The organism is uncultured Acinetobacter sp. (assembly GCF_947624825.1).
Taxonomy (GTDB): Bacteria; Pseudomonadota; Gammaproteobacteria; order Pseudomonadales; family Moraxellaceae; genus Acinetobacter.
In genome coordinates, this window is sequence record NZ_CANQLZ010000008.1 from 1 (window position 1) to 57,671 (window position 57,671).

Annotated in this window: 58 protein-coding genes and 1 pseudogene (1 of these 59 running past the window's edge); 27 read left to right on the plus strand and 32 right to left on the minus strand. The window is 41.8% G+C overall.

Features of this window, described 5'->3' with window-relative positions:
• Positions 1-142 precede the first annotated feature (142 nt).
• Genes Q0017_RS03165 through Q0017_RS03175 form a run of 3 tightly spaced genes read right to left on the minus strand, consistent with a single transcriptional unit; the run spans position 143 to position 2,976 of the window.
• Entirely contained in the window at positions 143-1,225 is a 1,083-nt protein-coding gene (locus Q0017_RS03165) for a DUF6670 family protein (protein ID WP_298142579.1), read from the minus strand.
• 18 nt (positions 1,226-1,243) lie between these two features.
• Positions 1,244-2,068 (minus strand): CDP-diacylglycerol--serine O-phosphatidyltransferase, encoded by an 825-nt coding sequence (pssA, locus tag Q0017_RS03170; protein WP_297426890.1) that lies wholly within the window; start codon positions 2,066-2,068, stop codon positions 1,244-1,246.
• Between the two features lie 50 nt (positions 2,069-2,118).
• The gene (locus tag Q0017_RS03175) at positions 2,119-2,976 is read right to left on the minus strand and encodes a 23S rRNA (adenine(2030)-N(6))-methyltransferase RlmJ (protein WP_298142583.1); all 858 of its coding nucleotides are present in this window, start codon (positions 2,974-2,976) and stop codon (positions 2,119-2,121) included.
• 114 nt (positions 2,977-3,090) lie between these two features.
• Here Q0017_RS03175 and Q0017_RS03180 point away from each other — a divergent pair, with 114 nt between their 5' ends.
• The gene (locus Q0017_RS03180; RefSeq protein ID WP_298142585.1) at positions 3,091-3,693 is read left to right on the plus strand and encodes a 2OG-Fe(II) oxygenase; all 603 of its coding nucleotides are present in this window, start codon (positions 3,091-3,093) and stop codon (positions 3,691-3,693) included.
• A 67-nt stretch (positions 3,694-3,760) separates the two neighbouring features.
• Positions 3,761-4,288 (plus strand): hypothetical protein, encoded by a 528-nt coding sequence (locus Q0017_RS03185; protein ID WP_298142588.1) that lies wholly within the window; start codon positions 3,761-3,763, stop codon positions 4,286-4,288.
• Positions 4,289-4,315: 27 nt separating this feature from the next.
• Here Q0017_RS03185 and Q0017_RS03190 read toward each other — a convergent pair whose 3' ends face one another.
• The 5 genes from Q0017_RS03190 to Q0017_RS03210 all read right to left on the minus strand — a co-directional run bounded on the left by Q0017_RS03190 (position 4,316) and on the right by Q0017_RS03210 (position 8,750).
• Positions 4,316-4,567: a DUF2789 family protein gene (locus Q0017_RS03190; protein WP_298142592.1), complete on the minus strand. Its 252-nt coding sequence runs from the start codon at positions 4,565-4,567 to the stop codon at positions 4,316-4,318.
• A 114-nt stretch (positions 4,568-4,681) separates the two neighbouring features.
• The gene (locus tag Q0017_RS03195; protein WP_298142595.1) at positions 4,682-4,915 is read right to left on the minus strand and encodes a DUF2789 family protein; all 234 of its coding nucleotides are present in this window, start codon (positions 4,913-4,915) and stop codon (positions 4,682-4,684) included.
• 145 nt (positions 4,916-5,060) lie between these two features.
• Positions 5,061-6,047 carry a malate dehydrogenase gene (locus Q0017_RS03200; protein ID WP_298142598.1) on the minus strand — a complete coding sequence of 329 codons (987 nt, stop codon included), beginning with the start codon at positions 6,045-6,047 and terminating at the stop codon, positions 5,061-5,063.
• Positions 6,048-6,219: 172 nt separating this feature from the next.
• Positions 6,220-6,852 carry a ribonuclease I gene (locus tag Q0017_RS03205; RefSeq protein WP_298142600.1) on the minus strand — a complete coding sequence of 211 codons (633 nt, stop codon included), beginning with the start codon at positions 6,850-6,852 and terminating at the stop codon, positions 6,220-6,222.
• A gap of 8 nt (positions 6,853-6,860) precedes the next feature.
• The gene (locus Q0017_RS03210; protein ID WP_298142731.1) at positions 6,861-8,750 is read right to left on the minus strand and encodes a lytic transglycosylase domain-containing protein; all 1,890 of its coding nucleotides are present in this window, start codon (positions 8,748-8,750) and stop codon (positions 6,861-6,863) included.
• Between the two features lie 368 nt (positions 8,751-9,118).
• On the opposite strand from Q0017_RS03210, the gene miaB reads away from it, so the two are divergent.
• The 3 genes from miaB to ybeY are packed head-to-tail and all read left to right on the plus strand — an operon-like array spanning position 9,119 to position 12,184.
• On the plus strand, positions 9,119-10,573 hold the full coding sequence (gene miaB / locus Q0017_RS03215; RefSeq protein WP_298142602.1) for a tRNA (N6-isopentenyl adenosine(37)-C2)-methylthiotransferase MiaB: 1,455 nt from the start codon (positions 9,119-9,121) through the stop codon (positions 10,571-10,573).
• A 42-nt stretch (positions 10,574-10,615) separates the two neighbouring features.
• Positions 10,616-11,686 (plus strand): PhoH family protein, encoded by a 1,071-nt coding sequence (locus tag Q0017_RS03220; protein WP_298142604.1) that lies wholly within the window; start codon positions 10,616-10,618, stop codon positions 11,684-11,686.
• 15 nt (positions 11,687-11,701) lie between these two features.
• The gene (ybeY, locus tag Q0017_RS03225; RefSeq protein ID WP_298142607.1) at positions 11,702-12,184 is read left to right on the plus strand and encodes an rRNA maturation RNase YbeY; all 483 of its coding nucleotides are present in this window, start codon (positions 11,702-11,704) and stop codon (positions 12,182-12,184) included.
• A gap of 26 nt (positions 12,185-12,210) precedes the next feature.
• On the opposite strand, the gene Q0017_RS03230 is transcribed toward ybeY, so the two are convergent.
• Entirely contained in the window at positions 12,211-13,086 is an 876-nt protein-coding gene (locus tag Q0017_RS03230; protein ID WP_298142610.1) for an energy transducer TonB, read from the minus strand.
• A gap of 175 nt (positions 13,087-13,261) precedes the next feature.
• Here Q0017_RS03230 and Q0017_RS03235 point away from each other — a divergent pair, with 175 nt between their 5' ends.
• From Q0017_RS03235 to Q0017_RS03250, 4 genes are all read left to right on the plus strand, one after another.
• The gene (locus Q0017_RS03235; RefSeq protein ID WP_298142613.1) at positions 13,262-13,942 is read left to right on the plus strand and encodes a hypothetical protein; all 681 of its coding nucleotides are present in this window, start codon (positions 13,262-13,264) and stop codon (positions 13,940-13,942) included.
• A gap of 131 nt (positions 13,943-14,073) precedes the next feature.
• Entirely contained in the window at positions 14,074-14,778 is a 705-nt protein-coding gene (locus tag Q0017_RS03240; protein ID WP_298142616.1) for a DUF3108 domain-containing protein, read from the plus strand.
• 76 nt (positions 14,779-14,854) lie between these two features.
• The gene (locus tag Q0017_RS03245; RefSeq protein ID WP_298142618.1) at positions 14,855-15,430 is read left to right on the plus strand and encodes a xanthine phosphoribosyltransferase; all 576 of its coding nucleotides are present in this window, start codon (positions 14,855-14,857) and stop codon (positions 15,428-15,430) included.
• A gap of 138 nt (positions 15,431-15,568) precedes the next feature.
• The gene (locus Q0017_RS03250; RefSeq protein WP_298142621.1) at positions 15,569-15,964 is read left to right on the plus strand and encodes a hypothetical protein; all 396 of its coding nucleotides are present in this window, start codon (positions 15,569-15,571) and stop codon (positions 15,962-15,964) included.
• A gap of 19 nt (positions 15,965-15,983) precedes the next feature.
• Here the strand turns inward: Q0017_RS03250 and wrbA are convergent, their stop codons facing one another.
• Positions 15,984-16,583: an NAD(P)H:quinone oxidoreductase gene (gene wrbA, locus Q0017_RS03255; RefSeq protein ID WP_298142624.1), complete on the minus strand. Its 600-nt coding sequence runs from the start codon at positions 16,581-16,583 to the stop codon at positions 15,984-15,986.
• Positions 16,584-16,688: 105 nt separating this feature from the next.
• Between wrbA and Q0017_RS03260 the strand changes: the two genes are divergently transcribed.
• Complete coding sequence (locus Q0017_RS03260; protein WP_298142734.1) at positions 16,689-17,936, plus strand: YhjD/YihY/BrkB family envelope integrity protein; 1,248 nt, start codon at positions 16,689-16,691, stop codon at positions 17,934-17,936.
• 45 nt (positions 17,937-17,981) lie between these two features.
• On the opposite strand, the gene Q0017_RS03265 is transcribed toward Q0017_RS03260, so the two are convergent.
• The 5 genes from Q0017_RS03265 to Q0017_RS03285 all read right to left on the minus strand — a co-directional run bounded on the left by Q0017_RS03265 (position 17,982) and on the right by Q0017_RS03285 (position 21,687).
• On the minus strand, positions 17,982-18,386 hold the full coding sequence (locus Q0017_RS03265) for a biopolymer transporter ExbD (RefSeq protein WP_298142627.1): 405 nt from the start codon (positions 18,384-18,386) through the stop codon (positions 17,982-17,984).
• Complete coding sequence (locus Q0017_RS03270) at positions 18,386-19,006, minus strand: MotA/TolQ/ExbB proton channel family protein (protein ID WP_297426944.1); 621 nt, start codon at positions 19,004-19,006, stop codon at positions 18,386-18,388. The genes Q0017_RS03265 and Q0017_RS03270 overlap by 1 nt, the downstream gene beginning before the upstream one ends.
• Before the next feature lie 20 nt (positions 19,007-19,026).
• On the minus strand, positions 19,027-19,836 hold the full coding sequence (locus tag Q0017_RS03275; protein WP_298142630.1) for a TonB family protein: 810 nt from the start codon (positions 19,834-19,836) through the stop codon (positions 19,027-19,029).
• Between the two features lie 205 nt (positions 19,837-20,041).
• Positions 20,042-20,908, minus strand: a complete 867-nt coding sequence (gene purU / locus Q0017_RS03280) for a formyltetrahydrofolate deformylase (RefSeq protein WP_298142633.1) — start codon at positions 20,906-20,908, stop codon at positions 20,042-20,044.
• An 80-nt stretch (positions 20,909-20,988) separates the two neighbouring features.
• Entirely contained in the window at positions 20,989-21,687 is a 699-nt protein-coding gene (locus tag Q0017_RS03285) for a TetR/AcrR family transcriptional regulator (RefSeq protein ID WP_298142636.1), read from the minus strand.
• Positions 21,688-21,798: 111 nt separating this feature from the next.
• On the opposite strand from Q0017_RS03285, the gene Q0017_RS03290 reads away from it, so the two are divergent.
• The 5 genes from Q0017_RS03290 (at position 21,799) to Q0017_RS03310 (ending at position 25,948) form a co-directional block, all read left to right on the plus strand.
• Positions 21,799-23,247 carry a coniferyl aldehyde dehydrogenase gene (locus Q0017_RS03290; protein ID WP_298142639.1) on the plus strand — a complete coding sequence of 483 codons (1,449 nt, stop codon included), beginning with the start codon at positions 21,799-21,801 and terminating at the stop codon, positions 23,245-23,247.
• 163 nt (positions 23,248-23,410) lie between these two features.
• Entirely contained in the window at positions 23,411-23,647 is a 237-nt protein-coding gene (rpmB, locus tag Q0017_RS03295; RefSeq protein WP_000048256.1) for a 50S ribosomal protein L28, read from the plus strand.
• Positions 23,648-23,659: 12 nt separating this feature from the next.
• Entirely contained in the window at positions 23,660-23,815 is a 156-nt protein-coding gene (rpmG, locus tag Q0017_RS03300; protein ID WP_003654787.1) for a 50S ribosomal protein L33, read from the plus strand.
• 144 nt (positions 23,816-23,959) lie between these two features.
• A complete protein-coding gene (locus tag Q0017_RS03305) occupies positions 23,960-25,675 on the plus strand; it encodes a cation:proton antiporter (protein WP_298142644.1) in 1,716 nt (571 codons plus the stop codon).
• Between the two features lie 57 nt (positions 25,676-25,732).
• Positions 25,733-25,948 (plus strand): hypothetical protein, encoded by a 216-nt coding sequence (locus Q0017_RS03310; protein WP_298142647.1) that lies wholly within the window; start codon positions 25,733-25,735, stop codon positions 25,946-25,948.
• Between the two features lie 26 nt (positions 25,949-25,974).
• On the opposite strand, the gene Q0017_RS03315 is transcribed toward Q0017_RS03310, so the two are convergent.
• The 9 genes from Q0017_RS03315 to Q0017_RS03355 form a co-directional block, all read right to left on the minus strand.
• On the minus strand, positions 25,975-26,253 hold the full coding sequence (locus Q0017_RS03315; RefSeq protein WP_298142649.1) for a hypothetical protein: 279 nt from the start codon (positions 26,251-26,253) through the stop codon (positions 25,975-25,977).
• Between the two features lie 97 nt (positions 26,254-26,350).
• Entirely contained in the window at positions 26,351-26,854 is a 504-nt protein-coding gene (locus Q0017_RS03320; RefSeq protein ID WP_298142652.1) for a DUF6586 family protein, read from the minus strand.
• Between the two features lie 161 nt (positions 26,855-27,015).
• Positions 27,016-27,264: an RNA-binding protein gene (locus Q0017_RS03325; RefSeq protein ID WP_297426971.1), complete on the minus strand. Its 249-nt coding sequence runs from the start codon at positions 27,262-27,264 to the stop codon at positions 27,016-27,018.
• Positions 27,265-27,342: 78 nt separating this feature from the next.
• On the minus strand, positions 27,343-29,331 hold the full coding sequence (locus Q0017_RS03330) for an ATP-dependent helicase (RefSeq protein WP_298142655.1): 1,989 nt from the start codon (positions 29,329-29,331) through the stop codon (positions 27,343-27,345).
• A gap of 27 nt (positions 29,332-29,358) precedes the next feature.
• A complete protein-coding gene (locus tag Q0017_RS03335; protein WP_298142658.1) occupies positions 29,359-30,492 on the minus strand; it encodes a glycerate kinase in 1,134 nt (377 codons plus the stop codon).
• 68 nt (positions 30,493-30,560) lie between these two features.
• Positions 30,561-33,200: a type I DNA topoisomerase gene (gene topA, locus Q0017_RS03340; RefSeq protein WP_298142662.1), complete on the minus strand. Its 2,640-nt coding sequence runs from the start codon at positions 33,198-33,200 to the stop codon at positions 30,561-30,563.
• Between the two features lie 29 nt (positions 33,201-33,229).
• On the minus strand, positions 33,230-33,679 hold the full coding sequence (locus Q0017_RS03345) for an ammonium transporter (RefSeq protein ID WP_298142664.1): 450 nt from the start codon (positions 33,677-33,679) through the stop codon (positions 33,230-33,232).
• A gap of 295 nt (positions 33,680-33,974) precedes the next feature.
• The gene (locus Q0017_RS03350; protein WP_298142667.1) at positions 33,975-34,985 is read right to left on the minus strand and encodes a hypothetical protein; all 1,011 of its coding nucleotides are present in this window, start codon (positions 34,983-34,985) and stop codon (positions 33,975-33,977) included.
• 92 nt (positions 34,986-35,077) lie between these two features.
• Entirely contained in the window at positions 35,078-35,323 is a 246-nt protein-coding gene (locus Q0017_RS03355) for a SlyX family protein (RefSeq protein WP_297426991.1), read from the minus strand.
• A gap of 33 nt (positions 35,324-35,356) precedes the next feature.
• Here Q0017_RS03355 and Q0017_RS03360 point away from each other — a divergent pair, with 33 nt between their 5' ends.
• The 3 genes from Q0017_RS03360 (at position 35,357) to Q0017_RS03370 (ending at position 39,523) form a co-directional block, all read left to right on the plus strand.
• Positions 35,357-37,252 carry an ATP-binding cassette domain-containing protein gene (locus Q0017_RS03360; RefSeq protein WP_298142670.1) on the plus strand — a complete coding sequence of 632 codons (1,896 nt, stop codon included), beginning with the start codon at positions 35,357-35,359 and terminating at the stop codon, positions 37,250-37,252.
• 213 nt (positions 37,253-37,465) lie between these two features.
• Positions 37,466-38,401 carry an LpxL/LpxP family Kdo(2)-lipid IV(A) lauroyl/palmitoleoyl acyltransferase gene (lpxL, locus tag Q0017_RS03365; protein ID WP_298142673.1) on the plus strand — a complete coding sequence of 312 codons (936 nt, stop codon included), beginning with the start codon at positions 37,466-37,468 and terminating at the stop codon, positions 38,399-38,401.
• A 15-nt stretch (positions 38,402-38,416) separates the two neighbouring features.
• Positions 38,417-39,523, plus strand: a complete 1,107-nt coding sequence (locus Q0017_RS03370) for a glycosyltransferase family 4 protein (RefSeq protein WP_298142676.1) — start codon at positions 38,417-38,419, stop codon at positions 39,521-39,523.
• A gap of 249 nt (positions 39,524-39,772) precedes the next feature.
• Here Q0017_RS03370 and Q0017_RS03375 read toward each other — a convergent pair whose 3' ends face one another.
• The gene (locus Q0017_RS03375) at positions 39,773-40,900 is read right to left on the minus strand and encodes an endonuclease/exonuclease/phosphatase family protein (RefSeq protein ID WP_298142679.1); all 1,128 of its coding nucleotides are present in this window, start codon (positions 40,898-40,900) and stop codon (positions 39,773-39,775) included.
• Positions 40,901-41,090: 190 nt separating this feature from the next.
• Here Q0017_RS03375 and asd point away from each other — a divergent pair, with 190 nt between their 5' ends.
• The 6 genes from asd (at position 41,091) to infA (ending at position 47,434) form a co-directional block, all read left to right on the plus strand.
• Positions 41,091-42,209, plus strand: a complete 1,119-nt coding sequence (asd, locus tag Q0017_RS03380; protein WP_297427005.1) for an aspartate-semialdehyde dehydrogenase — start codon at positions 41,091-41,093, stop codon at positions 42,207-42,209.
• A 117-nt stretch (positions 42,210-42,326) separates the two neighbouring features.
• Positions 42,327-43,688, plus strand: coding sequence for a hypothetical protein (locus Q0017_RS03385; protein WP_298142682.1), 1,362 nt, complete (start codon positions 42,327-42,329; stop codon positions 43,686-43,688).
• 78 nt (positions 43,689-43,766) lie between these two features.
• Positions 43,767-45,083 (plus strand): hypothetical protein, encoded by a 1,317-nt coding sequence (locus Q0017_RS03390; protein ID WP_298142685.1) that lies wholly within the window; start codon positions 43,767-43,769, stop codon positions 45,081-45,083.
• 51 nt (positions 45,084-45,134) lie between these two features.
• Positions 45,135-46,109 (plus strand): asparaginase, encoded by a 975-nt coding sequence (locus tag Q0017_RS03395; RefSeq protein WP_298142688.1) that lies wholly within the window; start codon positions 45,135-45,137, stop codon positions 46,107-46,109.
• A gap of 7 nt (positions 46,110-46,116) precedes the next feature.
• Positions 46,117-46,914 carry a tRNA pseudouridine(38-40) synthase TruA gene (truA, locus tag Q0017_RS03400; RefSeq protein WP_298142691.1) on the plus strand — a complete coding sequence of 266 codons (798 nt, stop codon included), beginning with the start codon at positions 46,117-46,119 and terminating at the stop codon, positions 46,912-46,914.
• A 298-nt stretch (positions 46,915-47,212) separates the two neighbouring features.
• Positions 47,213-47,434, plus strand: a complete 222-nt coding sequence (gene infA / locus Q0017_RS03405) for a translation initiation factor IF-1 (RefSeq protein ID WP_001284370.1) — start codon at positions 47,213-47,215, stop codon at positions 47,432-47,434.
• Positions 47,435-47,571: 137 nt separating this feature from the next.
• Here the strand turns inward: infA and leuB are convergent, their stop codons facing one another.
• From leuB to leuC, 4 genes are read right to left on the minus strand one after another with little or no spacing between them, the layout of a single operon-like run.
• Complete coding sequence (leuB, locus tag Q0017_RS03410; protein ID WP_298142695.1) at positions 47,572-48,651, minus strand: 3-isopropylmalate dehydrogenase; 1,080 nt, start codon at positions 48,649-48,651, stop codon at positions 47,572-47,574.
• Positions 48,652-48,690: 39 nt separating this feature from the next.
• The gene (locus Q0017_RS03415; protein ID WP_298142698.1) at positions 48,691-49,260 is read right to left on the minus strand and encodes a hypothetical protein; all 570 of its coding nucleotides are present in this window, start codon (positions 49,258-49,260) and stop codon (positions 48,691-48,693) included.
• Positions 49,261-49,314: 54 nt separating this feature from the next.
• Positions 49,315-49,965, minus strand: a complete 651-nt coding sequence (gene leuD, locus Q0017_RS03420; RefSeq protein WP_298142701.1) for a 3-isopropylmalate dehydratase small subunit — start codon at positions 49,963-49,965, stop codon at positions 49,315-49,317.
• Between the two features lie 13 nt (positions 49,966-49,978).
• Positions 49,979-51,412 carry a 3-isopropylmalate dehydratase large subunit gene (gene leuC, locus Q0017_RS03425; RefSeq protein ID WP_298142704.1) on the minus strand — a complete coding sequence of 478 codons (1,434 nt, stop codon included), beginning with the start codon at positions 51,410-51,412 and terminating at the stop codon, positions 49,979-49,981.
• A gap of 247 nt (positions 51,413-51,659) precedes the next feature.
• Between leuC and Q0017_RS03430 the strand changes: the two genes are divergently transcribed.
• The 3 genes and pseudogenes from Q0017_RS03430 to ovoA all read left to right on the plus strand — a co-directional run bounded on the left by Q0017_RS03430 (position 51,660) and on the right by ovoA (position 55,157).
• Positions 51,660-51,887 carry a DUF2061 domain-containing protein gene (locus Q0017_RS03430; protein ID WP_298142706.1) on the plus strand — a complete coding sequence of 76 codons (228 nt, stop codon included), beginning with the start codon at positions 51,660-51,662 and terminating at the stop codon, positions 51,885-51,887.
• A gap of 199 nt (positions 51,888-52,086) precedes the next feature.
• The gene (locus Q0017_RS03435; protein WP_298142708.1) at positions 52,087-52,950 is read left to right on the plus strand and encodes a LysR family transcriptional regulator; all 864 of its coding nucleotides are present in this window, start codon (positions 52,087-52,089) and stop codon (positions 52,948-52,950) included.
• A 90-nt stretch (positions 52,951-53,040) separates the two neighbouring features.
• Positions 53,041-55,157: pseudogene (gene ovoA / locus Q0017_RS03440) on the plus strand (5-histidylcysteine sulfoxide synthase).
• Between the two features lie 71 nt (positions 55,158-55,228).
• Here the strand turns inward: ovoA and Q0017_RS03445 are convergent.
• From Q0017_RS03445 to Q0017_RS03455, 3 genes are all read right to left on the minus strand, one after another.
• Positions 55,229-56,620, minus strand: coding sequence for a GntP family permease (locus Q0017_RS03445; protein ID WP_298142711.1), 1,392 nt, complete (start codon positions 56,618-56,620; stop codon positions 55,229-55,231).
• Between the two features lie 183 nt (positions 56,621-56,803).
• Complete coding sequence (locus tag Q0017_RS03450) at positions 56,804-57,049, minus strand: DUF2789 family protein (protein WP_298142714.1); 246 nt, start codon at positions 57,047-57,049, stop codon at positions 56,804-56,806.
• A 120-nt stretch (positions 57,050-57,169) separates the two neighbouring features.
• On the minus strand, positions 57,170-57,671 hold the 3' portion of the coding sequence (locus Q0017_RS03455; RefSeq protein WP_298142717.1) for an HAD family phosphatase. 149 nt of this gene lie beyond the right edge of the window; 502 of the gene's 651 nt are visible here — the last part of the coding sequence; its start codon lies beyond the right edge, outside the window — the gene reads right to left on this strand; it ends in the stop codon at positions 57,170-57,172.

Genomic DNA, 57,671 nt, shown 5'->3' on the forward strand with positions numbered 1-57,671 from the left:
TACTCTTAATCTTAAAAGAGTCAAACACTTTTTTTAATTAATTTAAACAAGCGCTGCTGATGGAGGGCGATTATAGATAGTTTTTTGAGTTAAACAAGCCCCTAAAACAAAAAAAGATAACTAAAAGTGATTAATTGGCTAATTATTCATCATTTTTGGTGTTTTTAAAGACTGTACTCATCCTTTCGTCAATTTGAGCGCTTATTTTCTGAGGATGATTAAGTTCTTGATACTTCAAACTGCGACAGTCAATATATTCACAATAAGCATGCTCACCTTCAAAAATTTGATCATCTAAAACAACCCGATAACTAAAACTCCCCACAAAGCCTGCACCCAACCCAAATTTAAAATCTCCACGACTTTCTCCTGCAATTTCTATTACTCGATTGGCATCGTTGAGTTGCCAATGAAAATTACGAGGCAAATACATACTTTGATGGTTAGGTGTTTTCACTAAGGGATAAACACGAGCAATATGCAGCTCAAGATGCCGGTCATATACTTGGACTTGATCAGATTCAAAGTCTTTTACATATAAACGTGAATACAAGATTGAATTAAATTGATCCCTTAACTGCAACAGCATAATTTGCTGTGTATCACTCAACTCAATAAGCTGATACACATAAAATGCGAAGGGAAAATACGCAAAGTTCATACTACGTGCATATTCTAGAACACCACGTTGGTTAATCGGATAGGTCTGTCCTGCATAATGTAGCTGACCAACACATTGGCAACTTAATGACCAAAATTGTCCCAATGACCAAGGCAGCTGATAAAAGCACTGTCCTGAATCTAAAGTTTCAATATTCAAATCAAGGCTAAGCTCATCGTCGGTACGCGTGAAATGTATATCAGGCAAATGAGCTGACAAGATTTCACGTCCATCAAAGTTAAATAGGCTGTCCTGATATTCAAATTGTTGTTTTATATCGTAAGCATGAAAATGCCCAATGCTATGCATACTGGTACTCACCAATACTGTTGCTACATCAAGAGGTTGGGTGATATTAAGATGAGATTGCTCAAAAATCGGGGCGCGTGGCTGCCCAATCAGGCTATAAAAATTAAGATAATGTAATGGTGCGGGAAGATTGGGGATTTTAAGTGCTTGATGAATAATTTTATAACGCCCTTGTTGGGCATGTAGCTGCTTGGGGCATGTAGGAGCCTGATTAAATTGTTTAGCACGATTAATTAAATCCTGAAACAATTGCATATCAAGCTCCTTTTCTTGCTATGCCACAGGGTTTTTTCTCGCCATAAAGGTGGTGACAAAACCCGATAATGCATAAATCACAGAAAGTACCAAAATACCCACAGGGATATTATAAGTAATTGCAGCCAAGATAAACACAGCAATCGGCAACACAGCAAATGGCACACGTTTACGATCTACAGTCTTAAACGAATAGTATTTAATATTGGAGATCATTAATAAACCTGCCACTACAATAGACACCGCATTTAAGGTCTGCACACCAATATCACTTAAATCAAAAATTTCAGGGGTATTTAAACCCACCCAAACCAAAGTCACCATGATGATGGCCGCAAGTGGACTTGCAACTCCAATAAAATAGCGTTTATCGACCACACCAATTTGCACATTAAAACGTGCCAAACGAAACGCTGCACAAGCGGTATAGACAAAACATGCTGCCAAGCCTAAACGACCAAGATCATTTAGGCTCCAACTGTACATTAAGATGGCAGGCGCAACACCAAAAGCCAACAAATCTGAGAGTGAGTCAAATTGTTCGCCAAACGCACTTTGCGCACCAATGGCACGCGCAACACGCCCATCTAAACCATCTAACAAGGCTGCCACAAAAATTGCATAAATGGCTTGTTGGAATTCGCCATTCATACTGGCAATAATTGAATAAAAGCCTGATAACAACGCTGCGGTTGTAATCAGGTTCGGCCACAGATAGATTCCACGACGTTTCACCTTTTGCCCTTCTTGAGTTTGTTCTTCTTCCACCACTTCAAAGGTAATCCCATCATGATCGTGATCTTGAGAACTATATTCTCCTTCAGGCTTCGATTGATTTGTCATTATTTTCTGTCCTAAGTGTAACCATGTATCTCTAACTTAAGGGTTGGTGCTTATTCGCCAACCAACCAACGTACTGCTGCGTGACCGCCATTTTCGCTCATACGTAAATGCGGGAATAACCACTGTAGAGCTTCATCGGCATCTTGAGAGAATTTCCAAGGTGGATTGATCACCAACAAACCACAGCCATTTAAGCCCACTGGTGTATCATCTGGCCACACACATACTTCACAAACCAACTGACGACGAATACCTGTTTTAAACATTTTTTTCTCAAAACGTTCAATCATGGCACGGTCTTTAATTGGATACCAAATGGCAAAACAACCTGTAGGCCACTTTTTATAAGCTGCTACAATTAATTCTACCAACTGTGGGAAATCCTTACGTTCAAGTTCGTAAGGCGGATCAATCATTACCATGCCACGTTTTTCTTTAGGTGGGATTACACCCAATAAACCTTCGTAGGCATCACGCTCGTGTAAACCTGCACGGCGGTCACGAATGTTCATATAAAGCTGTTGAAACACATCACGTTGCATTTCAAAAATCGTGGCTTTATCTGTTTCACGCATGCCTTCTAAAGCAAACCACGGCGAACCTGGATATGCACCTTTGCCTGAACCTTCACGCATTTTTTCAACAATATCTAAATACTGTTTTACACCCTCAGGCGCATTGCGTTTAATTGACTCATCTAGTTTCACCAAACGATGAATACCGGTAAGAAACTCACCTGATTTTTGTGCAGCTGAGGTTGATAAATCATATTTACCCGCACCGCCATGCGTATCGATATAACGATATGGCTTATCTTTTTGATTGAGGCGAGTCAAAATCTGAAGCAATAAAACGTGCTTCATGACATCGGCAAAGTTGCCTGCATGGAAATGGTGTCGGTAATTCATGTTTCTTTCATTCCTAAGATCAATGCATATTTTAGCATGAAAAAGTATTTCTTTCCGAGCCGATTCTTGCTCTAGAATAGCTCACCTCTTTTATCATGTTGCGTGAGTTGATCTATGCAAGTTACACAACTGCCGGTTCATTGGAATATTGAACGTATTTTAGATGATTTAGATGAACATGGTTTTACGTTAATTGACGCTGCTTATTCAGAACAATATCAACATGCTGTAGTGGGCGAATGTTTACAGCATCTACAGCAATTTCGCCAAGCGGCCATTCAAAATGGCGTGGTCAGTGATATTCGCAGTGATCATATTTTATGGCTCGGTCCTGAATTTACAATTGCCGATCAACACAGTCAAACCTTATTGGCATTAGCACAACAATTGAACCGCGCATTTTATTTAGGTATTAAAGATGTAGAGGCGCATTTTGCCTGTTATAACGCGGGGGAGTTTTATGCACTGCATCGTGACAACCCTCAAGGTAAAAATGGCCGTATGATTTCAAGCGTTTATTATCTACACCAAACTTGGCAAGATGATTTTGGCGGGCAACTACGCTTACAAGATAAACACGGCAATTGGCATATTATTCAGCCTCAGCCCAATCGTATTGCCTTGTTTCAAAGTGATTTATTACATGAAGTTTTACCCGCGCAACAGCAGCGTTTATCCATTACCGCTTGGTTACGTAGCGACCACAGTATGCTTTAGTGCTTTAAATTTTGAAAAGCAACCTCATAATAGCTAACACACTGCAAAACATTTGAGGAATCAGCCAATGCGTATGACCACCAAACAGATTATTCAACGTATTGGTGAGACAGATCAATTGTTCTTACAAGGCAATACTCCTGAGCTTGCCTTAGAACGTGGCGATCTACGCTTACAATTGGTCACTTTAAGCTGTGTGACCCAAGAGCAGCATCACTTTTTACAAGAAGCGATTGTGCTGCTTGAACAAGGTCGCGTTGAATTTGAAGAAATGCCACTGGATACCTATCTCAATTTATCCCTGCATTTGGCCAAAGCCTATATGTTGTATTTTGAGCTCACGCGTGAAAAGCGTTATGCCTTGATTACTCAACAAATCATGAAACCCTTAAGCCATGCAGATCACGGCGATGTGTTGTTCTTTTTAGCATATGCTTCGGCTGTTAAAGAAGAACCTGCCATGACACGTCATTGGTTGACCAAATACAGTAAGCGCAAAGACTTTGACTTTGAACTGGTACAGCAGCATCCTTGTTTTAGCGCATATCGCGAACAAGCGTGGTTTATGAACGTGTTAAAGCAAAAACTGCACTAAAAAAAATGCCTCACTTGAGGCATTTTTTTATGCAGTTTGTAATTTGTGTGCATCCATATGCAATTGCTGATTAAGTTCATCGACCCAAATTGCCCAATCATCATCTTGCACCAAATGACTAATGAGCAAAGAACGTTGTCCTTTATTCCAAAATGCTGCGTCATGTAAAGACACACTTGCAGGCAATTGATGCGTACGTACGTAAAGTTCAATGGCAGCAGGGCTGTTGGCCAAGCCAAGTTGGGCAAATAGCAGCTCTAAAGATGGTTTAGTTTGCATAATGAGCGCCTCTTATCAGTTTATCTTTAATTTATTATTCTTATAACTTATAAGAAAGCTTAAAAAAAACCTAGCACTTTGACTAGGTTTATTGTGTGTTTTTGTGAGCAATAATTACTGTGCGTGCATTTGTTCATTGAGTTGGTCAATCACCATTGCCCATTCATCATCTTTTTTCCAATGACTAATTAAAAAATCTTTTTGTGATGTTGTCCAAAAGTCAGCTTGATGCATAGGGGTATTTATATCTAATTGATGTGTAGCAATAAATTGCTCTATTGCCTCTGGGCTACTGTCTAAACCCAATTGTTGAAATAGTAATTCTTGAGTTACATCCATATCTAACATTCAAACAGCTCCTCAGCTTTATGGGTATTCAAATTAACATGTGGCGTTTTGAGCTTATGCTGAATATTATAGATTTGCATGTTATTTTTTGTACAAAAAAAGCACTCCAAGAGGAGTGCTTTTTCTAACTTAGCTTAACGCTAAATTAGTTAAGCATGTCAGCAACTGCTGCACGTTCTTCTTCAAGCTCATTTAGAGTGAAGTTGATACGCTCACGGCTGAATTCGTCGATTTCAAGACCTTGAACGATCGTGTATTCGCCATTTTCGCAAGTTACAGGGAAACCGAACATTACGCCTTCAGGAATACCGTAAGAACCGTCAGAAGGAATACCCATAGTAACCCATTCGCCGTTTGTACCAAGCGCCCAATCACGCATATGATCGATTGCAGCGTTTGCAGCAGATGCAGCAGAAGATAAACCACGTGCTTCGATGATCGCAGCACCACGTTTACCAACAGTTGGAAGGAACACATCTTTATTCCAAGCAGCATCGTTGATTTTGTCTTTTAAGCTTTCGCCGTTTACAGTTGCAAAACGGTAGTCAGCATACATGGTTGGAGAGTGGTTACCCCAAACAGTCATTGTTTTAATGTCAGATACTGCAACATTTGCTTTTTGAGCAAGTTGAGTTAACGCACGGTTGTGGTCAAGACGTAACATTGCTGTAAAGTTTTTAGCAGGAAGATCTGTCGCAGATTTCATTGCAATGTAAGCATTCGTGTTAGCAGGGTTACCTACAACAAGAACTTTAACGTCGCGGCTTGCAACTTCGTTGAGTGCTTTACCTTGACCGATGAAGATTTCACCGTTTACTTTAAGAAGATCAGCACGTTCCATACCAGGACCACGTGGACGTGAACCTACAAGAAGCGCGTAGTCAGCATCTTTAAACGCAACTTTAGGATCATCAGTACCGATCATGCCCGCTAAAAGTGGGAATGCACAGTCATCAAGTTCCATCATCACGCCTTGAAGCGCTTGTTGAGCTTTCTCAACAGGAATTTCTAATAATTGAAGAATAACTGGTTGGTCTTTACCCAACATTTCACCGCTAGCGATACGGAATAATAGGCTGTAACCGATTTGACCAGCAGCGCCAGTAACGGCAACGCGAACAGGTTGCTTCATGTAATTATCTCCAATTGAGGATCGTCATCATAATGATTAAATAGCAGTTGTATTTAATCTTAATAAGCATAAACGGCAAAGATTGTACTCCAATACTTTGACAGATGCATGTAAAAGGCAATGCATTTCACCAAAAGTATGATAGGAAATATAAATAAATTTGCCAAAAAACTCAGTACGCACCTTTTATGTAATAGTGACTTGGACAATTTGACTGCACATCAGCAGGACAAGCCTTGTATTGACCATTGGGCTTATAGCACACCCGAATTTCAGTTAAGTAGCTACTTTTACGCTGTTGCTGACACTGAAAGTGAATCGCCTTAGCCGGCAATCTTGGATTTAACTTACTAAAACGTTGCTGAATATACGCCGCCGAGACCTGATAGGTCTCAGCATGAGATAAATCATTAGGAACTTTCAAATGGTCGGCATAGTTAATAATTGTACGAAAATATTGACTGGCATTCATAGGAACGCACCCCCCAATACTGCGCCATAAATGCACGCGTGCCGCCTCATCTGGCATTACGCGTGCCACAACTTTAGCCTGTAACAGCGGTAAATTTGCTGAAGAGCTGCTCTGACAATGCGCAGATATTTTTTCAGGGTACAAACCTGCAATGTTGAGCGAGTAGCCCTCTAAACATTTACGTTTTTTACTTTCAGTGGCACTTAAATCACACATGGCAGGGGTCAGCTGAATATGCATGACATAGCCGGTGGCTGGAGTACCCGCATATGCATGACTCCAACCATATAAGCCCATTACTGCAATGCCTGACCAATATTTTACAGCATTCATTCTCAAACCTATGGACTCACCATACGCATTGGGATGGTTGGCATACGTTGACTCAGTGGTTTTAAACCTTGACCCAACAATGCACCATAGTGGGTAGCATTAGTCATCACATGTTTGACATAGTCACGCGTTTCTAACAAAGGAATTGATTCAGTGTATTGATCAGCAGCTAAAGCCTGTTGTTCTGGCTGCCAACGGCGCGCACGATTTGGTCCTGCGTTATAGCCTGCTGTCGCTAATACAGCATTTTGACTCAATTGCTTTTGAATCATAGACAAATAAAATGTGCCATAACGTAAATTGGTATTGGGGTCGGTTAAAGCCGCAGGGTTATAGGCTTCACCCATATTTTTAGCCACTAATTTTGCAGTATCTGGCATGATTTGCATTAAGCCACCTGCACCAACATGTGAGCGAGCTGCGGTATTAAAACGACTTTCTTGGCGCATTAAGCCATATGCCCACGCCGGATCAATCCCTGCACTATAACTATGTTGAGTGACTAAATTTTTGTGTGGCATCGCATAACGATAATTATAGTTATGTTTTTGATGTGTACGATCTGCAGCATAAATGGCGCGGTCATACCAACTCATATCGGTGGCGCGTTTAGCAGCTGCCAATAACAAACCATCATCTTGCTTTAAATAGGCTTGGCGCACCGCCCAATTCCACTCACGATTGACATAACTGTCATTGGCACCAATCTGACGCAAATTAAAAGCGCGATTAAAATGAATATCTTGACTTAAACGCATCACATCACTTTGACTTGGCTCTACGCTTATTGGCAACTTAGCCGCCTGCCCTACACGCTCTTGTGCAAGTAAGTTATGGTAATCATCACCTTGTGCTAAGCGTTTATAAATTTCTTGTGCAATACGTTTAGATTGTTTATCGCCACGTTGTTCAGAAGCACGCGCCAACCAATATTGCCAACGATCTTCTTGGCGTTGATTGACACTCATGCCATCAATAGCACGAATTACCCCTTCCCAATTGCTAAAGCGAATCGCTTGACGAGCATAAATCTCAGATTCTTCTGGGCTAAATGGCAAACCGTAGCTGGCATCTAAATACTGAATCACTTCAGGTTTAAAGTTATTTTTCATGACCGTTGTGCCACCAATGTAACCCACGGCGCGGTATAAAGCGCGCTGCACATCTTGAGGCACGCCCTCGGCTGCACGTTGCACTGAAGACAATGCTGTTTCTAAATTACTATCGGCCAAACGCCCCATGGCATAGACTAAATAAGCATGATCGGCAGTGCTCACTTTGGGAGCTGACCATAAATAATTAAGTGGATTGGCTTGAATTTGATTGAGCTGCGCAAGTGCTAAACTTACATTCATACTTTGCGCTGTGGCAATCGCTTGACCGGCTTGACCTGCGCGCAATTGCACCCATAAACGCTGCTCACGATCTTTGATTGTCATGAGTGGGCTGGACAGCATCATACGTCCTAAGCCATTACAAGATTCAGGTTGGGTGTTAGTGGTCAGCCACACATCTTTATATTCTGCAAATACTAAAGGATCGCCTGTTTGGGCACGCACTTGTGCAATCGCACAGCTCTCTGCCCGATCGGCATTACTGACATATTGCAACACAGGTGCAGCACTGACAAAATCACTGTGTTTGACTTTTTCTTCTACATAATCGGCACTGAGTTTCTCAGCCATCGCAGAATGAGGATAACGCTGTGCAAAACTCATAATCGCATTGGGGCTTTGCGTGGCTAAATTACGGTTAAGCAACCAATATTCAGGATAATAACCCAACACATCATTTTGCATAGACACCTGATACTGTCTTAACAATTCGGTGTTACCCGCGTTGGCAGCGCGTAGTGCGTCATGAAACTGTTCATCTGCAGCCGAAGCACAGCCTGCCATTGCCAATGCCACGCCCCCTAATGTCCATTTTAAATGTTTTTTGTGTGTGCTGAAGGTAGACATACGCTGCTGCTTGATCATGTGGGTATCGCCTGAGTTATTTTACTCATCATTTTGGTTAGTTTAATGAGTCTGAATCACATCTTGTGTTGAGTTGTGTAACCTGATGATTACGCAATATTAATTTTCAGACATTTTTTATCCATAAATCAATCTGATGCCAAAGCCAATTAGCGCTGTCCGTTTGCTAAAATTTCCTGTTAAAATATGCGCCTTTCATTTCACGTGCATGGCTTGGTAATTTTGCCACATTGTGGGTTTAAACCCCAAATGCGCCGTGCTTTATTTGCTTATTATTAGGAGCCTACATGACGGTTCAAACCTTCACTCCTTCTGCTGCCCCAGCTGCCTCAGAAAACACTGTTACCCAGCCACAGCACACCTTAGTCGATGGATCAGTGAAAAAACTGTATATCGAAACCCAAGGGTGTCAGATGAATGAGTATGACAGTCATCGTATGGCAGATCTGTTGGGCGATTCGCACGGTTACGTGCTTACTACAGACCCCAAAGACGCCGATATTTTGCTCATGAATACCTGTTCTATTCGTGAAAAAGCCCAAGAGAAAGTATTCTCAGAGCTTGGGCGTTGGCGTAAGCTCAAAGAAAAGAATCCAGATTTAATTATTGGTGTGGGTGGCTGTGTGGCATCGCAAGAAGGCGATAACATTCAAAAACGTGCCAATTATGTAGATATGGTATTTGGTCCACAAACTTTGCACCGTTTACCACAAATGCTCGATCAACATTTTGATCAAGTTGAAAAGCCAAAAAAAGAAAAAATTAAATTGGTAGATATCTCATTTCCTGATATCGAAAAATTTGATTTCTTACCTGAACCCCGTGTGGAAGGTTATAAAGCTTTTGTGTCAATCATGGAAGGCTGTTCAAAATACTGTTCATTCTGCGTGGTGCCTTATACCCGTGGTGAAGAAGTATCACGTCCTTTAGATGATGTCTTGGCTGAGATTGCCACTTTAGCTGAAAAAGGTGTGCGTGAAATTTCTTTATTGGGTCAAAACGTCAATGGTTATCGTGGCGAAACCTTTGATGGGCAGATTTGTACCTTTGCCGATTTGTTACGTCTTGTTGCAGAAATTCCGGGCATTGGACGTTTACGTTACACCACGTCGCACCCGCTTGAATTTAACGATGATTTAATTCAGTGCTACCGTGACTTGCCACAAATGGTGTCGCATTTACACTTACCAGTGCAAAGTGGTTCAAACGCTGTATTGCAAGGTATGAAGCGCAACCACACCATTGATGTATATATTGAAAAGATCAAAAAATTACGTGCCGTGCGTCCGGATATGCATTTATCCAGTGACTTTATTATTGGTTTCCCTGGCGAAACCGATGAACACTTTGAAGAAACTTTCCAATTTATCAAAGATTTAGACTTTGATCACTCGTATAGCTTTATCTATTCAAAGCGTCCGGGTACACCCGCATCAGAGCTTGAAGATACCACGCCTGAAGAGGTGAAAAAAGATCGTTTAGCCAAAGTTCAACAATGGATTAAACGCTCAAGTATTGATAAAACAGATGCGATGCTCGGTAGTATTCAACGTGTATTAATTGAAAAAGTCTCTGATAAAGATCCTAATCTTTTGGTTGGTACAGCCGACAATACCCGTTATGTGACCTTTATTGGTGATCCATCATGGGTGGGTCGTTTTGCTGAGATTGAAATCACTGAGATTAAAACTTTAAATTTAGTTTATGGTGAGCTCTTGAATCTTGAGCCTGACGTGGCGTAAGGTAAAGCTACTGCCATAATAACGATATCTAAAGGAATTCTCTTGACTGCAACGATTCGACGTACAGTAAATTTTCCCGGCATTTCAATGGACCGTTTACAAAATATGCTGGGTGCATATAACGGTCACTTAAAGCAAATTGAACAACGCTTAAATGTACAAATTTCCCATCGTGGTGACAGTTTTTTTGTCGATGGGGAAATTGCAGCAGTCGAAAGCACCGAAGTGCTGTTGCAAAGCTTGCATGATGAAGCCGAAAGCCAACCGATCAGTGCCAATACTTTGCATATTATGATCCAAGGCAGTCAGACCGATCGCGAGCTACAAGAGGATACTTCTGAGGAGCACAGCGCTTTAGAACATGTGTGGTTACAAACCCGTAAAGGGCGTATTAACCCACGTGGTGCCAACCAAAAACGCTATGTGCAACGTATTTTACAAAGCGACATTTCATTTGGTATTGGTCCGGCAGGTACAGGTAAAACTTATCTTGCCGTGGCTGCTGCCGTGGATATGTTGGAACGCAACGAAATTCAGCGTATTTTATTGGTGCGTCCTGCGGTTGAAGCGGGTGAAAAACTTGGCTTTTTACCCGGTGATCTCACTCAAAAAATCGACCCATATTTACGTCCATTGTATGACGCTTTATATGAAATGCTCGGTTTTGAAAAAGTCGCTAAACTAATTGAACGCCAAGTGATTGAAGTTGCACCACTGGCTTATATGCGTGGTCGTACCCTTAATCACTCGTTTGTGATTTTAGATGAAGCACAAAACACCACCCCTGAACAGATGAAAATGTTTTTAACGCGTTTAGGTTTTGGTTCGCGTGCTGTGATTACCGGTGACGTCACTCAAGTAGATTTACCGCGCGGTCAACAATCAGGTTTGGCACATGCTTTACGTGTCATTGATAAAATTCCAGAAATTCATATCACACGTTTCCATTCTCGCGATGTGGTGCGTCATCAATTGGTACAAAAAATTGTTGAAGCCTACGAAGGATGGGACAGTGAGCAGCAACGTTTAAGTACTGCCGAGCGTGAGCAACGCAAAGCCCTACAACACGCCTTAGTTGCAGAAAATGATGCCAAAGCTGATCAGCAGCATTAAGATAAAGGATCTGTTTTGAAAATCAGTCTCTCGCTACAACAAGAATTTAACGCGCCTGAGCTTGTACTCAAGCGCGCTTATATCAAAAAAGTTGTAGAAACCACACTACGCTACATCGAAACACAAAGTGATTGTGACATTGGCATTGCCTGTGTAGACAATCAAGCTAGTCATAAGCTTAATCTTGAGTATCGTCAAAAAGATAAACCTACCAATGTATTGTCTTTTCCAAGCGATTTACCTGATGAAATGGCGGCAGTGTTAGACAGCTTCCCGATTGGCGATTTAGTGATTTGTATTCCGGTGGTGCTTGAAGAAGCCTTTGAGCAACATAAAGCACCGCTTGAACATTTCACCCATATGTTGGTGCATGGTACGCTGCATTTAATGGGCTATGACCATGAAACCTCAGATGAAGAAGCTGAAGAAATGGAAGCTTTGGAAATTGAGATTTTAGCCAAATTGGGTCTTGCTAATCCCTATTTAGAACACGATTAAAAACCAGCGAGCTTCGGCTCGCTTTTTTATTTCACTTCAAACTCTGCATTGGCAGGGTCAAAGCGCCAGGTACGCACCACTCTTAATTCTTCAATGTCTTGTAAGCCTGCGTCAAAGCGCGGAAAAGGTGCAGCTTTACGTACCGAAGCTTTAGCGGCTTCATCAAGCACGGCGTAACCTGAACTTTCCAATAAGCGTAGCGCCATAATTTTGCCGTTGCTTGCCAAAATCACCATTAAGCGTACTTCGCCTGCCAAACCTAACTGTTGTGCTTCTAGCGGATAGTCACGGTTGCCATAAAATTCAACTTTCTTACGAAATTTTTCTAAATAGCCTGCCGCAGGATCAGCCTTGGCATGAATCCCATTCACAGTTTTGATTTTTTGTTGGCGGCTAAAATTTTGCTGTTGTTCTAAATATTCAGCTTCAATACCGGCAATCATCGCCGCTTGCTGTTGATACTGACTCTGCAACTGGTCAACTTTTTCTTGTACCCGATCTTGTTGATGCTGTTTTTGCCAACTTAAAGTGGTCATTAAAATTTGTTGATCATGACTGGTTTTAGACTGTGCTTGTTGTTCAATAGTGTGCTGTTCAGACAAATGCTGACCTTGACTGCTATGAGATTGACGCTCAAGGCTTTGGCTCGCAATACGATGCGCTTCACGAAAAGTACCCGCGCCTTGTTGATCGGCTTGGGCTAAAAAATCGCTATGCTCAATTTGATCACTGCTTGGACGAATACTAATCGCGATTTCTTTAACGGCTTGATCGGGTGTGGTTGGCATAGCAAATTGCACCGAAAGCAAGGCTAAATGCAAGATCACAGCGCATGCCACCATCATCATAAAGAGCCGATCTTGCCACCATGGCTGCTGTAAGGGTGTCATTTTTTTTAGCATACATTAAACCGACAAAAAGCCTAATTCCCTAAAGTGCAGAAATACAGTATAAGAACAGCATAGCCACAGATATTTTTATAGATTACAGCACATTATTGTAGCCTAAAACCCTAAGCAGAATTTTGCTACACTCAAAAAATTATCAATATCATGACCGACAGCCAGGATTCCTATTATGCAATCACTCATAAACAATATTTCTAACCGCCTTCGCCAAGTGTACCAAAAGGCTGAAGGATTTATTGAAGATGAACGTGAATTTGCACTGTCGCAAGTGTTTTTAAATGCTACGTTTCAACGCTTTGTAACCGATAATGTTGGGCTACTTAAAGATTTACATGCTGATTTACATGACGATTGGCTACGCCTATATGCGTCAATTGACGTTAAAGGCATGCAACTGACCTTGTCGGTGGATTTAAAATTGTTGCAAATGGAACTCAATAAAACCAAGCAATTGATTGTCTTTGAGCAAATCAGCAATACTCAAATTTTAGATGCCAAATATCCCAATAAAATGTACCAATGGGGCGTACAAAGTGCCTTATTCTTTTACCATAAAGTATTAAAAAAAGATCCTTTAGGTCCAATTTTACAAAAATTTGAAGTGCTCGACGTTAAAGATGATTTACTGTATTTAGACTTAAACCGTTGGTTAGGTAAAAACCGCTCTATTATTGACACTTTAAGCAAGGTCAATATCAATCATGCAGAACTACGAGAAGCGCAAATTGTGGTAATGGGCAATGTCAACTTAATGGCATTAATGAACAAAATATCTGAAGAACAACACACACATCAAGCAAGTGAAGAGGTAAGCCACGACAATAGCGTGACGCCTATTAAGCAAAAATAACTGTTATTTTTTGCACAACTAGGTAGCACAACCTACATAAAGCTACAGTTTTCACTCAAATTGAAATTTTTTATCCATAATCTAAGTGCATAATATTGCTGTATAAATATTATGCATAGGAAATATTACTTATGGCAACTTCACTAAAAAAATTGCTGCTTACAACGCTGAGTGCTTCTGCTTTGCTGTTGAGTGCCAACTCAGCGTTTGCCATGAGTCCATTCCACGCTACTTACCAATTTAGCTATAACGGCAAAAATATGGGCTCGGCAACACGTAATTTAGCTCGCTCAGGCAATACATGGACCTATGTGTTTAGCGCCAAAGCCGGTGGAATTGCTTCTGCCTCTGAAACTAGCCGCTTTAGCTTGAATAACGGCAAAATCACCTCTTCAAGCTTTAGCCGTACCAGTAAAATATTGGTGCATAACAACACAATGAGCATTCAATTTAACCCAAGCAAAAAACTGATTAACACTAAAAAAGATGACAAGCCTCGTTCATTTGCATGGCAAGCCAATGTCTTAGATGAACTCAATGCCGAATTGCAGTTACGTGAAGATTTAAAAGGCTCAGGTTTAAAATCAAGTTATTTAATTGCCGATGCCAAAGAAGTCGAAGCGCGCCGCTTTATCAAACAAGGTACTGAACGTGTCAGCACCAATTACGGCACTTTTGATACGGTTAAAGTGATCTTAAAACCCACTAAACCCAATCGCGGTACGATTTTTTGGTTAGCGCCCGAACTTGACTATTTACCAGTTAAAGTCACCCATCAAGATGGTAAAACTTCTTATGGTCTATCTTTAACTGGCTATCAAGGTCCTCGCAATTAATACTTGCATTTTTCGGGGTGCTTTTTACAATAGCCGTTTGCTTAAATGAGCACCCACTCCTTAGAGGATACTCCCCGTGCATGCACTAGAACAGAAAATCTTGGCTGAAGGTATTGTACTCTCTGATCAAGTTTTAAAGGTTGATTCATTCTTAAACCATCAGATTGACCCAAAATTAATGCAACAAGTTGGTCAAGAATTTGCGCGTTTATTTAAAGATGCCGGTATTACTAAAATTATTACCATTGAAGCATCAGGTATTGCGCCTGCGGTGATGGCAGGTCTTGAACTTGATGTACCGGTAATTTTTGCACGTAAGTATCAATCTTTAACGTTAAAAGATGACTTATACCGCTCAAAAGTATTCTCTTTTACCAAGCAAACCGAAAGCACCATTGCAATTTCAAACAAGCACATTAGCGCGAGCGACAAAGTGCTTGTGATTGATGACTTTTTAGCCAATGGTCAAGCTGCATTGGGTTTAGCTGATTTAATTCATCAAGCTCAAGCTGAAGTGGTTGGTATTGGTATTGTGATTGAAAAATCATTCCAACCGGGTCGTGATATTTTGCTAGAAAAAGGCTACCGCGTAGAATCATTAGCGCGTGTTAAGTCACTTAGCAATGGCAGTGTAGAATTTGTTCGCGATTAAGCCAAACTTAAAAAAAGAGTGCATAAGCGCTCTTTTTTTTCTTTAGCATTTAAGCCATATCTTGATAGGACAATTTAAGCATACACTTTTTGTGCATTGTTCTTTATTATTTCATGTCTGTTGTTGTGTTCAACGTTTATGGAAAAACCTATGCAGTGTCCAAAGTGTGGTAGTGATCAAATCGAGCAACGTGACCATGAGGGTGGCTTAAAAACCGCAGGCAGTTGGCTCGCGGCCTCAGCAGGTGCCACCGCAGGTACAGTGGGTGGCGCAGCAACTGGTGCCTCAACAGGTGCTGCAATTGGCGCTGTGGCAGCAGGACCCTTAGGTGTAATTGTAGGCGGCACAATTGGTACATTTGTAGGTGCGATTACCGTCGGTGTCACCGGTGGTATTTTGGGCAATTTATTGGGCAAAAAAGCCGGTGTTATGGTAGATCGTAACTTATTTGCAGATTTTCGCTGCTTAGCGTGCAAAAAGCGCTTTAAGGCTGAACTGATTACTCAAGATTCCTCAACAGATCAAAAAAAGTGAGTCTAAGACTCACCCTTTATTAAGCACACAGCTTTTTCGCTAGCTGTGCCAAACGCCGCCCTTGCTCAATGCACAGGGCTTTTTCATCTGCACTGATACTTTGATCATGTCGCGCACCACTGACATGACTGACCCCATAAGGTGTACCACCCGTTTTGGTATGAGATAATGCAGGATGGGCATTGTTTAAGCCTAAAATGAGCATACCATGATGAAAAAGTGGCGGTAACATACTCAATAAAGTACTTTCTTGACCACCATGCATCGAGCCTGATGACGTGAACACACACACTGGTTTATCGTGCAATGCACCACTTAACCATAAACTGGTGGTTTGATCCCAAAAATATTTCATTTCAGCTGCCATATTGCCAAAACGAGTAGGTGAACCTAAAGCTAAACCCGCACAATTGGCTAAATCATCTAAAGTACAATAAATATCGCCTTCATCTGGAATACTGGCTTGAGCTTCGGTGACAACAGTCGCAACACTGGGAACAGTACGAATTTTAACCTGCATACCAGTGGCTTCAATGCCATCGGCAATCAAATGGGCGAGCTGTTTAGTTGCGCCATATTTGCTGTAATACAGCACCAAAACATAAGGCTGATTTATCATAATAAAGCTCAAAAAAAGAAAACTATACGGTATTTTTAGCCATTTTTGGTTAAGCTTAAGGCGAAAAATGGACAAACGTATTAAAAAAATTGAGATGTCTTGGCTATGTTAGAAAAGTATTTAAAGAAACTGCCCTTCTATGATCACACTTGGTTCCAGTTTACGTTATTTGTGATTCGTCGTTTTGAAGCAGATCAATGTCGCGATCATGCAGGCTCACTGACTTATACCACTTTGTTTGCTGTTGTACCGATGCTGACGGTATTTTTGGTAATTATCTCATCCATTAAAGCCTTAGAACCTGCACGACAACAGATTCAACAACTGATCTATAGCAATTTGTTGCCTAAAACCACCATTGCCTTTGACAAAGCTTTAAGCGCCTTTGCTGATAAATCCAGTAATTTAACCGTGATTGGTGTGTTGTTCTTATTTATTACCACAGTAATGATGCTCACCAGCATTGAAACTGCGTTTAATCGAATTTGGCGAGTACAAGAAACCCGTGGTGGCATTATGGGCTTTATGCGCTATTGGACCATTATTTCGCTTGGCCCGATTTTACTGGGCAGTGCTTTTGTAATTTCATCTGCTGTTGCATCTATGAATATTTTAAGCAACAACTTTGCCGGTTATGAATTAAATGGTGCCTTTGTACTGTGGTGTATTTCCTTTGGCTTAACGCTACTTGGCTTTTTTATTTTATATTGGACCATTCCCAATCGTAATGTGCCACTTAAATCTGCTTTGGTGGCGGCAGCATTTAGTGCCATCGTTTTTGAGGCTTTAAAAAATCTGTTTGGTTTTGTCATGTCTAATTTCACCAGTTATGAGTTGGTGTATGGCGCTTTTGCTGCTGTACCTATTTTCTTACTGTGGATTTACCTATCATGGAACATTATTTTATTGGGTGTTGAGGTCAGTTTTGCAATGACCGCTTTTAGTTCGCAAAAAGAACAAAAGCGTCATCCACTCATTATGTTGCTTGATATTTTAGAATTGTTTTACCGCAAACAAAAATTAGGCAAGCCAGTGACCGAAGCACAAGCTTTAGACGTATTAGGACGTGAAGAAATTGGCTATTGGCCCATCTATGTAGATTTAATGGAAAAGCAAAATTTGATTCAGCGTACCGACAACAATGACTATGTACTGTCACGCAATTTAAACGAAGTGAATTTTTGGCAGTTTTACAGTCAATTACCCTATGCCCTGCCGCAGCGTAAGGATGTAGGCAACATTCACCCAGATGATGAATGGATGAAAAAATTAGGCCCAGCTTTAATTGATGCCGATGACTATTTGGCCGCCAAGCTCTCAATTCCTTTGGCAAAAATTTTAGATCGTGATTGAGCTTAAATTTTAAGCCTAAAAAAAGCGCCACATGGGCGCTTTTTTTTAGTTATCCGTTGCAAAGGCAATATCGGTGAGTCCGGCTCCACTCGCCCGAGACATCACTTGTGCAACCATATCATAACGTGCGTCTTTGTCGGCTTTTAAAATGACCGTCGGCTGACGCTCAGCTTGACCGGCATCTGTTAAGCGTTGCTCTAATTCAGCAAGAGTCACCACTTGATCATCCCAAGCCACATCGCCATTGGCATTGATGCTCACTTGAATTTGCTCAGGCGGTAAATCAACAATTTCAGCAGTGGTTTGTGGCAAAGTTAATGGAATTGATGGGTTAGCAACAGTGGCTGTCACCAAAAAGATGATCATCAATACCAACATAATATCGATAAGCGGAATGAGGTTCATCTCATTCATGCCTGCATCGTTGTCTTCACCCAATTGAAAAGCCATTAAGCTTGACCTCCAACTAAACCTTTTTGCGCAACACTTGCTTCAGTTTTAACGCTGCTATCTTGTTGCAACATGGTATCAATTAACAAGCTATGTGCATGATCTTGCAATTCGTTGTTTAAGGTTTTATTAAAACGCATGCAGATGTTGTAAGCAATCACCGCAGGAATCGCCACAGCCAAACCAAAACCAGTCATGATTAAAGCTTCACCCACAGGCGTTGCCACTTGTGCTAAGCCGGCTTGACCGCTCTTACCTACGGCAACCAAGGCATGGAAAATACCCCATACTGTACCAAATAAGCCGACAAATGGCGCCAATGAAGCAATGGTACCTAATACCGATACACCTTTGTCTGCAGAAGCACGTTCTGCTGCAATTTGACGTAATAAAGCTTGTTCAGCCACCGCTTTACGTTGTTCAAAATTTAACGGTGCACACTTGGCTTTTAAACCCGATAAGGCCGTTGACAATTGAGCATATGCAATTTGTTTAAGCTGACGTGTACCGATTAAACGCAGCACAAATACTGTCCATGTTGCAATAGACATCGCCAATAACACGAAATACAGCGTTTTACTGACCGCATCTGCATGTTCCCAATACACTGAAAAGTTCATATTCGAACTCCTAATAAATGTTAGCCGTTAGGATTCAACGTTAATTCAAATGGTTGCGAAGCCGAAATCGGATAAGCGATGCCATTTTCCTTATATGGTTTGAATTTTGCACTCATTACAGCGCGACGAATTTTTTCATCTAAAGCCGGAATGCCACTCGATTGAGTCACACGCGCAACTTTAATATTCCCTTTTTCATCCGCTTCAATCAAGACCACAATACGACGTGTTTCGCCTTGTAGGTCTCGGTTATTGTATTGCGGTTTTGGCGAACGACTCCACTGTACTCCAGAACCACCAATCGACACTGATTTTGGTGACGGTGGCGCAGGAGGTGCAGGTGGAGCCGGCGGCGCAGGTGGTGCTGGCGGAGCCGGTGGTGCAACTGGTTTAGGCTCAGCCACAACAACAGGTGCAGGTTTTGCCACCACTTTGGTTTCTACCACAGGCGCAGGCTGTGCAACCGGTTGCGGTTTTACTTCAACAGGTTTGGCCACAGGTTTTGGTGTTTCTGCTTTTTTAACTTGTTCCACTTTTTCCACTTTTTTTGGTGGTGGCGGTGGTGTATCTACAATTTTGACTTCTTTTGGTGGTGGTGGCGGTGTTGGCTCTACTTTTGGTTTTGGTAGTTCAGGTTTAGGCTGTTCTTGAATCTTTACAAAACGAACTTTTAGCGGCTCTTTTTCTACCGGTTTGAGCTCAGGCGTCTTCATATGGGCTAAACCCCATAGCACAACAGTATGACCCAAGGCCACAGCCACGAGTGCCGTGATTATTTTCTTTTTCATCGGGTGTGGTGTTTGAGGGCTTAGTGTAGACATCTGACTCATAAGAATCTGTTACCTTGAAACTGCACAATAAATTAAAATCTAATCTAATGCACTTATCAGTTCATACAATTAAAGTGGCAACATGATAAATGAGAAGTGTTTTCATTTGCAACCCTTAATTACATCATGTGCATAGATTTTTCAAATCATCAAGCCAAAAAAAGGGTCTACTTTATGTACACCCTTTTTCCTGAGCAAACTTTAATTATTGAAAAACGACAGTTTTGTTGCCATCTACAATAATGCGGTCTTCTAAATGCCATTTAACAGCACGCGCCAAAACATTACGTTCGACATCTTGACCCAACTCACGTAGTTGCTCAACGGTAAAGTCGTGGCTCACACGCTCAACATCTTGCTCAATAATCGGACCTTGGTCTAAATCAGCAGTCACGTAGTGTGCTGTTGCACCAATTAGTTTCACGCCCTTTTCATACGCTTGCTTATAAGGGTTAGCGCCCACAAATGCCGGTAAGAATGAATGGTGAATATTGATCACTTTCATTTCCCACTTCGCCACAAACGCTTCATCAAGAATTTGCATATAACGTGCCAATACCAATAAATCGTTGCCTTGCATCAATTCATCAATTTTGTCATAAGCTTCACGTTTGTTATCTTTAGTCACTGGCACCACTTCAAATGGAATACCAAAGTTTTCTACAGATTCACGCAAGGTTTCATGATTCGACACCACTTTGGTGATTTCACAAGGTAAACCACCACGTGCATGGCGCCAAAGCAACTCAAGCAATGCATGATCGACTTTAGATACTAAAATACCCACCTTCTTCACATCACTTACTAATGCCAAACGCCATTGCATGTTGTAGCGTTGTGCAACATTTGAAGCAAAGGTCTGTGAAATACTTTCTTTGCGGCTTTGTAAATGATCTAACTCAAACTCAACACGCATGAAATAACGTCCGCCTTGAGCTTCGGTTGCGTATTGATCAAGCGCGGTAATATTTGCTCCTTGATGATACAAAAAGCTCGATACAGCCTGCACGATTCCTGGCTTATCTTCACAAGTAATCAGTAAACGTGCTGTGTTAGCAGTACTCATATTCATGGTGGTTGATCGCACTCGTAAACTAATAAAAAAATAAGCCGAACATTCTAACGTGTTTGCTCAGCTTTCTAAATAGTAGATTAGGTCTTAGGGCTTTGAGTCGTTGAAAGATGAGCAAATAATTGTGATGGACCTAAGCTGTGCATCAAACTTTCATAGGTGCTACGACTCTCCCCACGCAAATAAGCCCCTTCTAAAAACAACATTTGACGTAGTGCTTGCCAGACCCACTTTTCTTCTAAATGGTTAGAATCACTTAAATGCCCCGACATATACAAAAAATTAGTCCAATTGGTCAGCACAATCCATAAATTGATCGTGAGTGCTTCAATTTCAGAATCGGTCATGTGCATTAAACCTGCTTGCACAAAAGCTTTATAAATTTTTTGTCCCTGCTGCATCACCTTATTGGCAAATTCAGGATACATCTGTTTAAAATCTTCGTTATTTTCTACCAAATGATAAACATCACGATGTAAAAATCGGTAAGCCCACAGCTGACTGCTTAATACTTGGAAATAGCCAATTTTATCATTGGCATCTAAGACACGATCTTTAGGCAGTGCCAACATATCTAAAGTTTGCTGTTGATACTGTGCCATCAGCTCTTTGATAATTTCATTTTTATTACGAAAGTGATAATACAAATTGCCCGGACTCATTTTGAGTTCAGCTGCGATATGGTTTGTGGTTACCGAACGCTCACCGCGCTCATTAAACAATTGCAAACTTAACTGCAAAATCCGTTCTTTGGTCTTCAATGTTTTTAAATGAGACATGCGCTAAACCGTTTTCAAAAAAATAACCAAGTAGACAACATAAAGCTGCTTGACAATTAGAGCAAATACTCTAAAAATTTTACTCTTGCTTTCGTTTTATGGTATCACGTCATGAACAGTCAAACAAAAACAACGTCGATGACCGCTCAAGGTTTTAATCTACAGCATTTACAAGATATTTTGGCACTGCAGAAGCAGGCGTATTTGCGTCATCCTTTATCAAGTGCACATGAGCGTATTGAGCGTTTGGCTCGTTTAAAGCGTATTTTACTCAAATACCAAGATCAGTTTGCCGATGCCATTAACAAAGACTACGGCAATCGTTCAATTGGCGAAACCAAAATTGGCGAACTCCTGACCTGCTTAGAACAAATTAAATACTATTCCAAGCACATCAGCAAATGGATGAAACCATCTAAGCGTCGCATTGCATTAATTCACCAACCCGCCAAAGGGTGGGTGGAATATCAACCTTTGGGCGTGATTGGGATTATTGCCCCGTGGAACTACCCACTTTTACTGTCTATTGGGCCGTTAATTTGCGCTTTGGCAGCTGGCAACCATGCCATGATCAAAGTTTCAAGCTCATCCAGTCATTTTGGTCGGGTGCTAGAGCGTGCTTTATCAGAAGCTTTCCCACAAGATTTAGTGGCTGTGGTCAATGGCGGCGGAGCAATTTCAGACGCATTTTGTCATTTAGCTTTTGATAAAATGATTTTTACCGGCTCAACAGCCGTGGGTAAAACCGTTATGAAAGCGGCTTCTGAAAACCTTGTGCCGGTGATTTTAGAGTTGGGTGGTAAGTCACCTGTGTTAGTTCATTCTTCAATGAATATTCAAGATGTGGCCGAGCGTATTGCCGCAGGAAAACTGTGGAATGCAGGTCAAACTTGTGTCGCACCGGACTATATGTTCTTGCCAAAAGGCAAAACTGAAGCCTTTATTGAACACTTCAAAGCTTATGTGAACAAAATGTATCCAAGCTTTAAAGACAATCAAGATTACACCGCTATTATCAATGACAAACAGCACCAACGCTTGCAAAACTACCTAAAAGATGCGCAAGAAAAAGGAGCTAAAATCATTGAAATTTATAAAGAAAAAGAAGATTTAAGCACCACAAGAAAACTGGCACCCACCTTGCTTACTAATGTCACTCAGGACATGAAAATCATGCAAGAAGAGATCTTTGGGCCCCTACTTCCCATACTAGAATATGAACAAATTGACGATGTAATTGACTTTATTAATAGCCGTCCGCGTCCACTTGCATTATACTACTTCGACTTTAACCGCGCTCGCGCGAATTATGTCGCGCAGCGTACCCATTCAGGGCACTTTGGACAAAATACGGTGATTACCCATGTCGCACAAGATGATCTACCTTTTGGTGGCGTCGGTGCATCTGGTATGGGAAAATATCACGGTCCTGAAGGTTTCTTCAGTTTGTCGCATGAACGGTCGGTAATGTCAAATCCTAAGCTGTATAGTTTAAAATTTATTTTACCGCCCTTTAATAAGCCGATTCATAAACTGATTTCGAAGCTTCTATTGCGTTAAGTGATTAAGGCATAACCTATCAGACAGGGTCATGCCTTGTTTTATTTAAAATCGCTTGTCTTTTAAGCGCATTTTTGATATAAAACGCCCCTTGAATGAATTCATCCTTTATTTTTGACTGGCCAAACAGATTTGCTGTTGGCTAAATCATTGGAGTTACACCATGTCTAAGGTTTGCCAAGTTACCGGCAAGCGTCCAGTCGTTGGTAACAACGTCTCACACGCCAACAACAAAACTAAACGCCGGTTCGAGCCGAACCTGCACCACCACCGTTTCTGGTTAGAAAGCGAAAAACGTTTTGTACGTCTTCGTTTAACCACTAAAGGTATGCGTATTATCGATAAATTGGGCATTGAAAAGGTTGTTGCTGATCTTCGTGCTCAAGGCCAAAAGATCTAAGGAGTCCTTACAATGCGTGATAAGATTCGTCTAGTTTCTACAGCTGGTACAGGTTACTTCTATACCACGACTAAGAACAAACGTACTATGCCGGAAAAAATGGAAATCAAAAAATTTGATCCAAAAATCCGTCAGCACGTAATCTTCAAAGAAGCTAAAATTAAATAATTTTAGTTATCTTAAAAAAACGACTCCTTTGGGGTCGTTTTTTTTTGCACTTTTTTTACCCAAGTTGTTACACTTTTGCCTTATTTTATTGGCATTTTTCATGCTTTTGTTTTTTAGCCTTAACATCCCTTTAAGGAGTATTTAGTGCCTCATGACGTAGATCTGATTATTTTACTTGCTGTTGGCTTTGGTTTAGCCCTTGTATTTGGCTATATTGCGGCACGCTTACGTTTACCTCCACTCATTGGTTATTTGGTGGCTGGTATCTTAATTAGCCCCAATACCCCAGGCATGGTGGGAGACATCGCACTTGCCAACCAATTGGCTGAGCTTGGCGTAATGTTTTTGATGTTTGGCGTAGGGATGCATTTTTCATTAAATGATTTAATGCAAGTCAAACGTATTGCCCTGCCCGGTGCCATCTTACAAATTGCGGTGGCCACTTTATTGGGGATTGGCGTTTCCATGATGTGGGGTTGGAGCTTTGGCTCAGCGCTGATTTTTGGCTTGAGTCTTTCGTGTGCCAGTACTGTAGTGCTCCTTAAAGCCTTAGGCGATCGCGGTTTACTTGAATCGGTCAATGGTAAGATTGCTGTCGGTTGGCTACTGGTTGAAGACTTGGTCATGGTGTTGGCTTTAGTGTTATTGCCAGCAACCGCAGTGTTATTGGGTGGTCAAGCTGTAGAGGGTTCAAATGATGCAAATATTTGGCTAACCCTTGGCATCACTTTAGTCAAAGTGATTGGCTTTATTGCCTTTATGCTAATTGTTGGTAAACGTGTCGTACCATTTATTATGCAGCTTGTGGCACGCTTAGGTTCTCGTGAATTATTTACTTTAACCGTGGTGGCCGCTGCAGTATCCATTGCCTTTGGTGCATATAAAGTTTTTGGCGTATCTATGGCGTTGGGTGCTTTTTTTGCGGGTATGGTGGTCAAAGAGTCTGATTTTAGCCATCGTGCTGAAGAAGAAACCCTACCACTACGTGAAATTTTTGCCATTTTGTTCTTTGTGGCTGTGGGGATGTTGTTTGACCCACGTATTTTATTAGAAGAACCCTTACATGTGCTTGCTGTAGTTGGCATTATTATGGTGGGTAAAACCATTGCTGCTATGGCATTGGTGCTGTTTTTCCGCTATCCAATTAACACCGCCTTAACAGTTGGGGCATCACTGGCTCAAATTGGTGAATTTTCCTTTATTTTAGCGGCGCTTGGCGTGTCCTTAGGACTATTGAGTCTTGAAGGTCAAAACTTGATTTTAGCCGGTGCGCTTATTTCAATTACCCTCAACAGCTTTTTATTCTCTGCCATTGAGCCGGTACAACGTTGGATTCGTGAACGCTCATATTTGGCGCGTTTACTTGAACGCAGCAGCGATCCTTTGGCCATGCTACCCGATGAAGTTTCACAAGATTACTTACGTGATCAAGTAGTCTTGGTTGGACATGGTGAGGTCGGACGTCGTATTACCCGAACCTTAATGCAAAATGACATTAAAGTGGTGATTGCTGAAGAAAACCGCGAGATTGTAGAACGCTTACGTGAAAAAGGCATTGCCGCTGTCTCAGGCGTTGCCACAGAACCAAGCGTGTTAATTCAAGCACATATTCAACATGCACGGCTTTTGGTACTCTCGCCTATGGATATTATCGACATTCATAAGATTGTGGATATTGCCAAAACCTTAAATCCACAAATTCAAGTGTTATTGTGTGCCGAAAGTAAAGAAGAAGCTGAAGTGATTCGTCGTGACAATATTGGCGATGTGTATTATGCAAAAGAAGAAATGGCCAACAATATGAGCGATCATATTTTAAACCAAATTCAATTGGCACATCATCAGGCACCGAGTCATTAATTTGGTTTTAAACATCAATAAGGTTGTCTAGGGCAGCCTTATTTTTTAGGTATTTTTATGATCATTTTTTATTTGGGACTCATCCTTTTTATTGTTGGTGGTATAGGAATATTAATTGCTGCCCTTAGAACAAGTCTACTTTGGGGTTTGGGTTGCTTATTGTTTTGGCCTGTGAGCATTGCATTTATTGCGTTGCATTGGTCTGAAGCAAAAAATCCCTTTTTCTTGCAATTGGCAGCCCTCTTTATAATATTCATGAGTACAGCAAATTAAAAAACGCGCCTCAAGGCGCGTTTTTTTTAGCTCATCAATTTAGGCTTTTCATCCACAATATGGGCTTGCATCTCTTTCATTTGTTGTTCGATCAAGCCAAATAAAGCTGCCTGCACCATGCTTTGTGCCACTACAGCCGTATGTTCACCCAATAAGGCTTTGACTTCATCATTAAATTGTATGGTCACTAAAGGCTGTTCTTCTGAACCTGCATTACGCAATGCCAATTCACCACTTTCAAGCTGAACCAATTCTAAAATGGCTTCTTGATTACCAAATAATTGCTTTAATTGCTCAATAGACATCGTTCCTCCATGGTCAACATGGTGGCAAACACCAAGACTTACATTGCTGACTGTAGGGTTAAGATTGGGTCAAAGCTTTAACTTACAAGTTCAAGCCTTAAAATTCTACCATCTCGTTACGAAAACCCTCAATCAATTCAGTCAGCTCACGCTGCCATTCACGTAAAATTTTGCTATCGGGTAACCATGCTTGTGGGCTTTGAGTGACTTTAATAATTAAATTTGAAGAGGTTTCATTTTCAGGTTCAGGTGCAGATGGCTCAGGTGCATACTGCGCTAAACGATAGGCGCGTTTAAGCTCGGCAATAAAACCATCTTGAGCGAGTTGTTTAAGTACTACAATTTCAGGCGAGACTTGACCTTTAGCCGCCATTGCCTCTTCAATAGATTTAAAGGTTGGCTGTGTTTCATTTAAACGATAATAACGGCTTAATTCTTGTAAAAATGCCAGCAGTGCACCGTGTAAATGAAATACCGCCGCTTCACGCTGTGCTTGCGCTTGTTGTAGGTTTTCGCCTTGTTCTGCTTGTTGGCAAGCTAAACGCGTAAAATATAGTTTTTGATTGGTACGGTCGGCATGAAAGCGCGCAACTCGAGACATGAGAGTTCCTTGAATTTTTTTAGATTTTGGCGCTTCTAACTTAAAGGCTGTGCAACTATTTGACAATCAAATTCTATGAATGATCACAAGATAAGCGTTTTATTTTTCTCGCATTTACTCATTTTTAAGCATAAAAAAAGGAGCAAATGCTCCTTTTTTATTTAAGCAGGTTTATCTTCTGCTGCTTTGACACGAATACCATGCCCGTGTAAACGCAAAGTATTTAAACCTTTGATGGCTTTAATCGCTTCACGTGGATTTGGCATTTCCACAAAAGCAAAGCCTTTTGATTTACCTGTTGCTGCATCAAGCACTAAGTTACATACATCCACTTTGCCGTATGCTTGGAATAATTTAAGTAACTCCGCTTCTTCAACCGTACGTTCTAAATTACGAACTAAAATTTTCATCTTACAACCTTAAAATAGGCAAAAAATACCAAAAAGCAGCTGCCTAAGTTACTTTTTGAATGGCGCAATAGGCGTAGTTTAATCGAGATTAATGCCAAAATCTAAATTAATCGACTGACGTTCAATTAATGCGCTTTTTACACTTTGCTGACGCGGACGTGCATGGGTTTGTATGTCACACAACAAATGACTGAGTTCATTGAAAAAATAGCTCTCGAGTTTACGCCCTTGCTCATCCACTTTCGTGACTGCCCAATGACTTAAATTTTGCTTGGTCAAAATTAATTCATTTTGCGCACGGGTCAGTGCCACATACAACACACGGCGTTCTTCTTCAATTTGATCAAAATCGCCTTGGGCGCGTGCATGTGGATATTGCCCTGCCGACACATTGGCCACATAACAAACTTTTTGCTCTGTACCTTTGGCCGAGTGAATGGTAATTAAAGTCACCACATCGGTGTCGGATTGACGCTCGATTTCTGAAATAGAAACCGGATCAAGCACGTATTCTTCTAAAAACTCGCTCAGTTGAGTGTGCTTATTGGCCAATTGTTTGACCAACTCAAAATCGCCTTGGCGTTTATGCCAATCTTTTTTGTAGTTATCACTCAATTGTTGTTCTAAGGCTTGCACCCCTAAAGTCACGCAATGCTGCACTTCATGGCGAATGGCTTGCATTTGCTTCATGATTAAAATCGCTTGTAAGGGAACCTTGCCAAAATTTTCCAGCGCGCTAAATACGTCATCCATATTGCTCGCTTGCAACAGCTTTTGGGCTAAACGGCTTGCACCAACATCACCCACTCCCGGCCACAGGGTTAAAAAGCGCATCCATGCAATGTCGTCCATGGGATTGGCCACCACGCGCAACAAGCTAATTAAGTCTTTTACATGCGCGGTTTCAAGCAATTTCATTCCACCAATAAAACGATACGGCACATTGGCAGCAATACAAGCGGCTTCAATGGCGCGTGCAGCAAAGCTTGAGCGTACCAACACCATATGATCACGCCACGGCGCATGGTTTAAAAAATACCGCTCTTTAATATCAATAGCAATCCACTTGGCTTCATCAAATTCATTGGGGAAAATATGCAATTTAGGCTTGACCCCAACTCCACGATGCGCCTCTAAGCGTTTATTGTAATCAATTGGGCTACGCTGTAATAACCAATTGGATAAATCTAAAATTTCTTGGGTAGAGCGATAGTTCTGTTCAAGTTTATAAATATGTGCGTTGGGTACACGGTCTTTAAAATGATGAATATTTTCAAAGTCTGCACCACGAAAACCATAAATGGATTGCGCATCATCACCTACACAAAACAGCGAAATGCGATCCTTTAAAGGTTCTAATAAAGCCCATTGTAGGGGATTCGTGTCTTGCATCTCGTCAACGAGCATATGTTGGCAAAGACCTGCCACGTAATCGACCAAGCCTTCAGATTGCGCTAAAGCCGCTGCCACAATCGCCAAAATATCATCGTAGTCTAAAAAATGACGCTCACGTTTGCGTTTTTCGTACTCTTGCATGATCTCGGCAATTTGCCCATGATACAGCTCAAATTCCGGCATATGCAGTTGCAAGGTATGCGACAATTTTTGCTGTGTATTACGCGTTAATGAATACAAATCACAAAGATCTTTAGGCGCAGGCAAAGCATTCGGATTTTTTTTATCGTCTTTTCCACGAATTAAGCGAAACATCATTAACTGATCATCACGATCAATAATGGTAAAACTCTCTAAGCCAAATGCTTGTGGCACACGGCGCAACAAATACATACAAAAAGTATGAAAGGTTGAAGCACGTAGGCCTTTGGCCGCGTCACCTAAAGCCAATTCTACTCGTGCCACAATTTCACTTGCTGCACGGCGGGTAAAGGTCAGAATTTGGATTTGATTGGCAGGTACGCCTTGTGTAATTAAATATGCTGCGCGTGCCACAATGGTTTTGGTTTTGCCACAGCCTGCCCCTGCCAAAACCAAACTATGCTGTGCTTGGGTGGTCGCAGCGTGTTGTTGTTGTGGGTTTAATTCATCAATTAAAGCATCTAAACTCATGGCATAGCATCTGTGGGGCATCATGCGCTATTTTAACAGAAAATCCTTCTGAACTAATCGCAGCCATGTAGCAGTGCTGTGTTGTAAATAGTGTGCCGCATTTTCTAAAGCCTGTGCTTGCTCAATTCCCTCAGGATTAATTGCAACAATATGATGAAAACCATGTTGATCTAAGTCCACCACCCCTGCAAAAGCAATGACTGGAATATTAAACTGTTGTGCAAGCCGAGCGACGGCATAAGCTGTTTTGCCCAAATGAGTCTGTGCATCAATTTTACCCTCACCGGTTAATACATAATCTGCCTGTTGCATGTGTTGCGCCAAACCAGTTTGTTGCATTATAAACTCAGCCCCCGATTGTATGTGAGCATCACAAAATGCCATGAGAGCAAAAGCTAAACCACCTGCTGCGCCTGCACCTTGCTGCCCTGCCAACTCTTTGCCGATCACTTGACTGACCTTAGCCGCATAATGACCTAAATTAGCATCAAGCTGCTCAACCATAGCAGGGGTTGCGCCTTTTTGTGGACCAAACACATAAGAAGCACCTGTACTGCCACACAGTGGATTGCTTACATCCGAGGCAATGATGATCTCAATGTGCTTTAAACGTGCATCTAGGTGCGTCATGTCAATGTCATCAATCTGATTAAGATTACCGCCACACACGTGTAGCTGCTGTCCTAAACGGTCATAAAAACCTACGCCTAAGGCTTGTGCTAGGCCACTACCACCATCATTGGTGACACTACCCCCTAGTGCAATAATCACCTTGTCTACGCCCAAATCAAGCGCATGTAGCAGCATTTGACCTGTGCCATAGGTTGAGGTCAGCATAGGATTACGCTGTTCAGGTTTAAGCAAAGCAATGCCATTGGCTTTGGCCATTTCAATGATCGCGGTTTTGCCTGCATCGGTTAGGGCAAAATAACTGTCAATGTGTTGTTCAGGCAATGGGCCTTGTACCTGACAGGTAATTTTTTCTAACTTACACACCTGCATTAATGCATCCAGCGTACCTTCACCACCATCTGCCATAGACACACAAATACATTCGGCGTGTGGCATGACCGAGCATATACCGCGTTGCATCGCATGGCAGGCCTCTATAGCCGTTAAACTTTCTTTAAAGGAGTCAGGCGCAATAACAAAACGTGGCATAGGCTTTTCCTCGTTGGCTCATTATTTCAGACATAAAAAATGCCGACTTTCGTCAGCATTTTTGTAGTTTAAGCTTCAACCCATTTGCCATCTTGATACAGCAATGACCATTTGGTGGCTTTGCCTTCTGGTGTCTCAGAACCAATATATTGCGCTTGGTTTTTACGACTAAATTTCACCAAAGTTGCATGACCTTCTGGGTCTGTGTCTGGTGCTTGCAAAATAAACTGATATTTTGGATCAAGCTGATCTGCCACAGTACGGATTTCGGCAACTTTCGGCGCACGAGTTTCACGAATTTTTGGGAACTTACTAGCTGCAAGGAACAAACCTGCTGCGCCATCACGTAACACAAAGAAATCATCGTGCTTGGTTGAGCGTAAATGTTCCATTTTAATTGGGTCAACACGCGGCGGCGCAGGCTGACCACTCTTTAACACTTTACGGGTGTTGTCACAGCTATTACAGGCAAAGTATGGGCCAAAACGACCGGTTTTAAGCTGCATTTCGCCATCACATTTGTCGCACGGAATGGTTGGACCATCGTAGCCTTTGATTTTAAACTCACCTTCTTCAAGTTCAAAACCATGACAATCTGGGTTATTGCCGCAAATATGTAATTTACGCCCACCATCAATCACATAGCTGTCCATGGCAGTGGCACAAATTGAACAACGTTTTTTCGACAGTAAATCAGCCGTTTCTGCTGCATCATCATCAGATAACGCTGCCATTGACTCGACCGGCGTTAAGTTCAGTGTACCTTTACAGCGTTCTTTAGGCGGCAAGTTATAACCCGAACAGCCCAAGAATACGCCCGTGGTACCGGTACGAATCTGCATAGGGCGCTCACACTCTTTACAATGCACGCTCTCTACTTCAACTGGCAAATTACGGCGCATGCCGTCTTCACCTTGGGCTTTACCCAAACGCTGTTTGAAGTCGCCATAGAACTGATTGAGTAAATCTTTCCAATTGTGTTGACCATCAGCGACTTTATCCAGCTGTCCTTCTAAATCTGCGGTAAAGGCATAATTCATCAGGTTGTTAAAGTTTTCATCTAGACGGTCGGTAACAATTTCACCCATTTTTTCGGCAAATAAACGACGATTATCGAGTTTGACATAACCACGATCTTGAATGGTCGAAATAATCGCAGCATAGGTTGACGGACGACCAATACCACGTTTTTCTAATTCTTTGACCAACGATGCTTCGGTAAAGCGTGCTGGTGGCTTGGTAAAGTGCTGTGATGGCTCAAGTTTTTCAAGCTTTAAGACTTCGCCCACTTTTACCGCAGGCAATAAAATATCGTCTTCAGCTTTATTGGCACCACGCACTTTGGTAAAGCCATCAAACACCAAAGTACGACCTTTGGCTTTAAATTCTACGCCATTGGCATCAACTAAAATGGTAGACGACAAATACTGTGCCGAATTCATCTGACATGCTACAAACTGACGCCAAATCAAGTCATATAAACGCTGTGCATCACGCTCAACACCGGCAAGGCTGTCACCTTTGAGTGAAACATTGGATGGACGAATCGCTTCATGGGCTTCTTGTGCCCCAGCTTTGTTGCCATAACGATTTGCTTGTTCTGGCAAATATTGAGAGCCATATTCTGCTTCGATATGACCACGTACCATGCTCACCGCATCATCACTTAAAAAAGTTGAGTCAGTACGCATATAGGTGATAAAACCACCTTCATACAAACGCTGCGCCAACATCATGGTTTTTTTCACAGAAAAACCTAAACGGGTACTCGCAGCTTGCTGTAAGGTTGAGGTGATATATGGCGCGCTCGGATTTACCTTGGTTGGTTTATCTTCACGGCTAACAACTTTATAGTCAGCGTTTTCAATCAGTTGAAGTAAACGATCAGTTTCGGCTTGATTACGTAGTTTAAGCGTTTTGCCGTTTTGTTTAACCGCTTCTAAGCGAATAGGATCTTGGCTAGCTTGCGTATTTGCAAATACTTGCCAATATTCTTCAGGAATAAAAGCACGAATCTCACGTTCACGCTCCACCACCAATTTTACTGCCACCGACTGAACACGACCTGCCGATAAACCACGGGCAATTTTTTCCCACAGCAATGGCGAAATCATAAAGCCCACCACACGGTCTAAAAAACGACGCGCTTGCTGTGCATTGACTTTATTAATGTCTAAACGTGCCGGATGCTTAAACGCTTCTTGAATAGCATTTTTGGTGATTTCGTTAAACACCACACGTTGATAACGTGACTCATCACCACCAATCACTTCTTTTAAATGCCAAGCGATGGCTTCCCCTTCACGGTCCATATCCGTAGCCAGATAAACTTCATCGACTTCTGCGGCAAGTTTTTTAAGCTCAGCCACCACGTTTTCTTTGCCTGGCAACACCTGATACTGCGCCTGCCAATCGTGTTCAGGGTCAACACCCATACGGTTGACTAAGGCACTTTGGGCTTTAAGGGCTTTTTCTTGGTCCGTTAATTTAGTACGCGTTGCCGGTTTTTTCTCAGTTGTTTTAGCACCACCACTGGTCGGTAAATCACGTACATGACCCACAGATGACTTTACAATGTAGTTACTGCCTAAATATTTATTGATTGTTTTCGCTTTTGCAGGCGACTCCACAATCACTAATGCACGCTTTTTCGCAGCATCAGAAGTTGCTGTCGCGCTTTTGGATGTGGATCGAGGAGCGTTCGCCATAATTAAACCGTCTTACTAAAGATAAAAAGTTAAAGTTGTGCCAAAGATTCAAGCCAAGCCTTGATCTCTTCAATTTGAGAGCCTCTAAGGTCTGCTTCTTCTTCCCAATAGAGTCCTACACAGTTAGCCTGCATATCAATAGCATAAATGCCTTTTAATGCAACGTCTAAACCTTGGAATTTTTCATCACCATACACAAGCTCAAGTTGTTGCTCAACCACACGTGCACGCATCAGCGGCAGGCGTGCATTGGGTAACAAGATGCTGTAATACGCCACCATACTGGCACGATTTTCAGTTGCCATTGGGATTTTTGTCCAATCTGGTGCAGCCACAAGCCGTGGGTGCAAGCCAATTTTACGGGCTTTTTCGCGTATTAAGCCTAAAGCCTTTTCTCTTGGACTAACGCGTAGACCAAATATTGATCCCATCACGAACACGACGACAAGAACAGCAATCCAAATTCCAATGTTATCCATAGCTCAACCTTTATGTTCTATTATTAGAGTTGCATAAGCTGAATATAAAAGGCAAGTGGCTCGTTAGAATTTAATTACCAATTAAAATATTGTGATAACTGATTTTTCTATCATTAATCACCACAAGTCCATATTTGCTGAGCAGTTCAAGTGCAGGCTCAATGTCAGTTTTAGGCAAAAATCTGGCCAATACTGCTTCAAAACCGGCTTGATATTGAGGTTTTTTGCGCAGGGTGATCTAAAAAATATTGTTGGATAGATCAACAGGTTTTTTCATGCCACCTCCCCCTTATATTTAATTTAAAAACATTTCATGGCTATACACCACTTCATGCCCATTCCAATAAATATAGCCTTTTTCAATCAGCTCTTTGAGCAACATACGAATATCGGCTTTAGGGAAAATTTGCTCCAACAAATCACGTAACTCATAAATATCTTTAGGTTTATTGTCTTTTAGTTGACGCAAATGACGCGCTACTTCAACTTGCACAGGGTCAATGGTGGCAAAGTTTTTAAATAATTGTTGCTGTATGGTGTGAATTGAATCCTGAGTTGGCACAGCATTTTCGCGATCTTTAACAAGCGGTGTTTCATTCTCTAAATGTGCACATGCTGCATCTAAACTTTCAACTTTAGCGGCATCAGATGTAGATGTATTAAGCTGCAACCATTGTCTTAAAACTTTTTTACGAAAATAAATGTGCTCACGGTCTTGTTTGACTAATTTTAAATTAATCAGCATCCCCACCAAATGTTGAGCTTTTTCAGGTGCAATTTTTAGTACGTTGCCAAGTGAATTTTTTAATTTTTCCAGTGTATTGGGCTTACCGCTCATTTTGGCTAAAGCGTCGCAATATTGCTTCACCAATTGCAATTTAGGCTGCTGTTGAATACGCGTTAAACTTGGTACACGAATACCACTGCTGGCTTGAGTGGGTTGCGGAGCTTCAATTTGAATCAGATGTGCGCTGATTTCAGAACTTTGCAGTAATTCCAATAAAATTGGGCTTGAATCCATGGCCGAGATAATTTCTACATGGGTGTCTTGATCTAATAAAGCCATGAGCTGACCCACCAGCATGGCATATTGATATTCTTTATATTCAGCTTTGCCCACCTCTAAAATCACCACCTGACCGCTGCTGATCCAAGCTGCAAACTCAGTCAAATCATCTAAGGCAAGTTCAAATTTTCCTGTGCTATTAAACACATAGATCACAGGATAATGCTGCACAATTTCACGCAATAAAGACAGCGTAGGCGGGTTATTTTCAAGGTCAAGTAAAACGGCTTTATCAGACATAAGGGCTTATAGGTGATCAGAAAATCACATGATTACAACCATAAGCCCTCAAAAGGTCAAATAAAATCTGCGCCTTTATTCAAACCTATGGCTTAATAATGTGGTGGACGGTCAGCTACAGGGTCAAAGGTGGCAATACCATCGGATAAATCAGACGATTCTACCCGTTGATACAAAAGCTGCATTTGTTTTTTTAAATCAGCCAGTTCTAACGCCTGATGAGCTACTTGATCATTGAGCTGATCAACTAAATCGTCTAAAAATGCAATTCGCACTTGCAAATCTTCAATGGGTGCGGACAATGACGCTAGATCATTTAGATTTTGTTGTTTAGTCATTTAAAGTCCTCATTTGGGATTTCAGGAAACATTATGGCCTATATTACTATAAGGGATGTCCAACTTGCGTTTGGTGGACCTGCCTTGCTCGACGGCGCGAATTTTAACTTAGAACGCGGCGAACGAGTCTGCTTGATTGGGCGTAACGGTGAAGGTAAGTCTACTTTACTCAAGCTAATTGAGGGAAGTTTATTACCTGACAGCGGTGAAGTTTCCCTGCAAAATGGTGTCACAATTTCAATGTTAGCCCAAGACGTACCAATGGATTCAGGTCGTGTGGCAGACATTGTGGCAGACGGTGCAGGTGAAGCGGCGCAAGTGTTACGTGATTATCATGCGGCAAGTGAATCGTGTGTATTGGGTGATATGGATGCCTGCGATCGCATGGGTCACTTACAACACCAAATGGATCAATTAGACGGTTGGGCGCTTGAAACCAAAGTCAACTCGATTTTAAGCAAAATGGGTCTTGACCCAGAAGCTGACCTTGCCGATTTATCCGGTGGTCGTAAACGCCGTGTTTTATTGGCGCGCGCTTTATTGACCCAACCTGATGTATTGTTACTTGACGAACCAACCAACCATTTGGACGTTGAAAGTATTGAATGGTTAGAAAAATTCTTGCTCGATCAAAACAATTTAACTTTATTGTTTATCTCGCATGACCGTTCATTTGTAGACAGCATTGCCACTCGTATTGTCGAACTTGACCGTGGTACTTTGCGTAGCTATGACGGTAACTATTCGCGTTATCTTGAGCTTAAAGAACAGCAAATGGAAGCCGAAGAAAAGCAAAATGCGTTGTTTGATAAGCGTTTAGCTGAAGAAGAAGTTTGGATTCGTCAAGGCATTAAAGCACGTCGTACCCGGAATGAAGGTCGTGTGCGCGCTTTAAAAGAACTCCGTGAGCAATCTAAAGCACGTCGTTCACAACAAGGTAAAGTGGCAATGGCCACCCAAGAGGCCAACCGTTCAGGTAAAGTTGTCTTTGAAATTGAGAATCTCAGTGTGCAATTTGGTGACAATACACCAATTATCAAAGATTTCTCGGCCTTGGTGTTACGTGGCGACCGTATTGGCTTAGTAGGCGACAATGGTGTGGGCAAAACCACGCTCATTAAAGCCATTTTAGGTGAACTTGAGCATACGGGTGTGGTTAAAACAGGTACGCAGCTTGAAGTGGCCTATTTTGACCAATTACGTAATGCGCTTGATCTTGAAAAATCAGTTAAAGATAACGTGTCTGAAGGTTCAGATCATGTAGATGTTAACGGCAGCCGTCGTCATATTTACAGCTATTTACAAGATTTCTTATTTAGCCCAGAACGCGCACGTACCCCTGTAAAAGCCTTATCAGGTGGTGAACGTAACCGTATTTTATTGGCAAAATTACTGCTTAAACCATCTAACTTAATTGTGATGGATGAGCCAACCAACGATTTGGACATGGTGACCCTTGAGTTACTCGAAGAGATGCTCGGTGGCTATAAAGGCACCCTTTTGCTCATCTCGCATGACCGTGCCTTTATGGACAACGTTGTGACCTCAACATGGGTATTTGATGGTAAAGGCAACATTGATGAATACATCGGTGGCTACCAAGACTATCTAGAGCAACGCCCTGACCAAACAGCTGTTGGCTTAAAAAGTGAGGCTAAAAAAGCCGCTGCTAAAGCCGAAGCAGCAACTGCTGCACCTAAAAAAGTTAAACTCAGCTATAAAGATCAACGTGCTTTAGAGCAATTACCTGCCGAAATGGAAGCACTTGAAAAAGAGCAAGCAGACATTAACGCACAATTAGCAGATGGTTCATTGTTTGTATCTAATGCTGATCAAGCTATGAAACTGTCTAATCGTTTAACTGAAATTGATGAGCAATTGCTTGAAAAGTTAGAACGTTGGGAAGAGCTTGAGAATTTAACCAAGTAATCTTTTCAGCCTAAAAAGCCGCTATATGCGGCTTTTTTTATGCTTAAACATCAGGGCTTTTTATCTTTTTAATTCGTTAATTTTACATATTGATAGAAGCATTTTAAGCTTGTGTGTTTTGTCGTGGCACCTATGAGTATGAGCTTGGCAATTTGCATTTTGCTTTAACCTTCATGCTAAACTGCCAAACTTGTTTGGTTATCTTCAGCGCTCATGAGTCAAAAACAGCATTATCCATCGGGTAAATTTCAGTGGTCTTTTCTGCTGCCACGTTATTGGGGCATTTGGATTGGTATTGTCTTGCTGATGATATTGGCCATACTACCGTGGGCAATACAACAACGCCTTGCTCATATACTGGGTCGCATTGCATTTAAGCAGCTTAAATCACGCCGTAAGACCACTTTACGTAATTTAGAAGTATGTTTTCCTGAATGGTCAGTACAGGAACGTGAAGACAAGGCACGCCAAGTGTTTATTGATCAAATGCTTGGGATTTTTGAAACCTTAAATGCTTGGTATAGCCCAAAATGGTTTGCTGGACGGGTCACGGTTGACGGCTTAGAGCATTTACAAGCAGCCCAAGCGCGTGGTCAAGGCGTGTTACTCTTAGGCACGCACTCAACATTATTAGATGCTGGCGGCTATGCCTGTGCGCAGTTTTTTGAACCCGATGTGGTGTATCGTCCGCAAAACAATCCACTACTAGATATGCTGATTTATCGTTGCCGCGCCACCATTTACCAACATCAAATTGACCATGATGATATGCGTGGCTTAATCCGCCATTTAAAAAATGGACGCGCTATTTGGTACAGTCCCGATCAAGATTTTGGTTTAAAGCAAGGCGTCATGGCGCCGTTTTTTGGCGTACCTGCCGCAACTGTTACAGCACATCGTCGTTTACTTAAAATGACCAAAGCTGCTGCTATTCCTTTGTATTTTTATCGTCACGGCGATATCAACAATCCTCAATACCGCATTATGATTGAACCTGCATTGGCACAGTTTCCAAGTGAAGATGAGTTGGCCGATGCAACACGCACCAATCAGATTATTGAAGCCCAACTTCGCATTGCGCCTACGCAATACATGTGGTTCCATCGTCGTTTTAAAACTCGCCCACAAGGCTACGACAAGATTTACTAAAGCAGGAAAATGCACATGAAAGTTATGCAATTATTACCCGAGCTCAATAGCGGTGGTGTAGAGCGCGGTACTTTAGAAATTGCCCGTGCTTTAGTTCAAGCAGGTCATCAATCTGTGGTGGTGTCCCATGGTGGGCGTTTAGTCGCTGAATTGGAGGCTCAAGGTTCAAAGCATTGCAGCCTTGCCATTCATAAAAAAGCCTTATCGAGCTTATGGCAAATTGCGCCACTACGTGCCTTAATTGAAAAAGAACAACCCGATATTGTACATGTGCGTTCACGTGTACCGGCATGGCTGACCCATTTTGCACTCAAAGGTATTCCCAAAGCTACACGCCCACGCTTGATTTCAACGGTGCATGGCTTTTATTCCATTAATCGTTATAGCCAAATTATGACTCAAGCTGAAAAAGTCATTGCAGTGTCTGACAGCGTGGTGGATTACATTACCCAAAACTATAAAAACTGCCCACCACAAGATATTGTACGCATTTACCGCGGCATTGACGCCAAGGCTTTTCCACATGGCTATATGCCACCTAAGCATTGGCAAAACCAAGTGTGGCAAGATTTTCCTGAGCTTAAAGATAAGTTTTTGATTTGTCTGCCGGGTCGTATTACCCGCTTAAAAGGTCATGAAACTTTAATTACGCTCATGCAACAGCTTAAAACTCAGTTTCCGCAAGCACATGCTGTGGTGGTCGGTGGGGCAGATCCGAAAAAAGTGGCGTATTTAGATGAACTTAAAAACACCATTCAATCAAAAGATTTAAGCGATCAAATTACTTTTGTTGGGCATCGCTCGGATATTCGCGAATGGCTTGCCATGTCTGATTTGGTATTGTCTTTATCTAATCAAGCAGAAACCTTTGGACGTACCGTGTTAGAAGCTTTGTCTGTGGGTACACCAGTGGTGGGTTGGCAACGCGGTGGCGTGGCAGAAATTTTAAGCCAACTCTATCCCCAAGGTTTAGTGGCGGTTGATGATCAAGTCACTTTATTACAAAAAATTCAACAGCATATTCAAACACTGAAGCAAGTGGCCCCTGTCACTCAGTTTAGCTTAGACGATATGTGCCAACAAACTTTGGCGTTATATGAGCAAATCACCACCTCTAAATAAGTCAAAACCCGAGTTCTACATCCTGTAAAACTCGGGTTTTATAAGGTTGTGCTTGCAATATTATTGTTGTTTTTTATTGTTTGGTCATCCAGACCTGACATCAAATCCATGATGTTTTATCCTACAGCTTGGTCTTCCTTAGTGGGATGATCCGTTCCCGTGTCCATCTGCTGTTAAACTTAGATTAAGCCAAAGCAGATTGCTTGGCTATTAGCACCTCACCTCATTCTGTGTACGCCAATGCTTACATTAAGGGGTTTTAGTGCCATCTTTATAGTCTTGGGCAATTTCATCGGTCACAATTTTCTCCTCGCGTTCGGCTTTGGCAATACCCTCTTGAATGGCTTGCTGTGCCTGTTTTTCATCGGCATCGGTTTGTTGTAGTTCTTGTTGAATGTTCTCAAAAATTCGTCCAGTTTGCAGTACCACATACACCGGAAAATGATCTGAACCCATATGTGGCAAACGCTGCATATCCACTAACGCAAAGTCAGTGCTATGAAAAACATGATCGAGTGACCAACGTAACAGTGGATAATTGGCATGAAAGGTGTTGACGTATTTACGCCCCACGCGTGGATCAAGTAAACCACTAATACGCTGGAACAAACGCGTGGTACGTGACCATGCCACATCATTTAAATCGCCCATCACAATACAGCTTTGATCTAGGTCTTTAATTTGATCACCCACAATTAACAGTTCAGCATCGCGTAAAGTGGAATCTTTGGCTTCAGTTGGACTTGGCGGTTTTGGATGTAAGCAATACAGCTCCACCTCATGCCCTGAACGCAAGGTCACTGTGGTATGAATCGAAGGAATTTCATCGCTTAAGATAAATTTCACCTCGCTGTCTTTTAACGGCAATTTACTATACAAATGCATGCCATATAAATTATCTAAAGGCACAGGCACACGATACGGATAGTCTTTTTCAATCACAGCCAATTCGTTTTGCCATGTCTGATCTGTTTCTAAAGTTAAGACAATATCGGGTTGATATTTCTCAATTTCAGCAATTAATAAATAATATTTCTTATTAGGGGTCAATACATTAGACACTAAAAGCGAGATTTGCTTTTCACGGTCAAGTTGCTCAGGACGTACACTTGCGACCTGTTTTTTCCACACAAAAGTATAAGGCAACACCATTTTAAGCTGATACGCCAATGCTGCCATCAGCAACACTAAAAACACATAACGGGTGCTATCCCATTCACCCGACCAAAATAAAATGCCAAGTAACGCTGCAAAACCTAAGCATAAAATTTGTAAGCGTGGAAAATCAGCACCGCGAAACCACCATTCATCACGAGGGATCAACGACCAAAAACTGAGCCAAATCACCAAGCCTGCTATTATTTGAATCCACAGCATGTATCCCTCTCCTTTTTTGATATTCTTAAAGTTTTAGCCACTTATAAATTTATATCAATTTTGCATGTAACATAAACAAGATATATTGGACAATATTGTTAGTGTTTTGCTGATGTAGCTCTTGCAGTTCAACAGCCTTTTGATACACTCGAATCCCTTTTAGATTTTTAACGCACCGAGGCAAAGTGACATGAAAGTAGGTCTGGTCGGTTGGCGCGGGATGGTTGGTTCCGTCCTTATGCAACGTATGGTTGAAGAAAACGATTTCGCAGATATCGAACCGTTTTATTTCTCTACCAGTAATGCAGGGGGTCAAGCGCCTGCGTTTGGCGGTAAAACTGCCCCAGCACTTATGGATGCAACAGACATTAATAGTCTCAAGCAAATGGATGTCATTATTACCTGTCAAGGTGGTGACTATACCTCTGAAGTTTTCCCAAAGCTAAAAGCTGAAAACTGGAATGGTTACTGGATTGATGCGGCATCTACACTACGTATGGATGACGAAGCGATCATCGTGCTTGATCCTGTCAACATGAACGTGATTCAAGACGGTTTAGTCAAAGGCACAAAAACATTTGTGGGCGGTAACTGTACTGTATCATTGATGCTCATGGGCTTAGGTTCTTTATTCCAAAATAACTTGGTGGAATGGGCAACCTCAATGACCTATCAAGCAGCATCGGGTGCTGGCGCGCAAAACATGCGTGAATTGATCACAGGTATGGGTTATTTATATAACAATACTAAAGATCTGCTTGATGATCCGCGTTCACCAATTTTAGACATTGACTCTAAAATTGCACAATTACAACGTGGTGAAGGTTTCCCATCGGCAAACTTTGGTGTGCCACTGGCAGGTTCTTTGATTCCGTATATCGACAAACAACTTGAAAGCGGTCAATCAAAAGAAGAGTGGAAAGGTCAAGTTGAAACCAACAAGATCTTAGGCAACCAACAGATCGTACCAATTGATGGTCACTGTGTGCGTATTGGTGCAATGCGTTGTCACTCGCAAGCAATTACCTTAAAGCTCAAAAAAGACGTTCCATTAAACGAAATTGAAGACATGATTCGTCAGTCTAGCCAATGGGCAAAAGTGGTACCAAACACACGTGAAGCGTCTATGACTGATCTTACACCTGTGGCAGTCACTGGCACACTCACTGTACCAGTCGGTCGTTTACGTAAAATGAACATGGGTAAAGAATACTTAGGTGCATTTACAGTGGGTGACCAACTGCTTTGGGGTGCTGCTGAGCCATTACGTCGTATGCTGCGCATCTTAATTGAATATAAAAATGCTTAATTTTTACTAAGCAAATAAGAAGCCGGTCACATTGATCGGCTTTTTTGTGTCTAATCTGTTACTCTTTCATATTATTGAGTAAACTTAACTCAAGTTGAGTATGAAGAAAGACACAGAATGAATTTTTATAATAAATTTAAACTCACTTTATTTGGCTGTCTCGTTTCACAGCAAAGTTATGCCTTAAATCTGATGCCAATTGATATTCAATCTACACCGGGGGAACTGTTATATGCCGAAATTAAATTTCAGCATGCCGATACGACCCAACCCTTACGTGTAGGTTTAGCCTCAGTTGAAGATTTAAGATATTTAGGGGTCAGTCATCAACCACCCGGGCATTTAAATTTTTTTGTACGTCAATCAGGTCAAGATACAGGGGTGATTACCATTACCTCATCACGTCCTGTGATTGAAACGGAATTAAACGTTGTGGTGAAAATTCAACATGCCGGTAGCACACGTTTACAACATATTAAAACGCGTTTGGCTGACTTTAAAGCACAGTCCAATACATCACCGACCGAAAAAAAATTAGTCCCGATTAAACTGCTACGCGAAGAAGAAATTCCGCTCACTTTAGCCACATCAACCCAATATCAAGCCGCTGATGTCAAGGTGCAAGAACGTCCTTTAGCGGTGAGTCATACTCCTCCGCCTTTATTGCAAGGCACGGCTTTAACTGCACAAAACAATCATCCAGCTATACCTGATGTTAAAGCGCCAGTTAAATCCCACGCTGAGTCTAAACTGGCTGCATCACAAGAACAGGTACTCATGGTACAAAAAGTTGCGCCACCGCCGTTAGAAACTCAAGCGCCCCCAAGCAATGCTACAAAAGTAGAGGAAATTTTGGCGGCTTCTGCTTCTGCTTCTGCTTCTGCTTCTGCTTCTGCTTCTGCTTCTCAAGCCAATACCACAATTAGCTCGTCTGCTACGAGCAGCACCCAAAAACATACGGTGCAAAACAATGAATCTTTGTGGTCTATCTCAGCACAAATTGCCAAGCAGCAACAACGCTCCACTTCTGAGGTTATGCAAGAGATTCATCACCAAAACCCGCATGCCTTTATTGCCGGTAATCGTAATAGACTACGTCGTGGTGCAATACTCGATTTAAACCTAGAAATAGCTGCTGTTCAGCCAAAAGCGGTGAGTACAAAAGACTTACCAGTTGTGGCAAGTAAACAATCGGGCAAGGCAAAATATCGTTTAAATGAAGCGCACATGAGCCTTGTTGCTCAGAAGCAAGCAGATTCTGCACAAGGTTCCGCGAAAAAAAGCACACAAACTGCAAAAAGCTCGCAGCAGTTAGCATTAAAAGTTATGACATCGCGTGAAAAAAGCGTTAAATTACAAAGAAACGTAACACACCTCGATCAGATGCTTAAGCAAAAGGATCATAGAATTCAATTACTAAATACTCGTTTGGCGCAATTGCAACAGCAACTCAAAGCGCAACAAGTACAGAAAAAATGATCAACTAACGTGTTACCACAACGATTTTTTGCGTGGGTTTGAGCCAACCAATATGCTCGCCACAAGGGGTTAATCAATATGCTGTTATATGTGCTTCCATTTATTATCTTATTGGTTGTCGCCATTGTTTTAAAAAAGCGCCAAGACAATCAAAAAGCAGAACCAACCAAAAAAACCACGGCAGCCAAAGCTAAAACGGTGAGCACACCAAGCACAGAGGTTGTTGAAACACCTGTGGTGGTTCAAGCTGTAGCTAAAGCAGTTGGGTCACAAGAACGTACCCCATTGGCACCTGAATTGCGTCGTCACATTGAAAATCAAATGCGCGATGGCAATTACTTTGCAGCAGAAGCACAGATTAACCAAGCCTTAAATCGTGACAATGCACAGCACGAATTGTATCTCATGCTGCTTGACTTACATTTGCTACAAAATGATGAGTTTGCCATTAATCAATTGTTTACCCATTTACGTTCATTACAGCTCGATGATATTGTGCAACAAGCACAAGACAAACGCGTCGCACACGAAGCACGTCTTGTTGAAGAAGCCAAAACCAAAGCCGAAAGCCAAGCGGCTAAGCTTGCTGTAAGTTCATTGTCTTTTGATCAGTTACAACAAGAAGAAGTTAAACCCGCTGCACAAGCTCCACTTGAGTTTGCACCAAAAGCTGAAGTGGCACCTGCCACAGATGTCGCTAAACCGCTTGATTTTGCTGTTACCAGCAACACAACTGAAAAAACCGAACCCACACCACTTGAATTTAATGCAGCACCTGTTGCTAAACCAGTTCAAGACGAAGTCAAACCTTTAGACTTTGCTTTTACTTTAGATCAAAGTGCAGCGCCTGTAGAGCCTGTGGTTGAGTCAAAAGAACCGCAAGCGCTTGAGTTTAGTTTAGATCAAACGCCAAGCACGCAAAAATCAGAGCTTGAATTTAATCTTGAGACAGCACCAACTCAACCTGCCAAAGCTGAACTTGAGTTTAGTTTAGACAATGCAGCGAAAGCTAAACCTGAGCAAGCACTTGAGTTTAATCTTGAACCATCAAAAGCAGAAAAAACTGAATTTGATTTTAATCTAGAACAACCAACACCGGCACCACTAGACGTGCCTGTAGCAAAAGTTGAACCTCAAAGTTTTGACTTTAAATTTGAAGCACCAACAGAAGTTGCAGCTGTAGCCGAAGCAGCTGTTAATACTCAAGATCCATTGTTACAACTCTTCCCTGAGTTAGCGCAGCTAAGTGAAATTGATTTGAACTTAAAACTTGCCGCTGAATATGTACGCTTAGGTGCTCATTCAGATGCGATCAGTGTGCTTGCTGAACACGAAGCCAGCTATAACGATCAACAACGTGAATTTGCTCAGAGCCTGCGAAATAAAATCGCCTAAGCGATCTATTTAGCACTAAGATAAAGCAGTCATCCTTGGCTGCTTTTTTATATGAAAAAAATCGCGTTAATTTATATGGGCGGCACCTTTGGTTGTGTCGGTCAACCGTTGGCTCCCATGCCAGCTGCACAGTTTTTACCTCATTTACAAGACATTTTAGAGCCTGCATTTGATCTTGATTGCTTGATTGCACCCGTGATTAAAGACAGTAGTGCTTGCACACCCAGAGATTGGCTTGAACTTGCTGCTTATGTGCAAACACTACAACTCCAAGGCTATCAGCATTTTGTTTTAATTCATGGCACAGACACCTTAAGCTACGCCGCGGCAGTCTTGGCACATTTTTTAGCCCAGTCAGTGCATATGGTGGTGACAGGTAGTCAATATCCTCTGCTCAATGCCCAAGGCAATGCATTGCATGAACACAGTGATGCTTTAGATAATCTGAATTTGGCGCTATCGCAAGTCAAGCAACTTAAAGCTGGCGTGTATGTTGCGTTTAATCAAAAGATTTTTCATGCCCAAAGCGTGTTAAAGCAGCACAGCACCCATTTAGATGCCTTTGCAGGTCTGCATGCACAAATGGCGTTTAAGCCTACACTCAAGCCATACCAAATTACTGCGCGCGATTTAGCATGTGCCGATACTTTTCGGTGTTTAAATATCATGTGGCAGCCATTAAGCCTGACCCAACACGTGATACAACTTAAACAACTGTGCCAAGATGCGCCCGACGTTTTAATTTTACAAGGCTTTGGTATTGGCAATTTACATGCTAATGACAGCTTGATTGAAGTCTTACATGAATTGTATCAAGCTGGATGCTTAACCCTATTAACCTCGCAAGTGCCTTTTGGTGGCTTAGAGCAACGCTATGCCATTTCGGCATGGACCACGCATGCCAAGATTTTAATCAGTGATTGTGCCAGTCACGCAGATCTTTATGCAAAAGCGCTTAAAATCTATTTACAATACGCCACACTCGATGAGCGCCGTGCTCATTGGCATGAATTCACCAGCATTTGAGGTCACTATGCAACGTTTTGCCGTCGGTATTGAGTTTTGTGGGATGCAGTATCGAGGCTGGCAAACCCAGCAAGCAGGCGTTGTGAGCTTGCAAGAAACCATTGAGCACATTTTAAGTAAAATTGCCAATGAGCCAATTGTGCTGCATGGTGCAGGACGCACTGATGCTGGTGTACATGCCACCAACATGGTCGCGCATTTTGATACCACAGCCATCCGCCCTTTACGTGGATGGTTAATGGGCGCCAACAGTCAGCTACCTAAAGACATTGCGATCCAATGGATTAAACCCATGGATGAAAATTTCCATGCGCGTTTTAAAGCCAAAGCACGCCGTTATCGTTACGTGGTGTATAACAACCCTATGCGACCTGCTTTGCTGCATAAACAAGTGACGCATATCTATCAACCTTTAGATGTGACTAAGATGATGGAAGCTGCGAAAAAGTTTGAGGGTACGCATAACTTTGAAAGTTTCCGTGCTGCGGCCTGCCAATCTAATCAACCTGTACGTCATGTTAAGCATTGTCGTTTAATTCAGCATGGCTGCTATTTGGTGCTTGATATTCAAGCTGATGGTTTTTTACATCACATGGTACGTAACATCATGGGCTGCTTACTTGAAATTGGGCAAGGTATGTATGAGGTGGAGCATATTGATGCCATTTTTGCAGCTCAAGATCGTAGTGCTGCCGGCATTACCGCACCACCCGATGGCTTGTATTTTATTCATGCCGATTACCCAAGCGAATTTGAACTGCCTCATCTGCCGCTTGGACCGCATTGGTTAAATATGCCGGAATAAAATCTATTACATCACGCAAAACTGAGTTCTAAGGCAAAAATAATACCCAAACTAATGTGACAACATAGCTTAAAAGCCAAGGCTGCGATGTCATATTTTGCGCTTTGGCACACTTGCCTTTCACTTTGCAAAGTACAAAGCGCTCCTGTGGTAAATTTGATTTTCTGTAGTGGCTAATCAAGTGCGCGTTCGCTTATTTTACTCTCACCTAAACGACTAGTGGGCGTTGCCCACCTTGTATTTCACAAAAAAATTGACTATAATTTGCGCCTTTCCAATTTATTCATTCAGGTAGGCTATGGCCAATAAAGAGGAACTCATCGAGTTCGAAGGCGTTGTCACCGAGACGCTTCCTAATACTATGTTCCGTGTACGATTAGAGAACGGTCACGAAGTGATTGCCCACATTTCTGGTAAAATGCGCAAACACTATATCCGCATTTTGACTGGCGACAGTGTAAAAGTAGAAATGACACCTTATGATTTGACTAAGGGTCGTATCACTTATCGTGCACGCTAAGTTTTAGCGTAAGCAAAAAGCCACTTCTTTAAAAGTGGCTTTTTTTATGCCCATTCAATCGCTCAAAGGGCAGCGCTTGCGTTGCCCACATAAAAAAACGCAGCCTCAAGCTGCGTCTTTTTAAGTTTGGTTAAAACTTAGTTCAATGCTGCAACCACAGCTTGACCCATTTCAACTGTACCTACTTTGTTCATACCTTCAGACATAATGTCAGCAGTACGTAAGCCTTGATCTAACACTTGACCTACAGCATCTTCAATCGCTTTAGCTGCTGCTTCTTCGCGGAATGTATAACGCAACATCATGGCAACAGATAAAATGGTTGCAAGTGGGTTGGCAAGGTTTTGACCTGCGATGTCTGGCGCTGAACCGTGGCAAGGCTCATACATACCTTTCCCTTGCTCATCTAAAGACGCAGATGGCAACATCCCAATTGAACCGGTTAACATTGCTGCTTCGTCAGATAAGATATCGCCAAACAAGTTAGAGGTTACAATCACGTCAAATTGCTTAGGTGCACGTACTAACTGCATAGCGGCATTGTCTACATACATATGTGACAATTCAACTTGTGGATAATCTGCTTGGTGCATAGCCGTTACGGTTTGTTTCCAAAGCTCAGTCACTTCAAGTACGTTGGCTTTATCGACTGAACATACTTTACCACCACGTAAGCCTGCAAGTTCAAATGCCACTTTTGCAATACGCTTGATTTCAGATTCGCTATATACGTCGGTGTTAAAACCTTGTTTTTCACCGTTTTCTAATTCACGAATACCACGTGGTTGACCAAAGTAAATACCACCGGTTAATTCACGTACGATTAAAATATCTAAACCTGCCACAATTTCAGGCTTTAAGCTTGAAGCATCAGCAAGTTGCGGGTACAAAATCGCAGGACGTAAGTTGGCAAATAAATTAAGTTCTGCACGTAATTTAAGTAAGCCACGCTCTGGACGAATTGAACGTTCAATCGTATCCCACTTAGGACCGCCAACAGCACCTAATAAAATTGCATCAGCACGTTTTGCTTGCTCAGATGTCACGTCTGGGTACGGCGCGCCGTGTGCATCAATTGCCGCACCGCCCAATAAACCCTCTTCCCACGTCAAACCTAGCGCAAATTTTTGGTTAACCGTCGTTAATACTTGTTCAGCCGCTTTTACAATTTCAGGGCCAATGCCGTCACCAGCTAAAATCAAAATATGTTTTGACATGAGATATTCCATTGATCAATGACCAAGCAATTGGTCGTATTAAAGTTTTCGTTCCACAAACTCGCCAAGGCCAGTGAGGGCATTATAAGGTTTACAAAAACGACGGATGGTCTTTTTTGCTTGCTTTAAATCGACACATAACGGATCGGGTGCAGAGGTGTTTAATAAACTACCTGAATTGCTACTACGCTGCCGATACATATGTAAGGTGTAACGTGTCTTGGCTTTAAAGCGATGAATGAGGTGCAATTTTTCTGCTTTATTTTTGGATACTGGGTAAAAACGTAGCACCAATTCATGTTGACCGGGCGCAACCGACAAATACAAAGCATTGTTTTGACCCACATGACGTTGTTGCAAACGTAAAATATTGGCCGAAATGGCTTGGCGATAAATCTTGCCTTTGTCGCTGTCCATAATATGAATGGCATTGAAACGCTCAAATTCACAATGGGTCGTCCCTGAACAATAAATCAATGCGTTGTTCGGTTCATCTTTACTCATAGGCACATGTTTAATCTGTGCTGTATCCACCAATTGGCAGGCACTGAGCAGCATTACTGTACTCAGTGCACCAACCAAGCATATTTTTTTCATTTTGCCACTCATGCCTTTGCAATCTTGGCAAAATGTTAGCAAGACTTAATAATCTATGCTATGGCATTAACCACGAATCTCGTTAAATACCCAAGGACGTGCCGCTTTGGTTTTTTCTTCATAAGCACGAATGTCATCGCTGGCTTGCAAAGTCAAACCAATATCATCTAAACCATTGATTAAGCAATGTTTACGAAATGGATCAACTTCAAATTTAAAGCTTTCACCACTTGGTGTACGTACTTCTTGTGCTTGTAAATCAATCGTTAATTGATAACCTTCAGTTGCAAAACATTCTTTAAATAACTGATCAACAATCTCTTCAGATAAGATCACTGGCAACATGCCGTTTTTAAAGCTGTTATTAAAGAAGATGTCGGCATAACTTGGTGCAATCACCGTGCGAAAACCATATTCTTCCAATGCCCACGGCGCATGTTCACGGCTTGAACCACAACCAAAGTTGGCACGTGAGATCAAGATAGATGCACCTTGGTAACGCGCTTGGTTTAAGGCAAAATCTTTATTTAATGGACGTTTTGAATTATCTAAACCTAAATAACCTTCATCTAAATAACGTAATTCATCAAATAAGTTTTCGCCAAAACCCGTACGTTTAATCGATTTTAAAAACTGTTTTGGAATGATCAAATCGGTATCAACGTTGGCACGATCTAATGGTGCAACGATACCTTGTTCAACGGTATATTTTTTCATTGTCTTGCTCCTATTAGAATGAACGTACGTCAACAAAGTGACCGGCAATTGCCGCTGCTGCTGCCATTGCTGGGCTTACCAAGTGTGTACGACCGCCATTGCCCTGACGACCTTCAAAGTTACGGTTTGAGGTTGAAGCACAATGCTCACCCGGTTGTAACTTATCTGCATTCATGGCCAAGCACATCGAGCAGCCCGGCTCACGCCATTCAAAGCCCGCTTCAATTAAGATTTTATCTAAGCCTTCAGCTTCTGCTTGTGCTTTGACTAAGCCAGAACCTGGAACCACCATGGCTTGCTTAATACTTGAAGCCACTTTTTTGCCTTGAGCAACTTTGGCAGCTTCACGAATATCTTCAATACGTGAGTTGGTACATGAACCAATAAATACACGGTCTAATTGAATGTCTGCCAAGGCTTGACCTGCAGTTAAACCCATGTAGTTGTAAGCACGCGTCCAGTCGTTACGTTGTACGTCATCTTTGGCTTGCTCGAGTGTAGGAACCGCTTGAGTCACTGGAATCACCATCTCAGGAGATGTACCCCAAGAGACTTGCGGTTCAATCTCTTCACCTTGTAATACCACTACAGTATCAAAGTGTGCAGCTTCATCAGAATGTAGAGTATTCCAATACTCTACCGCTTGATCCCACTGCTCGCCTTTTGGCGCGTATGGACGGTCTTTTACGTATGCAATGGTTTTGTCATCTACAGCAACCATACCCACACGGGCGCCGCCTTCAATCGCCATGTTACATACCGTCATACGACCTTCGATCGACATATCACGGAATACTTGACCACCAAATTCAATGGCATGACCTGTACCGCCTGCGGTACCAATTTTACCGATAATAGCCAAAACCACATCTTTTGGTGTTACGCCTTGACCCAATTTACCGTCAACACGTACCAACATGTTTTTCATTTTCTTTTGAACTAAGCATTGGGTTGCCAATACATGTTCAACTTCTGATGTACCAATACCGTGTGCCAAGCAACCAAATGCACCATGTGTTGCTGTATGCGAGTCACCACACACCACAGTCATACCCGGTAAAGTTAAACCCTGCTCAGGACCTACAACGTGTGCAATGCCTTGACGCACATCATTAATATCAAACTGTACCACGTTAAAAGTTTTACAGTTGTCATCTAAGGTTTGTACTTGAATACGTGAAGTGTCGTCTTCAATTCCTGAGATCCCTTCTGAACGCTCTTTTTTAGAGGTCGGTACGTTATGGTCAGGAGTGGCAATATTGGCGCTTAAACGCCAAGGTGTACGACCGGCAAGTTGTAAACCTTCAAAAGCTTGTGGAGAAGTCACTTCATGTAATAAATGACGGTCAATATAAAGCAATGCAGAGCCATCATCTCGTTGTTTTACTAGATGGTCATCCCATAATTTGTCATACAATGTTTTTGCTTGTTGGGTTTCGCCTGCCATGTCGATATGCTCCACTGGACTGGGTAAATTTATATATTAAAAATGATTATAAACAGCTAATCACATAAATCTAATTTATCATTTTTATTAATTCAAAAACTTTTTTTAATAGATTATTTGACCATCAAATCTTAATTTTATCATTCAATTTTACGATTAATTTTAAAAATATATTCGTTTTTACAAATTAAAGTCTGGGCTTTATGATGTATCTATCAGCACAAGATAAGCAATCAGGAGCAGTTCAATGGCACATATCCAACACTTTGTTGATCAAAATCAACGTATGTTTAAAAAAACCTTAAGCTATTACATTATGCATATTACAGTGGCGCTCTTGGTGGGTTACTTTGTCACCGGTAGTATTTGGATGGCCATGACATTAAGTGTTTTAGAACCAACCATTCAAGCTGTGGCGTACTTTTTCCACGAACGCGTATGGGAAAAGAAACAGCAAGTGATCCCTCAAGCTTAAATCATCTGCTGCTCCTCATCAGACCACTCTTTAAGGGTGGTCTTTTTTGTGTCTTATTGGACAGATGCTGCCACCTCACTTGTCTAATTGTTAAACAAGCGGTTATATTTTGATGCAATTTGGGTATTTTTTCTTTGCTTAAATATAAAAAATTATAAATAATGAAATACGCATAAAAAAACTTTATGGATGAGCGCTTATGAATCTTGCAGCCTTTGAAGCTTTTGTCAAAGTGATGGAAATGGGTTCAATTTCAATGGCAGCCGATCAGCTGTTTATTACCCAACCTGCTGTCACTAAACGCATTCATAGTTTAGAGGAATATTTTGGCGTTAAACTGTTTGAGTCGGCAGGTCGCGGTGTACAAGCCACGCATGCTGCCCATTCTTTATTGCCTAAAGTCAAAAATTGGCTCAATGAGCTTGGCGATATTCACCACACTTTAAGCCATGAACAAAATGAAGTGCAAGGCAAACTCAAGCTTGGCACCAGTCATCATATTGGCTTACATCATATTCCGCATCATTTGCGTCGCTATGTACAAGATTATCCAAACGTGCGCTTAGATGTACGTTTTGTGGATTCAGAACAAGCCCATGAGCAAGTTTTGGCGGGCGACCTAGAATTGGCGTTTTTAACTTTACCGCCACAACTGGATGCACGTTTAAAATACATCACCCTTTGGGATGATCCATTGGTGTTTGTGGCAGCACCTTTTCATCCGTTGGCACAGGCACAAAATTTAACCCTACATGACTTAATTGCCTATCCAAGTTTATTGCCGGCTGCACAGACCTATACCTCACAAATCACTTTGGCTGAATTTGAAAAGCAAGGCGTAAAACCTAAAGTCACCATGAGCAATAACCCACTTGAGTCTATTCGTATGTTGGTATCGATTGGCTTAGGTTGGTCGGTGTTACCTAAAACCATGGTCAGCCATGAACTGCAACAATTAGATATTAATCTTGAGATGCATCGTCAGTTAGGTATGGTGTGGCATCCCGGACGTAGTCAGTCTAAAGCCGCACAAGCCTTGGTCGGTTCCATGCAAGCTGAGTAACATTTGTTTATATACAATAAAAATGACTTCACGTAGAGTAAAAGATCAGCCAAGGCTGGTCTTTTTTAATAACAAAAATAGGGGCAATTTATGCACCATACATCCAAGCCGCCGTTGCCACTTGATTCATCGCCCAATTTACAACAAGCCGATGCAGAACAATTACGCCAAGATATTAAAAATTATTTTTTACAAACCTTTAGCTATTATGAATCTTTGTTTGAATGCTTAACTGAACAAGGTTTTTATCAAAAAGCCATTGCGCTACGTCACCCCTTGATTTTTTACTATGGTCATACTGCAACTTTTTTTGTCAATAAATTACTGCTGGCCAAATTAATCCCTGAGCGTATTGATCCACATTTTGAAGCCCTATTTGCCATTGGGGTCGATGAAATGAGTTGGGATGATTTAGACGATCGTCATTATGATTGGCCAAGCATACAAGCGGTGCATGCCTATCGGCAAAAAGTCAAAGCCTTAGTCCTTCACTTAATAGACACCCAACCTTTGCAAGCCCCGATTAATTGGCAACATCCGTGGTGGGCAATCATGATGGCGATTGAACATGAACGTATTCATTTAGAAACTTCATCGGTGTTAATTCGCCAACAACAATTAGAATATGTATTGCCTCATCCTCACTGGCGTCCTTATGCTCAACATGAAAGTGCACCTTTAAATGCTTTAGTCAGCGTGCCTCAAACCGATGTATGTTTATATAAAACTCATGCCAATCCTTTTTATGGGTGGGATAACGAATATGGTGTACATAAAGTGCAGGTCAAAGCCTTTGCAGCCAGCCGTTATTTGGTCAGTAATCAAGAATTTTTAGGCTTTTTAGAAGATGGTGGCTATACACAAAGCCAATTTTGGAGCACTGAGGGATACGCATGGCTTGAATTTTCACAAGCCAAGCACCCTACATTTTGGCTCGCTTCAGCCCAAGGTTGGCAATTGCGTTTAATGACTGATGTGGTTGATATGCCTTGGAACTGGCCCGCTGAGGTCAATTTTCATGAAGCCAAAGCCTTTTGCAATTGGAAAAGTAAAATTACAGGCGAAAAGGTACGTCTGCCTAGTGAAGACGAATGGTATGCACTGTATCAAAACACCCGTTTAAGCCCAAAAGAGATACAACAATACGCCAATCTACAATTAAATTTAGCCGCCTCTTCTTGTCCTGTAGATCACTTTATTCACGGCGAATTTTATGATGTGCAAGGCAATGTCTGGCAATGGACCGAAACACCGATCTATCCATTTGATGGTTTTCAGGTGCATGCGCTTTATGATGACTTTACCCCCCCACCTTTGATGGCGAACATCATTTAATCAAAGGCGGTTCATGGATTTCAAGCGGCAATGAGATTTTACATTCGGCACGTTATGCTTTTCGTCGGCATTTTTTCCAACATGTAGGCTTTCGTTATGTAGTAGGTGAACAAGATTTAAATCCAATTCGCTCACATTATGAAACCGACAAGCTTGCAGCTGAGTATTTGGAGTTTCAATATGGGGAATCGTACTTTGGCGTTGCCAATTTTGCCAAAAGCTTAGTTGAGTTGGCCGTACAGCAATTATCTAATCTTAACACGCATAAAGCTTTAGATTTAGGCTGTGCCACAGGGCGAGCCAGTTTTGAATTGGCACGTTACTTTGATCAAGTCACCGGTATTGATTTTTCCGCTCGCTTTATTCAGCACGGCGTGCAATTGGCCAAGCATAAAACCATTCACTACAGTATGACGGTAGAGGGTGAGTTAATGGAGCACAAAGCCTGTCATTTGGCTGACTTTAAACTTGATGCTGTGGCAGATAAGGTCAGCTTCTTCCAAGGCGATGCCTGTAATTTAAAAGAAGAATTTAGCGGTTATGATTTTATCTTGGCGGCCAATTTAATTGATCGTTTACACCATCCTAAAGACTTTTTAAGCGACATCCATCGTCGTTTAAATGTTGGCGGTATCTTAATGCTGACCTCGCCTTATACATGGCTGAACGAACATACCCCAAGGAGTGAATGGATTGGTGGTTTTAAACAAAATGCTGAAAAATTTACCACGCTTGATGGCCTTAAAGTTTTACTCGCTCCGCATTTTGAGATGATCGATACCCCTCGCCATGTAGAATTTGTGATTCGTGAAACACAACGTAAATTCCAACATAGTGTAAGTGAAGTCACGCTTTGGCGACGTAAAGTTTAAAAAAAGCGCCTCAATGGGCGCTTTGTATATGAGATATTGATTAGATATAACTTAAATACGCTTGAGCACTTTTAGAATGAACCAAATAGTGTGCCCAAAGTAATCGCTACAGTCAGTGCGACCATTGGAATTAATACGGTACACATTGCCACGTTGCCATAAGACTGCTTATGGGTCATGCCACAGATCGACAATAAAGTGATGACTGCACCCGAGTGCGGTAAGGTGTCTAAACAGCCGGCGGCCAAAGCGGCAATACGGTGTAATAGTTCAGGGCTAATCCCGGCAGCATTGGCCATCGCCAAGTAATCCGCGCCCAAAGTAGACAAAGCAATCGACATACCACCAGATGAAGAACCTGTAATCCCTGCCAAAACATTCATGGCAATTGCTTCAGAAATTAATGGATTGCTCGATACATTTAACACCATGTCACGGATAATCACAAAGCCTGCCAAAGAGGCAATCACTGCGCCATACCCCACCTCAGAAGCGGTATTAAAAATTGGTAGCATTGAGCCAAGCGCGCCTTTGTTTACGGTTTCTTTTAAGTTATTCCACTTGCCCAAACGTAATAAAATTAAGCTTAAACACGCCACCACCAAAGCAATGACCAGTGCCCATAAGCCGGTTTGTTTAGTCGGATCTAATTTTGGATACAACTCATTTAAGCCACTAAAATCCATGTTGGGAAATACAATGTATGTAAATAAAGCGTTGACGCCAATCACCAACAGTAAAGGCAAAAATGCCAAAAACACCGGCATTTGACCTTGAGAGGTTACGCCATCTTGTAATTTTTCTTGTTCTTGGGTGTCAATACCATATCCTTCGCCATGTTTATGCGCTTTATTGGCACGGCTTTGTAACCACATACATCCCAAAGCAAACATGATGAAACCGGAAATCATGCCAATACCCGGAGCTGCAAAGACGTTTGTGCCAAAAAATGGAATTGGAATGGCATTTTGAATTGACGGTGTACCGGGTAAAGCGGTCATCGTAAAAGTAAATGAGCCTAAAGCAATTGCGCCCGGAATTAAGCGTTTTGGAATATTGGCTGCTTGAAACATCGACTTAGCAATGGGGTAAATTGCAAATGCCACCACAAACAGTGATACCCCACCGTAAGTGAGTACAGCACATGCCAAAACCACGGTTAAAATAGCGCGTTTGTGCCCTAATTTATTCATGATCCAATTTGAAATACTCGAGGCCGAACCTGAATCTACCATGAGCTGACCAAATAAAGCACCCAATAAAAAAATAGGAAAGAATTTTAAAATGTAGCCGCCTAAAGCTGACATAAAGGTTTCGGTGTATTGTGGCATCATGTAAACCATGTCACCCGACAGCAAAATGGCAACTGCTGCCATAATGGGTGCCAAAATCAATACTGAAATCCCTCGATAGGCAAAAAACATCAGCAATGCCAATGAGATAATAATTGCTAAAGTACCCATGTGTTCTCCTTGGTCTGTATTTGTTGTTATCCATAACTTTTTTTATAAAAACCGAAACTCACGATGGCTCATTTGAGCCAACATCAGCTGAATGCTCAGGCAATCACCCAAGTCCATTTTTGTTTTAAATGATGCGTACCTACCTAAAAAATAAGGTGGGTCAAAGGTTTAATCTTGACTGGCTTATTGGATTAAAGAATCTTCATGTAAAGCTTCGTTGAGTTGATCGACAATAATTGCCCATTCGCCGTCAGATTTTATTTTTTCTGCTAAAAATTGACGCTGCCCAGCACTCCAATAATCCGCTTCGGTAATTTTGGTGGCAGCAGGTAACTGATGCGTGCTGATAAACAGTTGGATTGCCTGTTCTGAACTGTCTAGCCCGAGTTGTTCAAATAAATGCGTCATGCGTGGACGTACCTGAGTCATGTTCTACTCCTTATTGTTGTGATGACTTAGATTTAGCATACGCAATTTTTTTAAAGCTGCACGATAAAAATGTAAAAAAGCACTCATTTTGAGTGCTTTTTCAGACCATCTAAATTGAGCTTAGATAGACCAATCTTGAATATCCCAACCCTGCGTCTTGGCTAAAGCGTCTAAACGATCGTCAGGATTGACGGCAATGGCATGATCGGCATATTCCAGTAAGAAACGATCATTAATTGAATCTGAATACGCCCAAGACTCCGTGACTTCACGCCCTGCCAACCATTGATCTAAACGCGCCAATTTACCTTGTTGATAGCATGGAATATTAATCACTTTACCGGTGTATTGACCATCAATAACTTCGGCATTGGTGGCAATAATTTCAGTAATGCCAAATTCACGAAAGATAGGCGCAGTAATAAAATCAGAGGTTGCCGTAATCCCCACCAACTGATGCCCTGCATCAATATGACGTTGAATGGCGTTAAAACCTTCAGGACGCATTTGAGCGCGAATCACTTTTTGCATAAACAGTTCATGCAGTTCGCTTAAATAGGCTTGATCATTTTGGGTCAAAAACTCAAAAACAAATTCGTTATACGCAATCGGGTCTAGTTGA

What these genes read in the sequence shown, in the direction of transcription:
- Q0017_RS03430 (WP_298142706.1), top strand. Translation starts at nt 51,660, where the DNA reads ATGGCACATATCCAACACTTTGTTGATCAAAATCAACGTATGTTTAAA.
- Q0017_RS03290 (WP_298142639.1), top strand. Translation starts at nt 21,799, where the DNA reads ATGAACAGTCAAACAAAAACAACGTCGATGACCGCTCAAGGTTTTAAT.
- lpxL (WP_298142673.1), top strand. Translation starts at nt 37,466, where the DNA reads ATGAGTCAAAAACAGCATTATCCATCGGGTAAATTTCAGTGGTCTTTT.
- rpmG (WP_003654787.1), top strand. Translation starts at nt 23,660, where the DNA reads ATGCGTGATAAGATTCGTCTAGTTTCTACAGCTGGTACAGGTTACTTC.
- Q0017_RS03390 (WP_298142685.1), top strand. Translation starts at nt 43,767, where the DNA reads ATGCTGTTATATGTGCTTCCATTTATTATCTTATTGGTTGTCGCCATT.
- Q0017_RS03205 (WP_298142600.1), bottom strand. Translation starts at nt 6,852, where the DNA reads ATGAATGCTGTAAAATATTGGTCAGGCATTGCAGTAATGGGCTTATAT.
- Q0017_RS03285 (WP_298142636.1), bottom strand. Translation starts at nt 21,687, where the DNA reads ATGTCTCATTTAAAAACATTGAAGACCAAAGAACGGATTTTGCAGTTA.
- Q0017_RS03435 (WP_298142708.1), top strand. Translation starts at nt 52,087, where the DNA reads ATGAATCTTGCAGCCTTTGAAGCTTTTGTCAAAGTGATGGAAATGGGT.
- purU (WP_298142633.1), bottom strand. Translation starts at nt 20,908, where the DNA reads ATGAATATGAGTACTGCTAACACAGCACGTTTACTGATTACTTGTGAA.
- Q0017_RS03350 (WP_298142667.1), bottom strand. Translation starts at nt 34,985, where the DNA reads ATGTCTGATAAAGCCGTTTTACTTGACCTTGAAAATAACCCGCCTACG.
- Q0017_RS03240 (WP_298142616.1), top strand. Translation starts at nt 14,074, where the DNA reads ATGGCAACTTCACTAAAAAAATTGCTGCTTACAACGCTGAGTGCTTCT.
- Q0017_RS03165 (WP_298142579.1), bottom strand. Translation starts at nt 1,225, where the DNA reads ATGCAATTGTTTCAGGATTTAATTAATCGTGCTAAACAATTTAATCAG.
- infA (WP_001284370.1), top strand. Translation starts at nt 47,213, where the DNA reads ATGGCCAATAAAGAGGAACTCATCGAGTTCGAAGGCGTTGTCACCGAG.
- Q0017_RS03230 (WP_298142610.1), bottom strand. Translation starts at nt 13,086, where the DNA reads ATGCTAAAAAAAATGACACCCTTACAGCAGCCATGGTGGCAAGATCGG.
- leuC (WP_298142704.1), bottom strand. Translation starts at nt 51,412, where the DNA reads ATGGCAGGCGAAACCCAACAAGCAAAAACATTGTATGACAAATTATGG.
- Q0017_RS03250 (WP_298142621.1), top strand. Translation starts at nt 15,569, where the DNA reads ATGGAAAAACCTATGCAGTGTCCAAAGTGTGGTAGTGATCAAATCGAG.
- Q0017_RS03185 (WP_298142588.1), top strand. Translation starts at nt 3,761, where the DNA reads ATGCGTATGACCACCAAACAGATTATTCAACGTATTGGTGAGACAGAT.
- truA (WP_298142691.1), top strand. Translation starts at nt 46,117, where the DNA reads ATGCAACGTTTTGCCGTCGGTATTGAGTTTTGTGGGATGCAGTATCGA.
- Q0017_RS03200 (WP_298142598.1), bottom strand. Translation starts at nt 6,047, where the DNA reads ATGAAGCAACCTGTTCGCGTTGCCGTTACTGGCGCTGCTGGTCAAATC.
- miaB (WP_298142602.1), top strand. Translation starts at nt 9,119, where the DNA reads ATGACGGTTCAAACCTTCACTCCTTCTGCTGCCCCAGCTGCCTCAGAA.
- Q0017_RS03265 (WP_298142627.1), bottom strand. Translation starts at nt 18,386, where the DNA reads ATGGCTTTTCAATTGGGTGAAGACAACGATGCAGGCATGAATGAGATG.
- Q0017_RS03415 (WP_298142698.1), bottom strand. Translation starts at nt 49,260, where the DNA reads ATGAGTGGCAAAATGAAAAAAATATGCTTGGTTGGTGCACTGAGTACA.
- Q0017_RS03395 (WP_298142688.1), top strand. Translation starts at nt 45,135, where the DNA reads ATGAAAAAAATCGCGTTAATTTATATGGGCGGCACCTTTGGTTGTGTC.
- wrbA (WP_298142624.1), bottom strand. Translation starts at nt 16,583, where the DNA reads ATGATAAATCAGCCTTATGTTTTGGTGCTGTATTACAGCAAATATGGC.
- rpmB (WP_000048256.1), top strand. Translation starts at nt 23,411, where the DNA reads ATGTCTAAGGTTTGCCAAGTTACCGGCAAGCGTCCAGTCGTTGGTAAC.
- Q0017_RS03385 (WP_298142682.1), top strand. Translation starts at nt 42,327, where the DNA reads ATGAATTTTTATAATAAATTTAAACTCACTTTATTTGGCTGTCTCGTT.
- Q0017_RS03210 (WP_298142731.1), bottom strand. Translation starts at nt 8,750, where the DNA reads ATGGCAGGCTGTGCTTCGGCTGCAGATGAACAGTTTCATGACGCACTA.
- asd (WP_297427005.1), top strand. Translation starts at nt 41,091, where the DNA reads ATGAAAGTAGGTCTGGTCGGTTGGCGCGGGATGGTTGGTTCCGTCCTT.
- Q0017_RS03450 (WP_298142714.1), bottom strand. Translation starts at nt 57,049, where the DNA reads ATGACTCAGGTACGTCCACGCATGACGCATTTATTTGAACAACTCGGG.
- Q0017_RS03235 (WP_298142613.1), top strand. Translation starts at nt 13,262, where the DNA reads ATGCAATCACTCATAAACAATATTTCTAACCGCCTTCGCCAAGTGTAC.
- Q0017_RS03375 (WP_298142679.1), bottom strand. Translation starts at nt 40,900, where the DNA reads ATGCTGTGGATTCAAATAATAGCAGGCTTGGTGATTTGGCTCAGTTTT.
- leuD (WP_298142701.1), bottom strand. Translation starts at nt 49,965, where the DNA reads ATGAAAAAATATACCGTTGAACAAGGTATCGTTGCACCATTAGATCGT.
- Q0017_RS03175 (WP_298142583.1), bottom strand. Translation starts at nt 2,976, where the DNA reads ATGAATTACCGACACCATTTCCATGCAGGCAACTTTGCCGATGTCATG.
- Q0017_RS03325 (WP_297426971.1), bottom strand. Translation starts at nt 27,264, where the DNA reads ATGAAAATTTTAGTTCGTAATTTAGAACGTACGGTTGAAGAAGCGGAG.
- Q0017_RS03275 (WP_298142630.1), bottom strand. Translation starts at nt 19,836, where the DNA reads ATGAGTCAGATGTCTACACTAAGCCCTCAAACACCACACCCGATGAAA.
- Q0017_RS03180 (WP_298142585.1), top strand. Translation starts at nt 3,091, where the DNA reads ATGCAAGTTACACAACTGCCGGTTCATTGGAATATTGAACGTATTTTA.
- Q0017_RS03315 (WP_298142649.1), bottom strand. Translation starts at nt 26,253, where the DNA reads ATGTCTATTGAGCAATTAAAGCAATTATTTGGTAATCAAGAAGCCATT.
- Q0017_RS03190 (WP_298142592.1), bottom strand. Translation starts at nt 4,567, where the DNA reads ATGCAAACTAAACCATCTTTAGAGCTGCTATTTGCCCAACTTGGCTTG.
- Q0017_RS03345 (WP_298142664.1), bottom strand. Translation starts at nt 33,679, where the DNA reads ATGGATAACATTGGAATTTGGATTGCTGTTCTTGTCGTCGTGTTCGTG.
- Q0017_RS03355 (WP_297426991.1), bottom strand. Translation starts at nt 35,323, where the DNA reads ATGACTAAACAACAAAATCTAAATGATCTAGCGTCATTGTCCGCACCC.
- Q0017_RS03310 (WP_298142647.1), top strand. Translation starts at nt 25,733, where the DNA reads ATGATCATTTTTTATTTGGGACTCATCCTTTTTATTGTTGGTGGTATA.
- Q0017_RS03445 (WP_298142711.1), bottom strand. Translation starts at nt 56,620, where the DNA reads ATGGGTACTTTAGCAATTATTATCTCATTGGCATTGCTGATGTTTTTT.
- Q0017_RS03320 (WP_298142652.1), bottom strand. Translation starts at nt 26,854, where the DNA reads ATGTCTCGAGTTGCGCGCTTTCATGCCGACCGTACCAATCAAAAACTA.
- Q0017_RS03335 (WP_298142658.1), bottom strand. Translation starts at nt 30,492, where the DNA reads ATGCCACGTTTTGTTATTGCGCCTGACTCCTTTAAAGAAAGTTTAACG.
- Q0017_RS03330 (WP_298142655.1), bottom strand. Translation starts at nt 29,331, where the DNA reads ATGAGTTTAGATGCTTTAATTGATGAATTAAACCCACAACAACAACAC.
- pssA (WP_297426890.1), bottom strand. Translation starts at nt 2,068, where the DNA reads ATGACAAATCAATCGAAGCCTGAAGGAGAATATAGTTCTCAAGATCAC.
- leuB (WP_298142695.1), bottom strand. Translation starts at nt 48,651, where the DNA reads ATGTCAAAACATATTTTGATTTTAGCTGGTGACGGCATTGGCCCTGAA.
- Q0017_RS03360 (WP_298142670.1), top strand. Translation starts at nt 35,357, where the DNA reads ATGGCCTATATTACTATAAGGGATGTCCAACTTGCGTTTGGTGGACCT.
- topA (WP_298142662.1), bottom strand. Translation starts at nt 33,200, where the DNA reads ATGGCGAACGCTCCTCGATCCACATCCAAAAGCGCGACAGCAACTTCT.
- Q0017_RS03260 (WP_298142734.1), top strand. Translation starts at nt 16,689, where the DNA reads ATGTTAGAAAAGTATTTAAAGAAACTGCCCTTCTATGATCACACTTGG.
- Q0017_RS03270 (WP_297426944.1), bottom strand. Translation starts at nt 19,006, where the DNA reads ATGAACTTTTCAGTGTATTGGGAACATGCAGATGCGGTCAGTAAAACG.
- Q0017_RS03370 (WP_298142676.1), top strand. Translation starts at nt 38,417, where the DNA reads ATGAAAGTTATGCAATTATTACCCGAGCTCAATAGCGGTGGTGTAGAG.
- Q0017_RS03195 (WP_298142595.1), bottom strand. Translation starts at nt 4,915, where the DNA reads ATGTTAGATATGGATGTAACTCAAGAATTACTATTTCAACAATTGGGT.